General features: G+C 67.6%; 44 protein-coding genes. 25 read left to right on the top strand and 19 right to left on the bottom strand.

Going from position 1 to position 46,329, the window contains the following annotated elements; translation table 11 throughout:
- Positions 1 to 371: 371 nt before the first annotated feature.
- Positions 372 to 992, top strand: a complete 621-nt coding sequence (locus OXM58_13670) for an arylesterase (GenBank protein MDE0149413.1) — start codon at positions 372 to 374, stop codon at positions 990 to 992.
- A 230-nt stretch (positions 993 to 1,222) separates the two neighbouring features.
- Here the strand turns inward: OXM58_13670 and OXM58_13665 are convergent, their stop codons facing one another.
- Both OXM58_13665 and OXM58_13660 read right to left on the bottom strand, forming a co-directional pair.
- A complete protein-coding gene (locus tag OXM58_13665; GenBank protein ID MDE0149412.1) occupies positions 1,223 to 1,567 on the bottom strand; it encodes a hypothetical protein in 345 nt (114 codons plus the stop codon).
- A 31-nt stretch (positions 1,568 to 1,598) separates the two neighbouring features.
- Positions 1,599 to 3,020 (bottom strand): hypothetical protein, encoded by a 1,422-nt coding sequence (locus OXM58_13660; protein MDE0149411.1) that lies wholly within the window; start codon positions 3,018 to 3,020, stop codon positions 1,599 to 1,601.
- Positions 3,021 to 3,226: 206 nt separating this feature from the next.
- Here OXM58_13660 and OXM58_13655 point away from each other — a divergent pair, with 206 nt between their 5' ends.
- Both OXM58_13655 and thpR read left to right on the top strand, forming a co-directional pair.
- Entirely contained in the window at positions 3,227 to 4,483 is a 1,257-nt protein-coding gene (locus OXM58_13655) for a tyrosine-type recombinase/integrase (protein ID MDE0149410.1), read from the top strand.
- Between the two features lie 25 nt (positions 4,484 to 4,508).
- Positions 4,509 to 5,045 carry an RNA 2',3'-cyclic phosphodiesterase gene (gene thpR, locus OXM58_13650; protein MDE0149409.1) on the top strand — a complete coding sequence of 179 codons (537 nt, stop codon included), beginning with the start codon at positions 4,509 to 4,511 and terminating at the stop codon, positions 5,043 to 5,045.
- A 43-nt stretch (positions 5,046 to 5,088) separates the two neighbouring features.
- On the opposite strand, the gene OXM58_13645 is transcribed toward thpR, so the two are convergent.
- Positions 5,089 to 5,217 carry a hypothetical protein gene (locus OXM58_13645; protein ID MDE0149408.1) on the bottom strand — a complete coding sequence of 43 codons (129 nt, stop codon included), beginning with the start codon at positions 5,215 to 5,217 and terminating at the stop codon, positions 5,089 to 5,091.
- A gap of 295 nt (positions 5,218 to 5,512) precedes the next feature.
- On the opposite strand from OXM58_13645, the gene OXM58_13640 reads away from it, so the two are divergent.
- From OXM58_13640 to OXM58_13630, 3 genes are all read left to right on the top strand, one after another.
- A complete protein-coding gene (locus OXM58_13640; GenBank protein ID MDE0149407.1) occupies positions 5,513 to 6,166 on the top strand; it encodes a glutathione S-transferase family protein in 654 nt (217 codons plus the stop codon).
- Between the two features lie 252 nt (positions 6,167 to 6,418).
- Positions 6,419 to 7,228, top strand: a complete 810-nt coding sequence (gene dapB / locus OXM58_13635; GenBank protein ID MDE0149406.1) for a 4-hydroxy-tetrahydrodipicolinate reductase — start codon at positions 6,419 to 6,421, stop codon at positions 7,226 to 7,228.
- Between the two features lie 35 nt (positions 7,229 to 7,263).
- On the top strand, positions 7,264 to 8,016 hold the full coding sequence (locus OXM58_13630) for a hypothetical protein (GenBank protein ID MDE0149405.1): 753 nt from the start codon (positions 7,264 to 7,266) through the stop codon (positions 8,014 to 8,016).
- A 78-nt stretch (positions 8,017 to 8,094) separates the two neighbouring features.
- Here OXM58_13630 and OXM58_13625 read toward each other — a convergent pair whose 3' ends face one another.
- The gene (locus OXM58_13625) at positions 8,095 to 8,589 is read right to left on the bottom strand and encodes a DUF2244 domain-containing protein (GenBank protein ID MDE0149404.1); all 495 of its coding nucleotides are present in this window, start codon (positions 8,587 to 8,589) and stop codon (positions 8,095 to 8,097) included.
- Between the two features lie 36 nt (positions 8,590 to 8,625).
- On the opposite strand from OXM58_13625, the gene nth reads away from it, so the two are divergent.
- The 3 genes from nth to OXM58_13610 all read left to right on the top strand — a co-directional run bounded on the left by nth (position 8,626) and on the right by OXM58_13610 (position 10,304).
- Positions 8,626 to 9,258 (top strand): endonuclease III, encoded by a 633-nt coding sequence (gene nth / locus OXM58_13620; GenBank protein ID MDE0149403.1) that lies wholly within the window; start codon positions 8,626 to 8,628, stop codon positions 9,256 to 9,258.
- A 108-nt stretch (positions 9,259 to 9,366) separates the two neighbouring features.
- Entirely contained in the window at positions 9,367 to 9,729 is a 363-nt protein-coding gene (locus OXM58_13615; GenBank protein ID MDE0149402.1) for a DUF2384 domain-containing protein, read from the top strand.
- A 20-nt stretch (positions 9,730 to 9,749) separates the two neighbouring features.
- The gene (locus OXM58_13610; protein ID MDE0149401.1) at positions 9,750 to 10,304 is read left to right on the top strand and encodes an RES family NAD+ phosphorylase; all 555 of its coding nucleotides are present in this window, start codon (positions 9,750 to 9,752) and stop codon (positions 10,302 to 10,304) included.
- A gap of 9 nt (positions 10,305 to 10,313) precedes the next feature.
- Here OXM58_13610 and OXM58_13605 read toward each other — a convergent pair whose 3' ends face one another.
- The 9 genes from OXM58_13605 to OXM58_13565 form a co-directional block, all read right to left on the bottom strand.
- Positions 10,314 to 11,888 (bottom strand): AMP-binding protein, encoded by a 1,575-nt coding sequence (locus OXM58_13605; GenBank protein ID MDE0149400.1) that lies wholly within the window; start codon positions 11,886 to 11,888, stop codon positions 10,314 to 10,316.
- Positions 11,885 to 13,126 carry an acyl-CoA/acyl-ACP dehydrogenase gene (locus OXM58_13600; GenBank protein MDE0149399.1) on the bottom strand — a complete coding sequence of 414 codons (1,242 nt, stop codon included), beginning with the start codon at positions 13,124 to 13,126 and terminating at the stop codon, positions 11,885 to 11,887. Before OXM58_13600 ends, OXM58_13605 begins: the two co-directional genes overlap by 4 nt.
- A 9-nt stretch (positions 13,127 to 13,135) precedes the next feature.
- Entirely contained in the window at positions 13,136 to 13,948 is an 813-nt protein-coding gene (locus OXM58_13595; GenBank protein MDE0149398.1) for an alpha/beta fold hydrolase, read from the bottom strand.
- Positions 13,945 to 14,994 (bottom strand): 2,5-dihydroxypyridine 5,6-dioxygenase, encoded by a 1,050-nt coding sequence (locus tag OXM58_13590; protein ID MDE0149397.1) that lies wholly within the window; start codon positions 14,992 to 14,994, stop codon positions 13,945 to 13,947. Before OXM58_13590 ends, OXM58_13595 begins: the two co-directional genes overlap by 4 nt.
- A 137-nt stretch (positions 14,995 to 15,131) precedes the next feature.
- Positions 15,132 to 15,419: a putative addiction module antidote protein gene (locus OXM58_13585; GenBank protein MDE0149396.1), complete on the bottom strand. Its 288-nt coding sequence runs from the start codon at positions 15,417 to 15,419 to the stop codon at positions 15,132 to 15,134.
- Between the two features lie 160 nt (positions 15,420 to 15,579).
- On the bottom strand, positions 15,580 to 16,326 hold the full coding sequence (locus OXM58_13580) for a hypothetical protein (GenBank protein ID MDE0149395.1): 747 nt from the start codon (positions 16,324 to 16,326) through the stop codon (positions 15,580 to 15,582).
- A gap of 31 nt (positions 16,327 to 16,357) precedes the next feature.
- The gene (gene rpoD / locus OXM58_13575; protein MDE0149394.1) at positions 16,358 to 18,697 is read right to left on the bottom strand and encodes an RNA polymerase sigma factor RpoD; all 2,340 of its coding nucleotides are present in this window, start codon (positions 18,695 to 18,697) and stop codon (positions 16,358 to 16,360) included.
- 248 nt (positions 18,698 to 18,945) lie between these two features.
- Entirely contained in the window at positions 18,946 to 20,757 is a 1,812-nt protein-coding gene (gene dnaG / locus OXM58_13570) for a DNA primase (protein MDE0149393.1), read from the bottom strand.
- Between the two features lie 181 nt (positions 20,758 to 20,938).
- Entirely contained in the window at positions 20,939 to 21,397 is a 459-nt protein-coding gene (locus tag OXM58_13565; GenBank protein ID MDE0149392.1) for a GatB/YqeY domain-containing protein, read from the bottom strand.
- A 377-nt stretch (positions 21,398 to 21,774) separates the two neighbouring features.
- Here OXM58_13565 and carA point away from each other — a divergent pair, with 377 nt between their 5' ends.
- The 3 genes from carA to greA all read left to right on the top strand — a co-directional run bounded on the left by carA (position 21,775) and on the right by greA (position 26,858).
- Positions 21,775 to 23,010, top strand: a complete 1,236-nt coding sequence (carA, locus tag OXM58_13560; GenBank protein ID MDE0149391.1) for a glutamine-hydrolyzing carbamoyl-phosphate synthase small subunit — start codon at positions 21,775 to 21,777, stop codon at positions 23,008 to 23,010.
- Positions 23,011 to 26,268, top strand: a complete 3,258-nt coding sequence (carB, locus tag OXM58_13555) for a carbamoyl-phosphate synthase large subunit (protein MDE0149390.1) — start codon at positions 23,011 to 23,013, stop codon at positions 26,266 to 26,268. It abuts the gene before it with no gap.
- Positions 26,269 to 26,384: 116 nt separating this feature from the next.
- Positions 26,385 to 26,858: a transcription elongation factor GreA gene (greA, locus tag OXM58_13550; protein ID MDE0149389.1), complete on the top strand. Its 474-nt coding sequence runs from the start codon at positions 26,385 to 26,387 to the stop codon at positions 26,856 to 26,858.
- Between the two features lie 198 nt (positions 26,859 to 27,056).
- Here greA and OXM58_13545 read toward each other — a convergent pair whose 3' ends face one another.
- On the bottom strand, positions 27,057 to 27,671 hold the full coding sequence (locus OXM58_13545) for a GNAT family protein (protein ID MDE0149388.1): 615 nt from the start codon (positions 27,669 to 27,671) through the stop codon (positions 27,057 to 27,059).
- On the bottom strand, positions 27,668 to 29,776 hold the full coding sequence (locus tag OXM58_13540; protein ID MDE0149387.1) for an acetate--CoA ligase family protein: 2,109 nt from the start codon (positions 29,774 to 29,776) through the stop codon (positions 27,668 to 27,670). Before OXM58_13540 ends, OXM58_13545 begins: the two co-directional genes overlap by 4 nt.
- Before the next feature lie 813 nt (positions 29,777 to 30,589).
- Between OXM58_13540 and OXM58_13535 the strand changes: the two genes are divergently transcribed.
- Positions 30,590 to 31,432 (top strand): SDR family oxidoreductase, encoded by an 843-nt coding sequence (locus tag OXM58_13535; GenBank protein MDE0149386.1) that lies wholly within the window; start codon positions 30,590 to 30,592, stop codon positions 31,430 to 31,432.
- A gap of 20 nt (positions 31,433 to 31,452) precedes the next feature.
- Here OXM58_13535 and OXM58_13530 read toward each other — a convergent pair whose 3' ends face one another.
- The gene (locus OXM58_13530; protein MDE0149385.1) at positions 31,453 to 32,355 is read right to left on the bottom strand and encodes a squalene/phytoene synthase family protein; all 903 of its coding nucleotides are present in this window, start codon (positions 32,353 to 32,355) and stop codon (positions 31,453 to 31,455) included.
- Between the two features lie 79 nt (positions 32,356 to 32,434).
- On the opposite strand from OXM58_13530, the gene OXM58_13525 reads away from it, so the two are divergent.
- Positions 32,435 to 33,052: a urate hydroxylase PuuD gene (locus tag OXM58_13525; protein ID MDE0149384.1), complete on the top strand. Its 618-nt coding sequence runs from the start codon at positions 32,435 to 32,437 to the stop codon at positions 33,050 to 33,052.
- Between the two features lie 205 nt (positions 33,053 to 33,257).
- On the opposite strand, the gene OXM58_13520 is transcribed toward OXM58_13525, so the two are convergent.
- The 3 genes from OXM58_13520 to apaG form a co-directional block, all read right to left on the bottom strand.
- Positions 33,258 to 33,650 carry an Mth938-like domain-containing protein gene (locus OXM58_13520; protein MDE0149383.1) on the bottom strand — a complete coding sequence of 131 codons (393 nt, stop codon included), beginning with the start codon at positions 33,648 to 33,650 and terminating at the stop codon, positions 33,258 to 33,260.
- A 63-nt stretch (positions 33,651 to 33,713) separates the two neighbouring features.
- On the bottom strand, positions 33,714 to 34,679 hold the full coding sequence (gene secF, locus OXM58_13515) for a protein translocase subunit SecF (protein ID MDE0149382.1): 966 nt from the start codon (positions 34,677 to 34,679) through the stop codon (positions 33,714 to 33,716).
- A 31-nt stretch (positions 34,680 to 34,710) separates the two neighbouring features.
- On the bottom strand, positions 34,711 to 35,103 hold the full coding sequence (apaG, locus tag OXM58_13510) for a Co2+/Mg2+ efflux protein ApaG (protein MDE0149381.1): 393 nt from the start codon (positions 35,101 to 35,103) through the stop codon (positions 34,711 to 34,713).
- A 165-nt stretch (positions 35,104 to 35,268) separates the two neighbouring features.
- Here apaG and cmk point away from each other — a divergent pair, with 165 nt between their 5' ends.
- From cmk to OXM58_13455, 11 genes are all read left to right on the top strand, one after another.
- Positions 35,269 to 35,973, top strand: coding sequence for a (d)CMP kinase (gene cmk / locus OXM58_13505; protein MDE0149380.1), 705 nt, complete (start codon positions 35,269 to 35,271; stop codon positions 35,971 to 35,973).
- Between the two features lie 43 nt (positions 35,974 to 36,016).
- Positions 36,017 to 37,810, top strand: a complete 1,794-nt coding sequence (rpsA, locus tag OXM58_13500; GenBank protein ID MDE0149379.1) for a 30S ribosomal protein S1 — start codon at positions 36,017 to 36,019, stop codon at positions 37,808 to 37,810.
- Between the two features lie 254 nt (positions 37,811 to 38,064).
- Positions 38,065 to 39,243, top strand: coding sequence for a 2'-deoxycytidine 5'-triphosphate deaminase (locus OXM58_13495; protein ID MDE0149378.1), 1,179 nt, complete (start codon positions 38,065 to 38,067; stop codon positions 39,241 to 39,243).
- 75 nt (positions 39,244 to 39,318) lie between these two features.
- Positions 39,319 to 39,651 (top strand): DUF2312 domain-containing protein, encoded by a 333-nt coding sequence (locus tag OXM58_13490; protein ID MDE0149377.1) that lies wholly within the window; start codon positions 39,319 to 39,321, stop codon positions 39,649 to 39,651.
- A 274-nt stretch (positions 39,652 to 39,925) separates the two neighbouring features.
- Entirely contained in the window at positions 39,926 to 41,092 is a 1,167-nt protein-coding gene (locus OXM58_13485) for an aromatic ring-hydroxylating dioxygenase subunit alpha (GenBank protein ID MDE0149376.1), read from the top strand.
- A 33-nt stretch (positions 41,093 to 41,125) separates the two neighbouring features.
- Complete coding sequence (locus OXM58_13480; protein MDE0149375.1) at positions 41,126 to 41,449, top strand: hypothetical protein; 324 nt, start codon at positions 41,126 to 41,128, stop codon at positions 41,447 to 41,449.
- Between the two features lie 117 nt (positions 41,450 to 41,566).
- Entirely contained in the window at positions 41,567 to 42,562 is a 996-nt protein-coding gene (locus OXM58_13475) for a 4Fe-4S dicluster domain-containing protein (protein MDE0149374.1), read from the top strand.
- Positions 42,563 to 42,660: 98 nt separating this feature from the next.
- On the top strand, positions 42,661 to 43,722 hold the full coding sequence (gene dctP, locus OXM58_13470) for a TRAP transporter substrate-binding protein DctP (GenBank protein MDE0149373.1): 1,062 nt from the start codon (positions 42,661 to 42,663) through the stop codon (positions 43,720 to 43,722).
- A gap of 89 nt (positions 43,723 to 43,811) precedes the next feature.
- Complete coding sequence (locus tag OXM58_13465) at positions 43,812 to 44,447, top strand: TRAP transporter small permease (GenBank protein MDE0149372.1); 636 nt, start codon at positions 43,812 to 43,814, stop codon at positions 44,445 to 44,447.
- A complete protein-coding gene (locus OXM58_13460) occupies positions 44,447 to 45,805 on the top strand; it encodes a TRAP transporter large permease (GenBank protein ID MDE0149371.1) in 1,359 nt (452 codons plus the stop codon). The genes OXM58_13465 and OXM58_13460 overlap by 1 nt, the downstream gene beginning before the upstream one ends.
- 88 nt (positions 45,806 to 45,893) lie before the next feature.
- Positions 45,894 to 46,184 (top strand): DUF1330 domain-containing protein, encoded by a 291-nt coding sequence (locus OXM58_13455; GenBank protein MDE0149370.1) that lies wholly within the window; start codon positions 45,894 to 45,896, stop codon positions 46,182 to 46,184.
- Positions 46,185 to 46,329 lie beyond the last annotated feature (145 nt).

Genomic DNA, 46,329 nt, shown 5'->3' with positions numbered 1-46,329 from the left:
CCAGAGAATCACACTACGGACAGGTTGAGAATCCCCTTTCGCAGAGAAATCCTCTTCAGAGGGGGAAGTGGCCGAGCGCAGCGAGGTCGATGGGGGTGTCGTGCCGTTCGAGCAGGAATGGCTGCCCGGCGGTGCGTGCCCGGCGCCACTGCACCCCCACCCAATTCCTGTCCGGGCCTCCCCCTCTGAAGAGGGGGAGGGATAAGGCGGAATTGCATATCCCCCCTCCCCTTGGGGGAGGGGGTCAGGGGGAGGGGTCTGCGGCGGCTGGCGCTTTGCCGGGATCGGACATCGGCGCGGCGGCAGGCGACCCCTCCCCTAACCCCTCCCCCAAGGGGAGGGGGATTCGAATCGCACCTTTCCGCAGGGGTATGCTCTGGGCCTGCGCGCTTGCGCTGGTGTGCGGGCTGGGTTGGGCGGCCCCGGCGCAGGCCGCCGAACGCACGCTGCTGGTGCTGGGCGACAGTCTGGGCGCCGGTTTCGGGCTGCCGGCGGAACAGGGCTTCGTCCCGCGGCTGGAGGCGGCGCTGCGCAGCCGGGGCCACGATATCCGGGTGATGAACGGCAGCATCTCCGGCGACACGACGGCCGGCGGCCGGGCCCGGCTGGGCTGGGCGCTGTCGTCGAAGCCGGATTTCGTCATCGTCGCGCTCGGCGGCAATGACGGCCTGCGCGGCCTCGATCCGGCCGAAACGCGGGCCAATCTCCGGGCCATCCTGGCGCAGTTGACGGAACGGAAAATCCCCGTCCTCCTGGCCGGGATGAAGGCGCCGCGCAATCTCGGCCCGGAGTACGAAGCCGCCTTCAACAGCGCCTGGCCGGAGCTGGCGCAGCGCTACGGCGCCGTGCTCTATCCCTTCTTTCTCGACGGCGTGGCGCTGGATCCGGCACTGAACCAGCCCGATCTCATCCACCCGAACGCGGCCGGCGTCGCCGTGATCGTCGAGCGGATTCTGCCCTACGTCGAAAGGCTCCTGGCGGGCGGCGGCTAGGGGGCGCCCCTCGATACGGCGCTGGCGCGCCTACTCGGGATGAGGGGTTTTGATGCGTTTACTCACCTCACCCTCACCCTGAGTAGCCCCGGCCCCGGCCGGGGCGTATCGAAGGGCCTGCCCTGTGCTTGCCGAAGGAGCCCCGCAAAAAAGGAGGCCCGGATGTCGCCATCCGGGCCCGGAATTTTGTTCGGGAAGCGGGACCGGCCCGCCCCGGCCTTGAGCCGGGGTCAGCGCCGGACCTTGGTGGGCTTGCTCGGGCCCGCCGAGCGGCCCGCCTCGCCCTCGCGGTAGAGGACGAAGCCGCCGTCCTTGCCGCTGAACAGGCCCGGGCGCTTCCTGTACCGCTCTTCCGGCGTCTCGTAACCCGGCCCGCGGCTGTATTGCGACAGCCGCCACCAGGGGCGCTTCTTCTCGCCCTCCGCCCCGGACTCCGGTCCGGGGCCGGCCTCGGCGTCGCCCGTCCCGGCCCTGGCGGTAGCCCCTGCGGAAGACGTCTCCGCAGAGGGGCCGGCGCAAGCGCCGACCGCCAGGGCCAGGGCGGCGACGGCCGCGAGCGGGAGAAGACGGGTCACCGGTTCGCGCTCCCGTTACGCCGCTATCCGCCTAGAACTTGACGCGGATGCCGCCGAGAACCACCAGCACGCCGTCGCGCGCGACGGAACACTTGGCCCCGTTCTGCACGCCGGCGACGCCGCCTTCTGCGGTGCCATCTCCATCGGGATCGAGGGTGGCGTCCCAAGAGGAGGCGCCGCAGGTGGTATCGAAGGTGGCGTTCGCGTCGAGTGCCGGGGGCGTGTAAACGCCGGTGGTGCCATCGACTGAGCCAACAGCAGCGAGGTCAGTAGCGGTGCCGGCTTCGTGCGCCACCGTGTACGCCCCGTTGCCCGTGTCGTAGGACACGCCGAAATAGACGTCCGCCGCGGCGCTATCGACGTTCTGATGGACGCCGACCCAGTAGTTGGTGGTGGTCGAGTAGTCGCCCTTCTTGTAACTGGCGTAGCCAATCGTGAGGCCGGTGGCGCCGGCCTCCATCAGCTTGCCGGTCCAAGAGACGTTGGCCATCCAGGCGGTATGCTTGGAACCGGGCGTCCTTGCCGCCGCCTTGGCAGAGGTTACCATGACGCCGGTCGTGTAGGCCGATTCGTCGTCGTCGGTAGCGGGATTGTCGGCCGTCGTCAGGAAACTCCCGACCATACGCGACATGGGCGTCGCCATCGTCATCCCGGCCTTCGTCAACGCCTGGGTATAGGCGCCGTTGACGCTGAACCCGGACGCGTTGTGCTTGACGCCGCCCGACACGCCGAAGCTGTTGATGTCGCCGCCGCCCATGCCGGCGTTCGGCTGATGGCGGTAGCCTGCGCCGAGCGCGATGCTGATGTCCTTGGACATGCTGGCCGGGCTGCTGAACGAAATGCCCGCCGAGTAGCTCTTGGCCTGCGTGTAGGACACCTGCATCCCGACGCCCATCAGGTTCGGCGTCTTGTAGAGGATGCGGTTCTGCCGCCCGCCCAGGCCGACATTGCCCGGCATCCCGATGCGGCCTTCGGCGACCATCTTGTCCGAATTCGGCACCAGCCCGGTGCCCGTCGTGCCGATATTGAACGTCAGGCCGGCGGCGGTGAAGCCGGTATAGATCGCCGGGCCATGGGCGTGAATGCTGTGACCGAGCGACACGGTGCCGAGGTCCTTGTTGACGATGTCGATCAAGGAATGCCGGACGCCGACGGTGCCGCCGGAGCCCTGGGCGCCGTCGTCGCTGAAGCCGGTGCCGTAACGGCCGCCGCCGGCGCTCATCCCCCACTCGGACAGCGCGACCGCCGAAGTGTTGGCGTTCAGCTTGCCGACCGCCCGGATGCCGAAGCGCGACACCGATTCGTCGTTATCGACGCTGTGGATGTCCGACTTGCCGCCCGAGGACGCGAACCGGACCGCCCGGTTGACCCAGCCGTAGATCGTGACCTTCACGCGGCTGTTGCCCGACTGTACATTCTTGTCCGGGCCCTTCGCCATCATGGCGGACTTCATCTGACTCTTGAGGAGCGTGACCTCATGATCCTGCAAACGGCAATGCCTGAATCGGATAACCCATTGATGTTATTCGATTCTGTGAAAATACCGGTTCGGCCGCCTTGCGGGTTTTCGACCCCTCAGGCGGCGAATTTGTTTGCCAGATGTTTGCCGTAAGGTAGGATCGGTACGATCGAAAAGGGTTGAAAACCATGGCAAACCGCATGTCCAAACTTACCGACCGCGCGGTCGGCGCCATTGCGGCAAACGATTCCGACGCCGTTTACTGGGACGGGGAGCTGACCGGCTTCGGCGTCCGGGTCCGCGCGTCGGGCCGGAAAACCTGGGTGCTCCAGACCCGCGTGCGCGGCCGGCTGCGCTGGTTCACCCTCGGCCATTACGGCGCGCCGGGCATCGAGACTCTGGGCGCCGAGGCGGCGCGGGCGCAGGCGCGGCAGCTCCTGGCGCTGGCGAAGCGGGGCATCGATCCGCGCGAAGACCGGGACGGGGACCCGGATGCGTACAGGGCGCCGTCGCCGTCGGTGGCGGCGCTCGGGCGCCGGTTCCTGGAGGATTACGTTCCGGACCATTGCAAGCCGGGCACCCAGGCGCACTACCGCCGGATGGTGGAGAAGTTCATCGTGCCGGCGCTCGGCGACATGCCGGCCGGCGACGTCCAGCGCAAGGATGCCGCCGAACTGCACCACAGCATGCGCGCCACGCCCTACCAGGCCAACCGGATGCTCGGCGTCCTGTCCAAGATGTTCGTCCAGGCCGAGATCTGGGGCTGGCGGCCGGACGGCTCGAACCCCTGCCGGCACATAAGGCAATACAAGGAACACAAGCGGGAACGATTCCTGTCGCCGGAGGAGATGGCGCGCCTGGGCGCGGTTCTGCGCGCGGCCGAGGAGGAAATGCCGGCGGCCGTCGCCGCCTTCCGCCTGCTGCTGCTGACGGGCTGCCGGAAGTCGGAAATCCGCGACCTGCGCTGGGAGCATGTCACGGCGGACGCGATCGAACTGCCCGACGCCAAGACCGGCGGGCGCGCCGTGCCGCTGGGGCCGGGCGCGCGGGCGGTGCTGGAGTCCATTCCCCGGACGCCGGGCAGCCCCTGGGTGTTTCCGGGCCGGTTTCCCGACACCCATCTGGTCGATCTGCAGGGGCCGTGGAAGATCATCCGCAAGCGCGCCGGGCTGGAGGACGTGCGCATCCACGACCTGCGCCACACCTTCGCCTCGCAGGCGCTGGCGCTCGGCGAGAGCCTGACCATGATCGGCAGGCTGCTCGGCCACACCCAGGTCCAGACCACGGCCCGCTACGCCCACCTCGCCCGGAACTCGATCCAGAGCGCCGCCGCGCGCATCACCGACAGCATCGGCGACCGGATCGGCGGCAGTCCGGACGGCGGTATGGACGGCAGGAGAGACGGCAGCATGGACGAGGCCCCCGCGCAGCACGGCGGCCCGCCCGGCGCCGTCTGACGCGCCCCCTGCCGGAACCCCGTCCATGCTGCGCCTGTTCGTCGGCCTCGAACTGCCGGAAGACCTGCGGGATACGCTCGCCATGCTGGAGCGCGGCATCCCCGGCGCGCGCTGGATCGAGTCCGACAACTACCACATCACCCTGCGCTTCATCGGCGAGGTTGCCGAGGACCAGGCCGAGGATATCGATTCCGCGCTTGCCGGGGTGCAGGCGGCGCCGTTCGCGCTGTCGCTCGCCAGCGTCGGCCATTTCGGCAAGCTGCGCAAGGCGCGCTCGGTCTGGGCCGGGGTCGAGGCGAACGAGGCGCTGGACCGGCTCCAGGCCGGCGTCGGATCCGCCATCGTGCGCGCCGGATTTCCGGCGGAGGCGCGAAAGTTCCGGCCCCATGTCACGCTGGCCCGCATCAAGGGCGAAACCGGGCACCATGTGGCGAACTTCCTCTCCGAGCACGGCGATTTCCGCGCCCCGCCCTTCGAGGTCCGCGCCTTTATCCTCTACGAAAGCCAGTTGAGCCGCCACGGTGCGCAATACCGGGCTTTGCAGAGCTACCCCCTGGGCTGAAGGGGGGGGTCGGGGCGCCGGACCCGGCCGGGCGCGGCGCGGCTCAATTGAGCCCGATCGCTTTATCGAAGGCCGGCCGGGCCGCAATCCGGTCGATGCAGGCCTTGAGATCGGGCATGTCGTCGCCGACCGGGACCGACCGGCTCGCCATGTAGCAGGCGTGCCCGAGCATGATGTCGGCCGCGGTGAAATCGCCGACGGTGCAGTCCCTGCCTGCCAGCGCCCCATCGACCGGCGCCAGGGACCGGCGCCAGGGACCGGCCGGGCAGCCGGAGCGCCCGCCTCACGACCGCCTTTACCCTGCTGCCCGGCAATGTTATCGCCACCGGCACCATGTTCTGCCCGGGCCACCCCCCGGCGCGAGGCCGGCAGGACCGTGCGCATCGAGATCGGGGGCGTCGGCCATATCGGAAATCGCGTCGAACCCGATCCGGGCGTCAGCTTAATCCGTCAGACCGGAGCGCTCCATGACCAGCATCAAACTCTACTACTGCCCGCGCGCCTGTTCGCGTGTGACCATGACCGCCCTGGAAATGGCGGGGCTGGCGTATGACGACCAGCTTGTCAACATCTTCGAGGGCGAGCAGAAGTCGCCCGAATACCGGGCGGTGCATCGCAGCGGGAAGGTCCCGGCGCTGGTCGTGGACGGCAAACCGGTCACCGAGAATGCCTCGATCCTGATCATGCTGGACGCGATGGCGCCGGACGCGGGCATCCTGCCCGGGACGAATTCGCCGCTGGAGAAGGCCGTCCAACGCTCCGACCTCGTCTGGTGCTCGGCGACCATGCACCCGATGGTCCGCCAGATCCGCATGCCGATGCGCTACACCGACGGCGAGACCGACGGCATCTACGCGCACGGCACCGCCCAGCTGAAAGACGCCCTCAAGGAGGTCGAACGGCGGGTCTCGGACGGCCGGTGGTTCTACGGCGACGCGCCGTCCATCGTCGACGTCTATCTGCACTGGCTGGTGACCACTGCGGCGTCTGCCGGCTTCCCGATCGACGAGTATCCGGCGATCGTCGCGCACAGCGCGCGGGTCGAGGAAATCCCGGCCTTCCGGCGGGCGATGGCGCGGGAGGCCGAAGGCGTGAAGACAGCGGGGATTCAGCTGCCGTAGCGGACCTTCCGTCCGGCGGGCCGGTACCGGCGCGAAATCGGCGCCGGCGCACGGGCATCGGCGCACGGGCATCGGCGCACGGCCCGCGGCGTCGAATTTCCGGGACCCGCGGCGGCGGTCCGCGTCGCCGGCGCGCCCGGCAGGCCGCTCGGAACGCGGCGGAATCCCTCGGGAGGGAGGATGTCTTGCGCGGCCGGGCGGCGTGGCTTAGGCAGGGCGGGTAGCGGCGTTTCGGGACAGGAGAGCAGCGCCATGGGCGATTGCCGGATTGCCGTCCTCGGCTGCCGGGGCCGGATGGGGCAAATGCTGGTGCGGGAAATTACCGCCGCCGGGGGCTGCACGGTCGCGGCGGCAACGGAATTGCCGGGCGACGAGGCGGTCGGCCGGGACGCCGGCGCTCTCGCCGGGCTTGATCCCCTCGGCGTGACGGTGGGCGACGATACAGGCGCGGCGGCGGCGGCGTGCGACGTGCTGGTCGATTTCACGGTGCCGGCCGCGGCGGCCGGGCACGCAGCGGCTGCGGCTGCGGCCGGCGCCGCGCTCGTGATCGGCACGACCGGGCTGGAACCTGAACAGACCGCCGCGCTGGAGGCCGCCGCCGCCACGGTCCCGGTGGTTTACGCGCCCAACATGAGCCTTGGCGTCAATCTCCTTTTCGCCGTCACCGAGCGGGTCGCGGCTGCGCTGGGCGACGACTGGGATGTCGAAATCGTGGAGATGCACCACAGGCACAAGGCGGATGCGCCGTCGGGCACAGCGCTCGGTTTCGGCCGCGCCGCCGCCCGGGGCCGCGGCGTCGACCTGGACGCCGTCGCCGACCGCGGCCGGGACGGCGTCACCGGCGCGCGCCGGCCGGGCGATATCGGCTTCGCCGTGCTGCGCGGCGGCGATGTCGCCGGCGAGCATAGCGTGGTGTTCGCGACGGAGGCCGAGCGCATCGAACTGACCCACAAGGCCGGCAGCCGCGCCATCTTCGCCCGCGGCGCGGTGCGCGCGGCGCGCTGGGCGGCCGGGCGCGCCCCGGGCCTCTACGACATGGCGGACGTGCTCGGCCTGCGCTGAGGCTGTAGCCAGGAAAACAAAACGAAAGTTTCGTAATGTCGAGCGCTAAAGGCAAAATATCAAAACATGACAAGCAGTTATTGAATCTAGATCAATGGCTATTTCATGCGCCGCCGAAAGGAAGAAAAGCACACTGGAAGGATGGACGCAGCGCCAAAGAAATCGCCCGACTGTGGCTGGAAGCAATACCCCACCTTCCTCTCACTATCGAAGAGACGCTTCTAAACTGTGCCGGTATTGGAAGGCTTCATTCTTGGTGTGCTGAGCCTGAAGCCATAGTTCCGTTCGACAAATTCCGAGGGCCGGCCAATCTCGATATGCTACTCACCTGTGAGGACGAGCGTGGACAAATTGTAATCGGAATTGAAGCTAAAGCCGACGAGACGTTTGGGGGTACGATCGGCGAAACGCTGTCAAAGGCACACGCACGGTTAAGGGCCAAGCCCCGATCGAAGGGTGTCGAGAGGATTTACAAACTGGCAACGCTCTTCGAATTGAATTTGGACAATCGCTCAGTTCTGGAGCTCAGGTATCAACTGTTGACCGCCACAGCGGGAGTCCTCGCAGAGGCAGACCGCCAATCGGCAACGCGCGCTCTAGTTCTCATCCACGATTTTGTGTCGCATCGCACGGAAACCGAGAAACGTGTTCGGAACGCTCGCGATTTGAATTGTTTTCTCCGCGAAGTATTTGGTTACAGAGGTTCGCTACGGCCCGGCACGACGACTGGCCCCTTTGATATCAATGATATTCAGTTATACTTTGGAAAGTCGCAAACTGAGTGCTAACCGGAGCGGCAGTCTTTTTCGTCACTGCGGAAATTCTTGGAAATCTAACCCGATTGCGAATAAGTACAGCCCCCGGCGTCAGGCCGGCGCCGCGCGCATCCGGTGCAGGGCGTTCTCCAGCGCGTCGGCGACCTCTCCGCGTTCCCGCGGGCTGAGGAAAGCGCCGACAACCAGCCGCCGGCCGTGAGACGAGAGCGAGAGCTGGCTTTCGTGCCGGACCGGGCGGGGCAGCGACACCCGCACCCACCAGGGCTGGAACGACCAGCGCTGCTCGCGGCCGGAGGGATGGATGCGCTTCACCTCCAGCGCGTCGCGGGTCAGCCTGAGATATTCGAACATCGCGCCGCTGCGGTAGCTGGCCCGGAAGGCGAGCCAGATCAGCAGCACGTCGAGCCCGAAGAAGCCGAAGACCGGCCAGGCGCCGATCGAGACGAAGACGATGCCTGCGACGAAGGAAAGCGCCAGCAGTCCGCCCATCAGCCAGCGGAAGCCGCGCGGGCTGAGGCTGCGATTGGGCCGGAGTTCGGCGTCGAGAAAGACCGGCGACGCGTTCATGGCGGAACCATAACCCATTCGCCGTTTCGTGGTAAGGTTTGCGCCATGGGGGCTATGAAGAAAGCCGATATCGTCGAGATGTACCGCCGCCTCGAGGCGCAGCGGCCGGCGCCCAAGGGCGAGCTGGAGCATGTCAACGCGTATACGCTGCTGGTCGCCGTCGTCCTGTCGGCCCAGGCGACCGACGTCGGCGTTAACAAGGCGACGAAGGCCCTGTTCGCCCAGGTGACGACGCCGGAGCAGATGGTGGCGCTCGGCGAGGCGGGGCTCAAAGAGCATATCCGCACCATCGGCCTCTACAACGCCAAGGCGAAGAACGTCATCGCGCTCAGCCACCTCCTGATCGAGAAACACGGCAGCCGCGTGCCGCAGGACCGCGCCGCGCTGGAGGCCCTGCCCGGCGTTGGCCGCAAGACGGCGAACGTGGTCCTGAACATCGCCTTCGGTCAGCCGACCATCGCGGTCGACACCCACATCTTCCGGGTCGGCAACCGGACCGGCCTGGCGCCCGGCAAGACGCCGCTCGCCGTCGAGCAGAAGCTGGAGAAGGCGACGCCGCCGCAATTCCGGCAGCACGCGCACCACTGGCTGATCCTGCACGGCCGCTACGTCTGCAAGGCGCGCAAGCCGGACTGCCCGGCTTGCATCGTCAACGACCTGTGCCGCTTCAAGGGCAAGACGGTGTGAGGCTGCTGCTGGAGCGCCACGTTGCGCCAATTGAAATGTCATGAAAAAATTGTATATAATACGCAATACAAATTGCTACAAACTGGCTATGCCGAGGGGAAGCGAACGATGGCGGGTGCGAAGGCGGCGGTCGTGAGTAACGCGGTCGCCCGAAAGTTGGAGTCGATCCGCACCAAGGGCGCGATGCGACATGTCGAGGTTGCGAATCTGCTCGGCACGCGGCCGGAAACGGTTTCGCGCTGGAATCAGGGCCGTGCCTACCCGCATGCGAAGACCGAAAGGACTCTGCTGGAGTTCGAGTTCATCGTGGACGAACTGTCCGACTTCTACGAGCCGAACGAGGCGCGGCAGTGGATCTTTTCTCCGCAGAAGCACCTGAAGGGCTCTTCGCCGGCCGAACTCATCCGGGATGGCCGGATCGATGAGGTGCGGCGCCTGGTCAATCAGCTTCGCGACGCGGTTTACATTTGAGCGGTAACGGTCGGCGCGAGGTGATCCACGATCAGTCTCTCGTCGATCGCCTGAGCCAGCTTCGACAAGAGCGCTTTGAAGGCGAGGTTTTCCGTGCCACCCGTGTCGGCGCAGACCCGACGGCGCCGTCGATCAGCGGCGGACGGTGGGCGCCGCCTCCGCAGGGCGATCCCGGTGTCTATGTTCTCTATACGAGTCTGGATCGGGACGGGGCGCTTGCCGAAGTCGCCACTTTTCTCGCCGGATTGACCCCGATCCCCGGTCCGCGCCCGATCAAGGTAACGCGCCTCGCCGTTACGGCATCTCGGTCCCTGCGCCTCGCGCGCCCGGACCTGCCCCGCTTCGGCGTCGATATCAACCGTTATGGAAAGCGGGACTATGCCCAGACGCAGAAAATCGGCGCGGCGCTGGCTTTCCTGGGTTTCGACGGGTTAATCGCCCCTTCCGCGCGATGGGATTGCGAAAACTTGATGATCTTCACGGAGAATCACGCCCTTTCCGAGCGTCTCGAACCGATCTCAGAAGAAGAAATCGAGTGGCGGGATTGGGCACAGGAAAACGGGCTGATTCCCTGACGGCCGGTTTCAGCGACTGCGCCCCAACCGCCCCGCCACCAGCGCCTCGCGCAGTTCGAACTTGCGGACCTTGCCGAGGGGGGTGCGCGGCAGCGGGCCTTTCGTAATGACGACTGCGCGCGGGCGCTTGTAGCGGGCGAGCCGGCCCTCGAACAGCGCCAGGACCGAGGACTCGGTGACCGCGGCGCCCGGTTTCGGCACGGCGATGCAGACCGGGGTCTCGCCCCATTTTTCGTCCGGCCGGCCGACCACCGCGAACTCCGCCAGGTCCTCCGACCCGGCGAGGATCCGCTCGAGTTCCGCCGGGTAGATGTTCTCGCCGCCGGAGACGATCATGTCCGTCTTGCGGTCCTCGACGAAGAAATAGCCGCCGCAGTCGACCCGCCCGAGATCGCCGGTCCGGAGCCAGCCGTCTTCGGTGAAGGCTTCGGCGGTCGCGTCGGGATTGCCCCAGTATTCCGTCATCAGGTTGGGGCCGCGCAGCCATATCTCGCCGATCTCGCCGGGCGCCGCTTCCCGGCCGCTGTCACCGGCGACGATCTTCGCGTCGCAATGCAGCACCGGCTTGCCGGCCGAGGCGCTGCGGGCGAAGCCGTCGGCGACCGGCAGCGCCACCGCGGTCGGGCCGCTCTCGGTCAGGCCGTAGACCTGGTTCACCGGCAGGCCGCGGGCGTGCCACGGCGCGAACAGGGCCGGCGGCACCGAGGACGAGCCCATGCAGACGCAGCGCAGGCCCGACAGGTCGGCGTCGCCGAAGTCCGGCAGGGCGAACAGGGCGCGCGCCATGGTCGGCACGATGGCGAGCAGGGTCGTCCGCTCCTCGACCAGCGTTGTCAGAACCGCCGCCGGGTCGAACCGGCGATGGAGCGTGACCGTCGCGCCGGCGCGCAGGGCCGGCAGCGTCTGGATGTTCATGCCGCCGACATGGAACAGCGGGATCGCCGTCAGGATGCGGTCGGCGCTGGTGAACTCGAAGACCGACTGGCCGTTGAGTGCCGTGTAGAACAGCGCCTCCTGGGACAGCACCGCGCCCTTCGGCCGGCCGGTCGTGCCCGAGGTGTAGACGATCTTCACCGGGCCGCGCAGGTCGGCCCGCAGGCCGGGCGGCCGGTAGCCCGCTGCGCCGCGAAGCTGCGCAAGATCCGGCCAGCGGGGATCGCCGCCGGCGTAGGTCGCGAGGCGCAAGGACGGCAGCGCCGCGGCGAGTTTGGCGGCGTGGTTGCAATAGTCCGGCTCGACGAACAGCAGGTCGGCGCCGCAGTCCCGCAACTGCCACAGATGCTCCTCGACTGTCAGGCGGCCGTTCAGCGGCACGAAGATCGCGCCGAGGCGGGCGCAGGCGAACAGCAGATCGATCATCTCCGGCGCGTTGACGCCCAAATGCGCCACCCGGCCGCCTTCGCCGATATCGAGATCGCCGGCGAGCGCCCCGGCGGTCCGGCCGATCCGCTCCTCCAGCGCCGCGTAGGAGATGCCGGACCCTTCGAAGCGGATGGCGGTATCGTCCGGCGCCCAGCCGGCGCGCTGTGCGATCCAGCCGGAAATGTCGGTCTGGCTGCGTCCCGCTGCCGGTCCGGCCGTCATTTTTCGCCGCGTTCGAACAGGCTCTCGCGGCCCAGCCGCTCCAGGCAGATTTCCGCGGTCCAGGGCAGCATCAGCGAGCCGCAGCGGCTGTCGCGATACCAGCGCTCGATGTCGAAATTCCGGAAGATCGCCCGGCCGCCGCAGGTGCGCAGGCCGAGGCGCGCGATATCGTTGGCGTATTCCATGACGGTGAACTGGGCGGCGTAGGCGCGCAGCCGGTCTTCCTTGGCCGGGCGCAGCCGGGCCTCGCTTATCGCGCGCCGGAACAGGGCCGTCGCCTGCTCCAGCTTGAGGCGCATCTCCGCCACCGCGAGTTGCTTGGCCGGGCTGTGCCGGGCCGGGCCGGCCGGCGGCGCACCCGGGACCTCGCCGCGCAGATAGTCCACGGTGAACTGAAAGGCGGCGTGGGCGAGGCCGAGATAGGTCGGCGTCAGGGTCATGAACATGTGCGGCCAGTTGAGCGCGGCCTGGTAGTAGAGGCCGTGGGGCAGCATGGTCAGCGCATCCGGCACGAAGACATTCTCGAACCGGATCGAGCGGCTGTCGGTCGGCCGCATGCCCATGACGTCCCATTCGCCGAAGATCGCCACGCCCTCTGCATCGGCCGGCACCGCGAGGAACATGGTGTTCTGCGGGACCGGCTCGACGCCTTCCTGCTGCAGCGTGCAGACCAGGCCGTAGTGGCTCGCCGCGCCCGAGAGCGACGCGAAATGCTTGATGCCGTCGACCCGGTAGCCGCCCTCGACCGGCCGGGCCGTCGTGCCGAACGCGGCCTTGCCGGCGGCGGCCGCGCTGTCCGGCTCGGAGAAGGGCTGGGCGAACAGCATGCCGTCCTCGACCACGCGGCGGAAAATGTCCGCACGGCGGATGTTGTGCTGCGCGCGCACATCGTCCGGCATGTCCAGCTCGTCCGCCATCTGCGACGCCCACAACAGGGTGCAGGCATGCATATTGAAGGTGAGCGCGGTCGCCGGGCACCAGCGGCCCAGCTCCGCCGAGACCAGGGCGTAGGTTTGGTAGTCGGCGCCCATGCCGCCGTGGGTTTCGGGGATCGTGAGTGCGAAGAAGCCGGCCTCGCGCAGGTCGGCATAGTTCTCGAACGGAAAGGCGTTGCGCGCGTCGAAATCGGCGGCGCGCGGGCGGAAGCGCTCGCGGCCGAGTTCGCGCGTCCGGCCGATCAGGTCCTTCTGCCGGGCGGTTGCGTCCGCCCCGTGGATGTCCATGAGTGCAGCGGACATGCAGCCTGTCTAGGTCCGGTCCGGGTCATGCCGGGGAATGTCCTGCAGGAAGCCGCCGATTTCGGCGTTGAACGCCGCCGGGTCTTCCATGTTGGCCAGATGGCCCGCCTCGGCGAGACAACGGTAGCGCGCGCCGGGAATCGCCCCGGCCATCCGTTCCATCGTCCGGGGCGGGGCCAGCATGTCGTGTTCGGCCGCGAGTGCCAGGGTCGGACACGCGATGCGCGCCAGATCGGCCTTGCGGTCGAAATGGACGATGCAGTTGAGCGCCTGGCGATAGGTCGCCGAAGACAGCGCCGCCATGCTCGCGACGGCGCGCTCCACGGCCCCGGGCGGCGGTTCGGGGCCGAACAGGCTCGGAACCAGCGGCCGGGCAATATCCCCCGGCGTCAACCCCCGGTCGAGCGGCGCGAGACGGTCGGCGAGGAATTTCATGCGGAAGAGCGCATCGCGCCCGCCGAACGAGGCGCTGGTGGCGAACAGGACCAGCCCCCGGACGCGCTCCGGATAGCGGGCGGCGATCTCCTGGGCGATCATGCCGCCCATCGAATGGCCGACGATGACCGCACGCCGGACCCGCTGCGCATCGAGCAGCCGGATCGCCGCCGTGGCGAGGGTTTCGAAAGTCATCTCGGCCAGCGGTGCGGAATCGCCATAGCCCGGCGCGTCCCAGGCGAGGCCGCGCCAGCCTTCGGGCAGGGCGGGCAGATTGTCGGTGAAGCTGCCGGAGTCGCCGCCGATGCCGTGCAGGAAGAGCGCGGTGTCCGGCCCCGCCCCGGCCCCGATGCAGGCCGGGACGTCCGGCAGCGGCGGCGCGTTCATGCGGCGAGGTCGCCCTGCAAAACGCCCCGGTCGACGACCGTTTTGCCGTCCAGCGATACCGTGCAGTGGCGCAGCGGCAGGTCGAAATGGCCGAGGGTGTGCCGGCCGGCGACCTCGTTCGCGCCGGTCGAATAGAGGAAATTGCCGGCGAAGGCGCGCAGCTCCGTGCCGTTGAAATCCGTCTTGTCGTAGAGCGCCATCGATTCCCATCGCGCCGCCGGGTTCATGCCCCAGCCGACATGGCTGACGGCATAGGCCTCGCGGTCGCCCCAGGCGGCGATGTAGGCGCGGAACAGGTCGGCATCGAGATTGTCGCCGGCGATGTCGGTGACGTAGTCGTCCTCGATCGTCAGCGTCACCGGCGCTTCCATATAGCGTTTGAGGGTGAGATTGACGTCGCCGCGGTCGAGCACCAGCCGCCCGTTGACGCTGCCGGTCGCCGGGAAGCACAGGCACAGGCCGCCGGGCCAGTGGGTCATGGTGCCGGGGCGCTTCGTGAAGCCCCAACCGCCGCCCGCCGCCGCGCCCGCCACCCGGATCGTGAGGTCGGTGCCGGCGTCCGACGCGACGCGCATTTCCGAGGCCGCACGCAGCATCTTGATCCCGGTCTTCACCCGGCCTTCCAGTTCGGCGTCAGGCGCCAGCCGCTCCAGCGCTTCGGGGTGCTCGTTGGAGATCATCAGGCCGCGCGTGCCCTTGCCGAGGATCGCCGGCAGTTCCGGCGCATGCAGCATGCCCTCGACGGTGCAATCGACGAACAGGGCCGCCGCGCCGAGCGCCTCGATCACCGGCGCCAGCCCCTGCACCGCGTCGCTCGCCCCGGTCGAGCGCACCGGCACGGGCGCTGACTGCGGCGGCGTCGGCAGCACGACATGGAACGGCCGGGCGCCCATCGCGCTCAACGCCAATTCCGCCAGCTGCACGTTGATGCCGCGCGACTGGCTCTCCGACAGGATGGCGACCGCATCGCCGGGCTCGACCGCGCACAGGCCGAACACCGTCTCGAACGCCCGGATCCACTTGGCCTCGATCCGCTCCTGCATCATGGCATCCTCCCCCTCGACTTCCGGGCCGCTACGCTCTGGTCAGGCGACAGCAATACGCCAAGCTGCGGGCGGAGCCAACGGGGATGGGGGCGCGGTGCGGTCTTCGAAGAGGCGACCGGCCAAATTCGGCAAAACCGCTACGCCGTAATGCGGAGTTGCATCCCCAGCGCGCGCGTAATCTTCATTACCGTGGCGAAGGTGGGGTTGCCGTCCTCCGACAGGGCCTTGTAAAGCCCCTCGCGACTCAGGCCAGCTTCGCGCGCCAGACGGCTCATATTTTCCGCCCGCGCGATGTCGTTGAGCGCCGCCCGGATCAGGCTGCCGTCGCCCGGGTCCTCCTCGGCGCAGGCCTCCAGGTAGAGCTGCATATCCTCCCGCGTGCGCAGATGTTCCGCAGGGTCCCATTTCGCGAAGGTTTCGGTCATGTCCGTCTCCAGTCCTGCGCCAACCGGCGGGCGCGCTCAATGTCGCGCCGCTGACTGCCCTTGTCGCCGCCGCAAAGCATCACGACCGTCGCGCTCTCGGGGAGGAAGTATAAGGCGATCCGGTTCGACCGGGATAACAGGCGCATGGGAATGGTGGCGTCTAGCCGTCCCCGGTATCGAGTATCACCGGCACATGGTCGCTCAGGCCCTTGCCATTCATGCCGGTGCCGGGGGCGACCCAGTCGTCGTAGCGTCCGATTTGCAGGTTGAAAGTCCGCTTCGTCCAAGTGCAGGGCACGAAGATATAGTCGATGTGGTAGGTGTCGCCGTCCTTCCTGCGCTTCTTCCAGTAGATGGTCGGAGTCGTTTCTTTCCCCTGCGCCTCGCTCTTGGCTGCATGATAGGCGCTGACCAGGCAGTAGTCGTCCAGAGTATTGAGGCTGGCGCGGAAATTGCCCGCCCAGCCGTCTTTGTCCCAAATCACGTTGTGGTTGAGGTCACCGGCGAGCACGGCGTCTTCCTTGGTCAGAAACTGGCGATAGAATTCGGCGCCTTCGTTCAACGGCCCGCGTTGCGCCTTGCGCAATCCGTAGGTGAAGGCCCAAACCGCGAGTAGATTGAAACACCGCGGCTTGGTGACTTCGACCGGGAGCAACAGTTTCAGATTGTGATCGAACTGTTGGTGCCGCCGCCCGGCCCAGCCGTTGAAGAAGAAAACTCCAACCCCCCAATTCGGATGGTCACCGTGCCAGACCGGCGGGGCGGAAAATTCCGGCAGGCGGCATTTCCGGTCCAGCACTTCCGGGGCGGCGCATTCGGAAATCACGGCCACGTCCGGTTGGAGCGTCAGAAGTCGGTCAATTTTGTTGTGAAACGCTTTGGCGCAATTCCAGGCTACAATCCGCATCTGGGTATCTTATTCGTTCCAAAAATTTGCGTCAGGTATCCAGGAAACTCCGCAGCTTCCGCGACCGGCTCGGGTGCTTGAGCTTGCGCAGGGCCTTCGCCTCGATCTGGCGGATGCGCTCGCGGGTGACGGAGAATTGCTGGCCGACCTCTTCGAGCGTGTGGTCGGTGTTCATGCCGATGCCGAAGCGCATGCGCAGCACCCGCTCCTCGCGCGCGGTCAGCGTCGCCAGCACCCGGGTCGTCGTCTCGCGCAGGTTGGACTGGATCGCGGCGTCGAGCGGCACGATGGCGTTCTTGTCCTCGATGAAATCGCCGAGATGGCTGTCTTCCTCGTCGCCGATCGGGGTTTCGAGCGAGATCGGCTCCTTGGCGATCTTGAGGACCTTGCGCACCTTCTCGAGCGGGACGTGCAGCCGCTCGGCCAGTTCCTCCGGCGTCGGCTCGCGGCCGATCTCGTGCAGCATCTGGCGCGAGGTGCGGACCAGCTTGTTGATCGTCTCGATCATATGCACCGGAATCCGGATGGTGCGCGCCTGGTCGGCGATCGAGCGGGTGATGGCCTGGCGGATCCACCAGGTGGCGTAGGTCGAGAACTTGTAGCCGCGGCGGTATTCGAATTTGTCGACCGCCTTCATCAGGCCGATGTTGCCTTCCTGGATCAGATCGAGGAACTGCAGGCCGCGGTTGGTGTATTTCTTGGCGATGGAGATGACGAGGCGGAGATTGGCCTCGACCATCTCCTTCTTGGCCTGGCCCGCCTCCCGTTCGCCCTGCTGGACGGTCTGTGAGATGCGGCGGAACTCGTTGACCGGCAGTTCGGCGGCGCGCGAGACCTCGGCGACGCCGGCGCGCAGGTCCTCGATTTCCAGCCGGTGCTTTTCCGAAAACTCCCGCCAGCCCGGCGTGTTGCGCTGCGCCATCCGGTCGAGCCAGCCCGGGTCGAGCTCCGAGCCGCGATACTGTTCGAGAAATTCCTTCCGGTCGACGCCGCAATCGAGCGCCAGGCGCATCAGCTTGCCTTCCAGGCCGAGCAGCAGCTTGTTCAGCTCCTTGAACTGCTCCACCAGCTCCTCGATGCGCTGGTTGTTCATGTGGATGCGCTCGACCAGGCCGACCAGCTCGTTGCGCACCGCGCGGTAGCGCCGCTCGGCCCGCGCGACCGGATCGTTGCCCTCGCGCATCGTCTCCAGCCGGGTCTCCTGGATCCGGCGCAGCTTTTCGTAGGTCTTCGCGATGGCGTCGAAATTCGCCAGCACCTCCGGCATCAGGGAGGCTTCCTTGGCGGCCAGCGACATGTTCGCGGCGGTGTCCTCGTCGTCCTCGTCGTCCTCGGGCGCGTCGCCGGCAGTCTCGCCGTCCTCTTCGCCGCCTTCCTCGCCGCCCTCTTCGCTGCCTTCTTCTGCGGGCGCCGCAACGAGGGCCCCGTCTTCGTCCTCCGGGCCTTCGGAGGCGTCCGGGCCCGCCGCTTCGTCCGCGCCGTTTGCGGACAGAACGGCGTCTGCCCCGGCGACGATCTCTCCAACTGCCGTCCCGTTCGCTCTCGCGACCGGTTCCGTGCCCGGCGGGCTATCCGGCGCCCTGTCCGGTGCGGTATCCGGCTCGTTGTCGTTGCCGGGCGCCGGGCCCGTGCCGGCATCGTCGCCGCTTGTATCCGCACCGGCCTGCTGCACCGCCGAGCCGTTCTGCGGATCGGCCGCGGCCTTGCCCGCGCCCGCGCCGCCGTTGCCTCCGGACCCGTCCCCTGCGATCCTGTCTTTCCCGTCGCCTTGTTCCGCGGCGCCGTTCGCTTCGTCGCCGTCGGCGCGGTTTTCCGACGGGCCGCTGAACGTCGCTTCGAGATCGATGATGTCGCGCAGCAGGACCGCGCCGTCCTGCAGCGCATCGCGCCAGGCGACGACGGCGCGCATGGTGAGCGGGCTTTCGCACAGGCCGCCGATCATCTTCTCCCGGCCGGCCTCGATGCGCTTGGCGATTTCGATTTCGCCTTCGCGGGACAGCAGCTCGACCGTGCCCATCTCGCGCAGATACATGCGCACCGGATCGTCGGTCCGGCCGACGTCGTCCGCGACGTTGCCCTTGCGCTCGGCCGGCTCGCCGGCGCCGTCCGGCTCCTTCTCGTCCGGGCTTTCGGCATCGACCACGTTGATGCCCATCACCGAAAGGCGGGCCAGAATGTCTTCGCGCTGTTCGTGGGTGACCCGGTCGGGCGGAATGGCGGCGTCGATCTCCTCTTCGGAGAGATAGCCCTGCTCCTTGCCTTTCGCGACCAGCTTCTTTTCCGCCGCCGCCAGCGCATCGATCAGCGCATCGTCGGTATCGTTCTGCGTTTCGGTGGAAACCGCCTGTGCCGCCGTGGCCTTGCTTGCCATGTAGCTCCGTCCCCAGCTTCGCGCAGCGCAGGCGCTCCGGCGCGCACGATATGATTATCCGCTCCGTTTTCGCAGGCTCCCCGCCGCGCCGCCCAGGCGTCGCGCGCACCCCGCGAATGTCGCCTTTTCCCCCGACGCGCCCCGGCCTGAAGGACCGGCCTGAAGGACCGGCCGCCGGTCCCGGACGCGTGCAGGCGACTCGCCGAGATATAGCCCCCTCATGCCGGACAACAAGTCCGCGGCCCGAGTCAGCCGGGCTCGGTCTCTTCCGGGGCCGCCGCCTGGCGCGCTATGTCGGACGCAAACTCGGTGAGCCGGGCAAATTCGGCATCGTCCTCGCGGTACAGGCCACGTTTCAGCCGCTGCTGCAGTTCCTCTGCCGCGGAAATCAGGTTCTGGCGCCGCAGTGCATCCTTCCAGGCAACTTCCAGCATATCCGGATCGCAGGCCGGATCCGCGAAGGGTGCGACTGCATAGATTTTTTGATTGCAGATATTGGCGATGGTTTTTTCGTGGTCCCTGGCGCGCAGAAGGTCTTTCAGTACATCAGGTTCGATATCTTCGGCGTGGCTGTGCAGCAGGATCGCATCCATCAACAGCCTTTCCAGTTCGCTTGATACGAAATTGACCTCGACCAGCCGCTCGCCGTATTCGCGGATCAACCTGGGATGGTTGAGCAGCGCCGCAACCAGCGCCTTCTGGGCATTCGAGACATTCTCTTCCGGAACAGCATCGGATTTCATCTCGATGATTTTCGCCTTGCCGGTTCTGTCCCGCTTGTTCCAGAGCACCGAGAACAACCGCTTCTTGAGGAATACACGATAGTAGAATTGCGTACTCCGCTCGGCCATTTGCGCAACGATGTCCTCGATTTTCTTCTCCACGATCAGCGCGAATTCCGGCGAGTCGATCGTCTGCGTCCCGGCAACGCGCCGCCACAGCGCTTCGGAGACTGACATCGCGCGTTCGACGAGGCGGCCGAAGGCCTCCGGGCCTGACAGGCTCACGAAGGAATCCGGGTCCTCGCCCTCCGGCAGGAAGACGAAGCGCGCCGTCTTGCCGGGGACCAGCCGGGGCAGCAGCCGGTCGAGCGCCCGGCCGGCGGCGCGGCGGCCGGCCTCGTCGCCGTCGAAGCACAGCACCGGCCCGGGCGCGAGGCGCCACAGCTCCTCGATCTGGCTCTCGGTGAGGGCCGTGCCGAGCGGCGCGACCGCACCGCCGAACCCGGCCTGGTGGAGCGCGATCACGTCCGTGTAGCCTTCGGTCACGATGACCTCGGCCCCTTTGCCGTCTGGGCCGTCGCGCACCGCTTGGCGCGCCTTGTCGAGCGCATAGAGCAGCCGCCCCTTGTTGAACAGCGGGGTTTCCGGGGAATTGAGGTATTTCGGCTGGATATCGCCGAGCGCCCGGCCGCCGAAGGCGATCACCCGGCCGCGCCGGTCGGCGATCGGAAAAATCACCCGGCCGCGGAAGCGGTCATAGCTGTCGCCGCCGTCCTCCGGTTTCACCAGCAGGCCGGCCTCGACCAGCATGGGCTCCGGGAAGCCTTCGCCGGTCAGCGCCTGTTTCAGGATGTTTCTCCCGTCCGGCGCCCAGCCGAGCCGGAATGCTTCGATCGTCTCCGGCTTCAGGCCGCGCCGCCGCAGATAAGCCAGCGCGTCGGCTCCGGCCGGTTCGTTGAGGCGCCGGCGGAAGAAGCGCAGCGCGGCTTCGCAGGCGTCCTGCAGGCTTTTCGCCCGCTCGGCGCGCTGGCGTTCCTCCGGCGTCGCCTGCGGCACCGCAAGCCCGGCCATGCCGGCCAGCTTGGCGACCGCCTCGGGAAAGGTCAGCCCCTCGGTCTCGGTCACGAAGCGGATGACGTCGCCATGCGCGCCGCAGCCGAAGCAATGGTAAAACGCCTTGTCGTCGTTGACGGTGAAGGACGGCGTCTTTTCGCTGTGGAACGGGCACAGGCCGCTGAATTCGCGCCCCTTCTTCGCCAGCTTCACCCGCTTCCCGACGACATCCGACACCGGCACCCGGCTGCGCAGTTCGTCGAGAAATTGGGGAGTGATCGCCATGCTGACAGTCTAGCACGAATCGGTCATGGCCGCCGCCCCCTTCGACAGGCTCAGGGCAGGCTTTCGATGCGCCGCTGCGCGGCTGCTCAGGGTGAGGGAGGGCATTCGAAACGACCGCGACCTTCCCTCATCCCGAGTAGCCCCGGATTTGATCCGGGGCGTATCGAGGGGCCGGCGGCGACTACAGCGCCAGGCGCGACTTCACCACCGCGCTCGCCTTGCCGAAATCCATCTGGCCGGCATAGCGTTCGCGCAGGGCGGCCATGGTGCGCCCCATATCCTTGATCGATTCCGCGCCGAGTTCGGCCATGATCGAGCCGATGACGTCTTCCATCGCCGCCTCGTCGAGCCGCGGCGGCAGGAAGCCGGTGATGATCGCGATTTCCTCGCGCTCCTGCTCGACCATTTCCAGCCGGCCGCCCTGCTCGTAGTGGCCGATGCTCTCCTCGCGCTGCTTCACCATGGTCTGCAGCATGCCGAGAATCTGGGTCTCGTCGATGCCGTCGCGAACGCCCTTGCCGCGGGCGGCGATGTCCCGGTCCTTCAGCGCAGCCGAAATCAGGCGCAGGGTCGCGGTCTTTCGCTGCTCCCGTGCCTTCATCGCTGCTTTCAGTTCGGCCTTGATGCGGTCGCGCAGCATGGCGTCAGCCATCTGTCCGTCTCCAGTCCCGGCCCGTACCTCAGGGCCCGTCCCAAACCCGATGCCGGGCGCGCCGGCAGTCTCCGGCCGCGCGTCAAGAGGCCGTAGAAATGCCATCGACTGGCCGCCGGAGTCAATGGAGCGGTCGCCGGCTGCGGCCCGAATGTGGCCCGAGTGTGGATATGTCGCCGGCTGGCGGCCCCGCACGTCGCCCCTTCCGCGACCGGCCGCTGTGACGAAATGCGGCCCGTTCGAAGGCGGGGATGTAGGCGCCTGCGCTTGACCGGCAAGGCCCCCCTTTCCTACCTAACGCCGGCCGGTCCGGCTCTCCGATACGGCGATTTCCGACGAATACGGCCAAAGACAGCGGGCTGCCGATGCAGACGTCCCCTTCGCCCGACACGACCGCGGGCCCCGGCGGCGGGCCTTCGGCAGGAATCGTTCCCGACCGGCCGGCCCCGAAGCGGCCGGAGTGGGCGACGGCCGGCCTGTTCCTGGACGACGGCACGGTATTCTGGGGCCGGGGCGCCGGCGCGGCGAAGACGGTGCTGGGCGAGCTGTGTTTCAACACCTCGCTCACCGGCTACCAGGAAATCCTCACCGACCCGTCCTACGCCGCCCAGATCATCGCCTTCACCTTTCCGCATATCGGCAATGTCGGCACCAACGCCGAGGATATCGAGACGGCGACCCCGGCGGCGCTCGGCGGCGTGTTCCGCGCCGATATCACCGACCCGTCCAACTACCGCAGCGCGCAGCATCTGGACGGCTGGCTCAAGAGCCACGATCTGCCGGCGATCGCCGGCGTCGACACAAGGCGGCTGACCCGGCGCCTGCGCGACGGCGGCGCGGCCAACGCCGTGCTGCGCCACGATCCCGGCGGCGATTTCCCGGTCGGCGACCTGATCGACAACGCCCGCGCTTGGCCGGGGCTGGAAGGCATGGACCTGGCCAAGGACGTCTCCTGCATCCAGACCTACAACTGGGACGAGACCGGCTGGGTGTGGGGCGAGGGCTACGGCCGGCAGTCCGAACCGCGCTTCCACGTCGTCGCGATGGATTTCGGCGCCAAGCGCAACATCCTGCGCAGCCTGGCCGCGCTCGGCTGCCGGGTCACGGTCGTGCCCGCGACGGCGAGCGCCGAGGAAATCCTGCGCCACGCGCCCGACGGCGTGTTCCTGTCCAACGGGCCGGGCGATCCCGCAGCAACCGGCGCTTACGCCGTGCCGGTGATCCGGCAAGTGCTGAAATTCGATCTGCCGGTCTTCGGCATCTGCCTCGGCCACCAGATGCTGGCGCTGGCGCTCGGCGGGCAGACCCGCAAGATGCATCACGGCCATCGCGGCGCCAACCATCCGGTCAAGGACCTGGAGACCGGCAAGGTCGAGATCACCAGCCAGAACCACGGCTTCGAGGTCGACGCCGAAAGCCTGCCCGCCGGCGTGACCATGACTCATAAGTCCCTGTTCGACGGCTCCTGCGAGGGCCTGAAGGTCGAGGGCAGGCCGGTCTTCAGCGTGCAATACCACCCGGAGGCCAGCCCCGGCCCCCAGGACAGCGCCTACCTGTTCGAGCGCTTCGTGGCGGATATGGCGGAAGCGGGACAGGCGTAGATGCCCCGCCGCACCGACATAGCCTCGATCCTCATCATCGGCGCCGGCCCGATCATCATCGGGCAGGCCTGCGAGTTCGACTATTCGGGGACGCAGGCCGTCAAGGCGCTGAAAGACGAAGGCTACCGGGTCATCCTGGTCAATTCCAACCCGGCGACCATCATGACCGATCCGGGCCTGGCCGACGCGACCTATGTCGAGCCGATTACGCCGGAGATCGTCGAGCGGATTCTCGAAAAGGAAAAGCCGGACGCGCTGCTGCCGACCATGGGCGGCCAGACCGCGCTCAACACCGCGCTGGCGCTGGCCGAAAGCGGCGCGCTGGAGCGCCATGGCGTCGAGCTGATCGGCGCCAACCGGGGGGCCATCGCCAAGGCCGAGGACCGGCTGCAGTTCCGCGAGGCGATGGCGCGCATCGGCCTGGAGAGCCCGAAAAGCGCCCTGGTCGGCAGCCAGAAGGAAGCGCGCGCCGCGCTCGACAATATCGGCCTGCCGGTCATCATCCGGCCGTCCTACACGCTCGGCGGCACCGGCGGCGGCGTCGCCTACAACCGCAGCGAGTTCCGCGACATCGTCGGCCGCGGCCTGCGGGCTTCGCCGGTCAGCCAGGTGCTGATCGAGGAATCGGTCCTCGGCTGGAAGGAGTTCGAGATGGAGGTGGTTCGCGACCGGGCGGACAACTGCATCATCGTCTGCTCGATCGAGAATCTCGACCCGATGGGCATCCACACCGGCGACAGCATCACGATCGCGCCGGCGCTGACGCTCACCGACAAGGAATACCAGATGATGCGCAACGCCTCGATTGCGGTGTTGCGCGAGATCGGCGTCGATACCGGCGGCTCGAACGTGCAGTTCGCCGTCGATCCGGCGACCGGCCGCCAGGTCATCATCGAGATGAACCCGCGGGTCAGCCGCTCGTCTGCCCTGGCGTCGAAGGCGACCGGATTCCCGATTGCCAAGGTCGCGGCCCGGCTCGCCGTCGGCTACACGCTGGACGAAATCCGCAACGACATCACCGGCGTCACCCCGGCCTCCTTCGAGCCGACCATCGACTATGTCGTCACCAAGATGCCGCGCTTCACCTTCGAGAAGTTCGCGGGCGCCGAGCCGATACTGACCACGGCGATGAAATCGGTCGGCGAGGCCATGGCGATCGGCCGGACCTTTGCGGAATCCCTGCAGAAGGCCTGCCGCTCGATGGAAACGGGCCTCACCGGCCTCGATCCCGTCGAGGTCTCCGGCGGCCGGGACGCCATGATCGCCCGGCTGGCCGAGCCGACGCCGGACCGGCTGCTCGTCGTCGCCCAGGCGATGCGCGACGGCTTCGGCGACGACGCGATCCACGCCGCCTGCCGGATCGATCCCTGGTTCCTCGCCCGCATCCGCGAGATCGTCGAGGCGGAAGGGCAGGTCGAACGCATCGGCCTGCCCGGCGACCCCGATGCGCTCGGCCGCCTCAAGGGCCTCGGCTTTTCCGACGCCCGGCTGGCGGCACTGACCGGCGCCCGCGAGGCCGAGGTCGCCGCGGCGCGCCGGGCCGCCGGGGTCCGGCCGGTCTACAAACGCATCGACACCTGCGCCGCCGAGTTCGCCTCGATCACGCCCTACATGTACTCCTGCTACGAAAGCGGCCCGGATCCCGAATGCGAGGCCGAGCCCTCGGACCGCGAGAAGGTCATCATCCTGGGCGGCGGGCCGAACCGGATCGGCCAGGGCATCGAGTTCGACTATTGCTGCGTCCATGCGGTCTACGCCCTCGCCGAGGCGGGCTACGAGACGATCATGGTCAACTGCAACCCGGAGACCGTCTCGACCGACTACGACACCTCCGACCGGCTGTATTTCGAACCGCTGACCGCCGAGGACGCGATCGAGATCTGCCGGAAGGAGCAATCCGCCGGCCGGCTCAAGGGCGTGATCGTGCAGTATGGCGGCCAGACGCCGCTCAAGCTCGCCCACGCGCTGGCCGATGCCGGCGTGCCGATCCTCGGCACCTCGCCCGACGCCATTGACCTCGCCGAGGACCGGGACCGCTTCCAGCGCCTGCTCCACGAGATCGGCCTGCGCCAGCCCAACAACGGCACGGCGACCTCGATGGAGCAGGCCGTCGGCGTCGCCGGGAAGATCGGCTATCCGGTGCTGCTGCGCCCGTCCTACGTCCTGGGCGGCCGGGCGATGGAAATCGTCCACGACGAGGCCGGCCTGCGCCGTTATGTGACCGAGGCCGTCCGCGTCTCCGGCGACAACCCGGTGCTGATCGACGGCTATCTCCAGGACGCCATCGAGGTCGATATCGATGCGGTCTCGGACGGCGAGAGCGTGCGCATCGCCGGCATCATGGAGCATATCGAGGAAGCCGGCATCCATTCCGGCGATTCCGCCTGCGCCCTGCCGCCCCATTCCCTGTCGGCGGCGATGCTGGCGGAAATCGAGCGCCAGGCCGAAAGCCTGGCCGCTGCATTGGGCGTGGTCGGCCTGATGAACATCCAGGTCGCGGTCAAGGACGAGACGGTCTACATCCTGGAGGTCAATCCGCGCGCCAGCCGGACGGTGCCTTTCGTCGCCAAGGCGACGGGCGCGCCGGTCGCCAAGATCGCGGCGCGGGTCATGGCGGGCGAGACGCTGGACGGCTTCGAGATCGGCATGACGCCGGCGAACGGCCCGGGGAACGGTCCGGGGAAAGGTCATGTTGCGGTCAAGGAGGCGGTGTTCCCCTTCAACCGCTTCCCCGGCGTCGACGTGATCCTGGGCCCGGAGATGAAATCGACCGGCGAGGTCATGGGCCTCGACCGGGATTTCGGCCGCGCCTTCGCCAAGTCCCAGGTCGCGAGCGGCATCCATTTGCCCCGGGCCGGCACCGTGTTCGTCTCGGTGCGCGACCGCGACAAGGCGGCCCTCGCCCCGATCGCCGAACGGCTGGTCGCGCTCGGCTTCGACCTGCTGGCGACCCGCGGCACGGCGCGCGACCTCAACGCAAGGGGCATCCCGGCGCGGCAGGTCAACAAGGTGCTGGAGGGCCGGCCGCACATCGTCGACGCGATGACCGACGGCGGCGTACAGCTCGTCTTCAACACCACCGAGGGGGCGCAGGCGATCCGGGACAGCTTCTCGCTCCGGCAGACGGCGCTGCTGCAGGAAATTCCCTACTACACGACGATGGCCGGCGCCCGGGCCGCGGTGCAGGCGATTGCGGCACTTCGCACCGGCGCTCTTGAAGTCGCCCCGCTGCAATCGTATTTCGGATCGTCTTTCTGAGAACCCGACGGCGCGAGCGCGCGCACCATCCCCCGGCGTCCCCCATCGAGACGCCGATGAAGCAATCTGTTGCCGCAGGCGCCGGGACAGCACTTTGACGACGAACGGACCGCCCGATGGATAAGGTTCCGATGACAGAGCGTGGCTACGGCATGCTCCAGGAGGAAATGAAACGGCTCAGGTCGGTGGAGCGCCCGGCCGTGATCAACGCGCTGGAAGAGGCGCGCACCCACGGCGACCTCTCGGAGAACGCCGAATATCACGCCGCCAAGGAGCGCCAGGCGTTCATCGAGGGCCGGCTGATGGAGCTGGAAGACAAGGTCAGCCGCGCCCAGGTGATCGACCCGCGAAGCCTGTCCGGCGATATCGTGCGCTTCGGCGCCACCGTCACGCTGGCAGACGAGGACACGGACGAGGAAAGCACCTACCAGATCGTCGGCGAGGACGAGGGCGATATCGGCAACGGCCTGCTGTCGCTGACCTCGCCCCTCGCCCGGGCCATGATCGGCCGGGAAACCGGCGATTCCATCGAGGTCACCGCCCCGGGCGGCTCCAGGGCCTACGAGATCATGAAGGTGAAATACGGCTGAGGGCGGTTTTTCGCCTCCTGTCGCACCGGTCCGAATCCGGGATTGTCATTTCGACCGAGCAAAGCGAGCGGAGAAATCTTTCCCGCGCAGCGCTTCGGGCCTGTCTCCGTGCAGAAAAGATATCTCCGCTCCGCCCCGGATCAGGTCCGGGTCTCCGGTCGATATGACGGGAAGTGTTCGGTTCTGCCTGCGCCACGATCAGCCGGATTGCTGCGCGGTAACGACATACAGATACCAGTCGGTCACCGTTCCCCGGATGCTCCTGTAGCCCTCCATCCGCTTCTCCCGGCGGAAGCCGGCCCGCTCGAGCAGCGCGCAGGATTGCGTGTTGCGGGTATCGACCTCGGCCCAAATCCGCGCGACGCCGGAGTGCGCAAATCCGATCCGCACGATTTCCCGAAGCGCTTCGGTCGCGTAGCCGCGGCCCTGGAAATCGCTGTCGAGGTGGAAGCCGACGCTCGCGGTCCCGTCGTCGCCTTCGTCGATCCTGATCCGCACGAGTCCGACGATCCGGCCGACATCGCCCGGCTCGATCGCGAAGACGAGTTCGGCCGGCCGCCTCCGCCGCCATGTCGCCATGGCCGATTCGAGGTATTTGCCGATTCCCTCCGGCGTCGGTTTTTCCATATCCATGTAACGGTAGAAGGGTTCCCGTACGGCGTAGCGCCGGATGTGCGGCAGGTCGGCCATCGCCGGCGGGCGCAGCCGCAGCCGCGGCGTCGAAACCCCGTCTTTTCCGGCCCGCTGAACGTCACGCAGACTGTGGCTGCGCGGCTGTACCGGCCCGAGGAATCCGAACAGGCTCCGGTTCATTGCGCCGTCCGCGGCACGATCAGCGCATCGGCCGCCACGCCGCCCTTGGGCAGGGCGACGAAGGGGTTGATGTCGATGCTCTCGATCCGCCCGGCATTGGCGGCGGCGAAGACGGACAGGCGGGCGAGCGCGTCGGCCAGGGCGTCGAGGTCGGCCGGTGGCGCGCCGCGCACGCCGTCGAGCAGCGCCCGGCCGCGGATCTCGCCGATCATGCGACGGGCCTCGTCGGCGCCGAAGGGCGCCAGGCGGAAGCTGACATCCTCCAGCACTTCGACGAACACGCCGCCCAGGCCGAACATGACCGCCGGCCCGAACACCGGATCGTGCACCGCGCCGAGCACGGTCTCGACGCCGCCGGCAACCATCTCGCTCACCAATACGCCGTCGATCCGGGCCTCCGGCGCCTGTTCGGCGGCGCGGCGCAGCAGGGTCCGCGCGCCCTCGGCCACGTCGTCGTCGCCTTCGACATTCAGCAGCACGCCGCCGATCTCCGTCTTGTGCAGGATATCGGGCGAGACGATCTTGAGCGCGCACGGACCGCCGATGGCGGCGGCTGCGACAACCGCTTCGTCCGGCGTCGCCGCCAGGCTTTCGCGCACAACCGGAATCCCGGCGCTCGCCAGGATCGCCTTGGCCTCATGCTCGCCCACGGCTTCGGCCGGCGCCGGGAGCATGCCGGACGGGGCCGCGGGCGGCGCGCTGTCGCTCCCGCGGCCGAAGACGTCGCCGAACCGGGTCAGCGCCGCCATCGCCCGGACCGCGAGCGACGGATCCTCGAAGACCGGATAGCCCAGCCGCTCGTAGGCCTCGACGACGTCGCGCCCGCCGACAAGGCTCATGATCATCGGCACGTCAGGCCAGCGTTCGCGCACCGTGCGGAACAGGTCGGCGCAGGGTTTCTTCATGAAGGGCGTGGCCGGCACCGAGGTCATGAAGACGATGTGGCTGTCGTAATCCGCCTCCTCGATCGTCAGGCCGATATTCTTCAGCATGAGGTCCGGCTCGTTCAGGGCCTGGGCGGTGAAATCGACCGGGTTGTTGGTGCCGGCGAAGGGGATCAGCGCCTTCAGCCTGTCCTGGACCGGCTGCGGCAGGGGCGCGACGTCCAGCCCGTGACGCACCGCATCGTCCGCCATCTGCACGCCGCCGCCGCCGGAGATGGTCTGCAGGCTGATCCGCCGGCCCTTCGGATAGCTGCCGTACTGGCAGGCATAAGCGACATCGACCAGCTCTTCCGTGGTGCCGGCCCGGTAGGCGCCGGTCTGCCGGAACAGGGCGTCGTAGATCGCGTCGCTGCCGGCCAGGCTGGCGGTGTGGCTGGCTGCCGCGCGGGCGCCGGCGTCGGTCTTGCCGACCTTCATGACGATCACCGGCTTGCGCGCATCCCGCGCCTTGCCCAGCGCCTGCCGCAGCCGGCCCGCGTTGCGCACGCCTTCAGCATAGACGGCGATGATCCCGACCTCAGGGGATTCGGCGTAGAAGTCGATGACCTCGCCGAGATCGACGTCGCATTCGTTGCCGGTCGTCACCCAGAAGTTGGACCCGACGCCGCGCTTCTGGGCGACCAGCAGGACATGGGAGCCGTAGGCGCCGCTCTGGCTGACGATGCCGACCGGCCCCGGCGGCAGGTCCAGCATGTCCGGCGCATTGGTGAAGGTGCCGTACCAGCCCCGGTCCATGGCGAACACGCCGAGGCAGTTGGGCCCGACGATGCGCATCCCGCTGTCCCGGGCGATCCGGGCGATCTCCGCCTGCGCCCGCGCGCCGTCTTCGCCCTGCTCGGCGAAGCCGGAGGTGAAGACGACGGCCGATTTCACGCCCCGGTCGGCGCAGTCGCGGATGGCGTCGACGGCGATCGCGGCCGGCACGGCGATCAGCGCGCAGTCCACCGCTTCCGGCACGTCGCGGATCGTCGGGTATGCGGCCAGCCCCTGCACGGTCTCGCGCCGCGGGTTGACCGGATAGATCCGGCCGCCATAGCCCATCGTCTTCATCGAATGGATCGGCCGGCCGCCGATGCGCGACGGCGTGTCCGACGCCCCGATCACCGCGACGGAGTCTGGCCGCAGGATCGGCAGCAGGGAGCGGTTCGGCGTTTCGGACATGGCGTCCGTGATGGCGGCAAACGGCGGCGCGAGAAAGGGAAATCCTGCCGCGCGGGCACCACCCCCGGCCGGCTCCGATCGACTCTTTGCTACCTTCCCCGAGGGATTCCGCTGCGAAAGGGTGTACCGGACGGGCCCAAAGCCGGAAAGCAGCGGAATTTTGAACGAATGTTCAATATCGGCTTCCCTAAGTCTTTGAAATTGCTCTGTTTTTTGGAATTAAACAGACCGTTCTAAATAATATGTTTTTTTGCACCCGGAAGCCCTAACCCTTTGGAATCGTTGGAAACATGCCTTTCGGAAGTGCGCAAAAGCAATCCCGATAGGAAATTTTCCAGCCTCCCGACCGAGCGGGAGCGCCGGGCGACACCGGGGACGGCGCCGCCGGGCAGGATCGGGGGCGCGATGGCCCGGCGGAAGCGGAGGGTCGAACCGGAGGATCGAAGCGGATAACGTCCGGCTGTCAAGCCCGGTGGCGTACAGGGCGGCGGAACGGATGACCGATCGGCGGCGGATCAAAGCGGGAAGGGTGGAAGGGTCCCGCACGGTCCCCCGGCTGTTTCTTCGTTTGCTTCTTTGTTCGGGGGATGTCGGCCGGCCGCGGCGGGCGCACTTCGGGCGTTGACGGGGCCGATATAGGGCGCGGGGTCTGCCGTGTCAAGGCAAATTATCGTAAAAAAGGAAATATTTTTAAGAAACCGGCCCGACGGAGCCCGCCGTATGGGGGCACAGGACCGCACTGTCCTCGTTGCCGGACGGCGCTAAGCTGGCTGCCTCGCAATCCCGAACCCGCGCCCCGAAAGGTCCCTCGCCATGACCGTCCTGCTTTCCGACGCCGATTTCCGCGACACCCATGTCTTCATCGCCGGCGGATCGAGCGGCATCAATCTGGGCATCGCCCACCGCTTCGCCGAATTCGGCGCGAAGCTGTCGATCTGCAGCCGGTCGGCGGAGCGGGTCGAGGGCGCGGTGGGCGAACTGAAAGCGCATGGCGGCGACGTGTTCGGCACGAGCGCCGATGTCCGCGACTACACCCAGATCGACGGCGCGCTGAAAGAGGCTGCCGCCCGGCACGGCCCGATCCACACGCTGATCGCGGGACAGGCCGGCAATTTCGTCGCCCCGGCGCTCGGCATGTCGGCCAACGGCTTCAAGACCGTGGTCGATATCGACCTCAACGGCAGCTACAACGTGTTCCGCGCCGGCTTCGACCATCTGGTCAGGCCCGGCGCTTCCTGCATCGCCATCTCGGCGCCCCAGGCGATCCACGCCTATACCTTCCAGACCCATGTCTGCGCCGCCAAGGCGGGGCTCGACATGCTGTGCCGCGGCCTCGCCCTGGAATGGGCGCCGATGGGCGTGCGGGTCAACACCATCATCCCCGGCCCGATCGAGGGCACCGAGGGCATGGAGCGCCTCGCGCCGACCGACGAAGCCAAGCGGGCGGCCGCCGAGATGACGCCGATGAAGCGCTTCGGCCAGAAATCCGAGGTCGGCGATGCCGCGCTGTTCCTCGCCTCGCCGCTGGCGGCCTACATCACCGGCGGCAACATTCCGGTCGACGGCGGCACCGTGCTCACCGGCTCCAGCAGGATGAGCCGGGGCATGGAAACGGCCTTCGAGGGCGCGGCGCAAGCTGCACGCAGCCGCGCCTGAGCCGGCACGACGGCCACGCCCTAAATTCCCCGTCCCAACCAGCGCGCAGCGAACATGAGCGCGAGCAGGTGGGCCGGCGCCAGGCGGTCCGGGACGGCGAACGGGTCGAAGCCGGCGCGTTCCAGGCGTTTCAGCCAGGCGAGCGCGACCGGTTTCAGGACCAGCAGGCGGTCCGCAGGGCTGCCGGTCTTCCCCGCTTCGGCCAGCCGGTCCCGCGCCATCGCCGCCATGGTTTCGGCCGCGGCCCTCACCCCCGGCGTCGCACGGCGCTCCGCCAGGTCGCGGGCGCCTGCGCCGCCCGCCGCGAGCGCCGATTGCGGCAGCAGCTGCCGGCCCCCGGTAGCGTGGAAATGGGCGGCGCGCAGGATGCCGGCGAGCGCCCAGCCCGTTCCCAGCGCCCGCGCCGATCGCCGGGCCGCTTCGCCCGCCTGCCCGCCTTCGGCCGCCTGCCCGCCTTCGGCCGCAGCCGCCATTGCCTCGGCCAGAAGGCCGCCGGTCTGCCCGGCATAGTCGAGCAGCGCCGCCTCGTCGGCCATCGGCGCGTCGTCCAGATCGCGCATCCGCGCGTCGATCAGGCCGTGCAACAAGTCCGGATCGAGTGCGCCGGCGCGCAGGACTTCGGCCAGCGGCGCGGCCACTTCGTGCTGGCGCACGGGCCCGTCCGCCGCTGCGGCCTCCAGCGCGTCGCGCCACCATTGCAGCCGGATTTCGCCGAGGGCCGCCTCGCTGACGATTTCCCGGGTCCGGGCGATTTCCGCATTGAAGGCGAGCAGGATCCACAGGGCCGGCCGCCGCGGGCGGGACGCGAACAGGGTCGCGAGATAGCGTTCGAAATCGTGCCGCCGCGCCAGCCGGCGGCAGGAGTCGACGGCATCTTCCCCAATGGCGCTTTCGGCGGCGATTCTGTTGCCTTTTTCTTCCATAGATGCAGATTAGGCGGAGCGCAGGTGCGCGGCGGCCGGCCGGGCTCTGCTGGGGTGTAACTTTTCCGGGGCAGACATCATGGCAGCAATTCTGACAAAGCTCAGCAACACGGTGATCGCCGGCATCGTGGCGCTGATCGTCATGTTTATCATCGTCGGCGCCACGGCCGGCGGCGGCGCGTTCGACCACAGCTGGTGGAGCTTCCTGTTCCGCTATCTGCATGTCCTCTCGGGCATCATGTGGGTCGGCCTGTTGTATTATTTCAACTTCGTCCAGATCCCCAACATGCCGAACATCCCGGACGAGCAGAAGCCGGCGATCGGCAAGGTGATCGCGCCGGCGGCCCTGTTCTGGTTCCGCTGGGGCGCCATGTCGACGATCGTCACCGGCCTGATCCTGGCCCTGATGAACGGCTATCTCGTCGAGGCCATCGCGATCGGCTTCATGGACGAGGGCAACAGCACCGCGATCGGCATCGGCATGTGGCTCGGCACGATCATGTGGTTCAACGTCTGGTTCGTCATCTGGCCGAACCAGAAGCGCGCGCTCGGCATCGTCGAGGCGGACGCCGATTCGAAGGCCAAGTCGGCGCGCACGGCCATGCTGTTCTCGCGCACCAACACGCTGCTCTCGATCCCCATGCTGTTCTGCATGGTGGCCCACCAGAACGCCGGCTTCGTCGGCTTCGGCGGCTGACGCCTGACGCTTCCGGCACCCTCCGGTCCGGGGGGCGCCGGCAGAAAAAGGAGGCGGGCTCCGTCATCGGCGGAGCCCGTTCCGATTCTCGCGCAAGCCTTGCCACGGGCGCTTGTCCCGAAATCCGGTGCAGGCGGATAGATTGTAGGGGAGGGTTTCAAACCCTCCCCTACGGTCGGATTGGTCGCGGCGCAGTCCCCGCCGGTCAGCCGGCGGGCAGGGCGATGAGAGCGGCGCCGACGGTCCGGCCCTCGCCGGCGAGGAGATTGTAGGTCCGGCAGGCGGCGCCGGTGTCCATCGCTTCGAGCGCGAGGCCCGCATCCCGCAGGGTTTCGCGCACCGCGGGCGGCACCGCTGCAGAAACAGCCGCGGGGCCGGCGCCGAGGCCGAGGATAAGCAGTTCCATCGACTCGCCGGCAAAGGCGGCGGCAAGCGCCGCGGCATCCAGGGGCGTGTCGTCACCGTGTTCCCAGGCGACGACGCGGTCCGTCAGGATCAGGACCGGCCCGGTCCACCGCACGCCGCCGATCCGGAACCCGCCGGGGCCGTAGCTTTCGATAAAGGGCCGGTCGCCGCGCGGCGCTTCCGTGAGTTCCACCGGGGCGCTCCCGCCGGGGCGGTCTGGGGCGGCCTGGGCGGCGGTCCCGGCTGCCGCTTCGGTCTAGCCCGCGGCCGCCTCGGCGGCGTCGCCGGCGTCGCTCGAACCGTCGCTCGACCGGCCGAGCCGCTTGATGCGCAGGATCAGCAGCAGCGGCACCGCCAGGCAGATCGAGGAATAGGTGCCGATGACCACGCCCCAGATGAGGGCGATGGAGAAGCCGCGGATAACCTCGCCGCCCAGGAAAAACAGGGCGAGCAGCGCCAGCAGGGTCGTGACGCTTGTCAGCACCGTGCGCGACAGGGTGTCGTTGAGCGACAGGTTCATCAGGTCGGGCATCGCCAGCTTCTTGTACTTGCGCATGTTTTCGCGCACCCGGTCGAACACGACCACCGTGTCGTTGATCGAGTAGCCGGCGATGGTCAGCACGGCGGCAACGGTCGAGAGGTTGAATTCGAACTGGAACAGGCTGAACAGGCCGATCGTCAGCAGCACGTCGTGGGTCAGTGCCGCCACGGCCGCGATGGCGAACTGCCATTCGAAGCGGAACCAGACATAGGCCATGATCGCGAGCAGCGCGAGCACCGTCGCGATGATGCCCGCCTGGATCAGTTCGGCCCCGACCTTGGGCCCGACGAATTCCTCGCGGCCGACGCGGTAGCCCTTGCCCAGCGCCGCGGTAACCGTTTCGATCGCCTGCATCTGGCGCTTGTTGTCGCCGGGCTGCTTCTCGACCCGGATCAGGACTTCGGAATCCGTGCCGAAGTTCTGGATCGAGATCTCGCCCAGCCCGAGCGCATTGAGCCGGCTCCGCAGGCCGGCGACGTCGGCCGGCTTCTCGTTGCCCTTCTCGTCCAGAGCCGTGACCTGGAGCAGGATGCCGCCCTTGAAATCGATGCCGAAATTGAGCCCCTGCCCGAAGAACAGAGCGCCGCTCAGGATCAACAGGGCGACCGAAAGGGCGAGATAGATCCTGCGGAAACGGACAAACGGGATGGTCGTGCCGGCCGGCACCAGACGGAGCAGCATGAAACGGTTTCTCCCTGAGGTCGGCGGGCGCCTAGTGCACCATGTTCCGGACGAAGGGGCTGTCCAGCGAGAACATCGGGATGCGGACCTGGAACCGGCTGCCGTCTTCGCGCGTCATTTCATAGGCGCCGACCATGAAGCCGGACGGTGTCGCGAGCGGGCAGCCGCTGGTGTATTCGAAGCTCTGGCCCGGCTCCAGCACCGGCTGCTCGCCGACCACGCCGGGGCCGCGCACCTCCTGCTGCTGGCCGGCCGCGTCGGTGATCCGCCAGTGCCGGTTGAGCAGCTGGACCCGGTCCCCGCTCTCGTTGCTGATCGTCACGGTGTAGGCCCAGACATAGCGGTTTTCGTCGGGCTCCGACTGTTCTTCCAGATAGAACGGCTTGACCGAGACGAGGATGTCGGCCGTCTTTTCCGAATACATGGTCCGAACATGGCTGCACAGGTTGACGCCGGATATGTAGGCAGGTTCCGGCCGCTGTCGAGGCGGCATCTTCGTGCGTCCGGCTCGTTTGGGGCGGCGGCGCCGATTCCGCGCGAGCGGAAAATGCATTAGCTTCCACGGCACAGGATTATCTCCGGCGCGACCATGTCCGATCCTCCGTCAGAGTCCGTGTCCCCGCTCCCGCTCGTCATCGCCGTCGACGGCCCGGCCGCGGCCGGCAAGGGCACGCTGGCCCGGCGGCTCGCCGAAGCGCTCGATCTCGCCCACCTCGATTCCGGCGCGCTCTACCGCGCCGTCGGGCTGGCCGTCCTGCGCGCGGGCGGCGACCCGGCGGACGAGGCGGCCGCCGTCGCCGCCGCTGCAAGCCTCGACACCGGCCGCCTTTCCGACCCGGCGTTGCGCGCACCGGAAACGGGCGACGCCGCCTCCAGGGTCGCCGCGTTCCCCTCGGTTCGCGCGGCCCTGCTGGACTTCCAGCGCCGCTTCGCCCGCAATCCGCCGGCCGGCCGGCGTGGCGCCGCGATCGACGGCCGGGATATCGGCACCGTCGTCGTCCCGGACGCGCCGGTGAAAATCTTCGTCACGGCAAGCCCGGACGAAAGGGCGCGGCGCCGGTTTGCAGAGTTGCAGGCCGCCGGGGCGGACGTTATATACCCGGCTGTCCTGAGCGAGCTGGAGGCGCGCGACGGCCGCGACAGCAGCCGCGCCGTAGCGCCGCTGAAGCCCGCCGACGACGCGGCGATTCTCGATACCAGTACCCTCGACGCCGAGGCCGCATTCCGTGCGGCGCTGGATATCGTGGCGCAGCGTGCGCCGGGGTGGCGACGGCTCGTGCAGGATGTCCGGTAACGGCAACGCATCGGCGCTGCTTTCCGACCCGGCCTGACCGGCGATCCGAAAGGGGACCGCCCCGTCAGGAAGCGATCCGTCGGGACTACAGCCAGGAAGCCGGCCGGAAAACGAGAGGACATCCGGAACCCCCATGACGACTGCGACAGAAACCGCGGCGGCGTCCGGCGAGGACTTCGCCGCGCTGCTCGATGCATCCCTGAAAGACCACGACCAGTTCGAAGGCAAGGTGGTGGCCGGCCGGATCGTGGCGATCGAAAACGACTTCGCCGTGATCGACGTCGGCCTCAAGGCCGAAGGCCGCGTGCCGATCAAGGAGTTCGCGCCGCCGGGCGCGGCGCCGGAAATCAAGGCGGGCGACGAGGTGGAGGTCTATGTCGAGCGGCTGGAAAACGCCAACGGCGAGGCCGTGCTGTCGCGCGACAAGGCCCGGCGCGAGGAAGCCTGGGTCCAACTCGAAAGCGCCTTCAACGACGGCCAGCGCGTCACCGGCCACATCTTCGGCCGGGTCAAGGGCGGCTTCACGGTCGATCTCAACGGCGCCGTCGCCTTCCTGCCGGGCAGCCAGGTCGATATCCGGCCGGTGCGCGACGTGACGCCGATCATGAACACGCCGCAGCCCTTCCAGATCCTCAAGATGGACCGGCAGCGCGGCAACATCGTCGTGTCGCGCCGCGCCGTGCTGGAAGAGACCCGCGCCGAGGCCCGCGCCGAGCTGATCGCCAACCTGAAGGAAGGCCAGGTGCTCAAGGGCGTGGTGAAGAACATCACCGACTACGGCGCCTTCGTCGATCTGGGCGGCATCGACGGACTGCTTCACGTCACCGACATTTCGTGGAAACGCGTCAACCATCCCTCGGAAGCGCTCAACATCGGCGAAACGGTCGACGTGCAGGTGATCCGCTTCAATCCGGACACCCAGCGCATCAGCCTCGGCATGAAGCAGCTGGAGGCCGATCCCTGGGACGGCGTGGAAGCCAAGTATCCAGAGAACGCGCGCTTCACCGGCCGGGTCACCAACATCACCGATTACGGCGCCTTCGTGGAGCTGGAAGCGGGCATCGAGGGCCTGGTCCACGTCTCGGAAATGTCGTGGACCAAGAAGAACGTGCATCCCGGCAAGATCGTCTCCACGAGCCAGGAGGTCGAGGTGATGGTGCTGGATGTCGATCCCCAGCGCCGCCGGATCAGCCTGGGCCTGAAGCAGACGCGGGACAATCCCTGGACGACCTTCGCCGAACAGTATCCGGCCGGCACGGAGCTCGAGGGCGAAATCCGCAACATCACCGAGTTCGGCCTGTTCGTCGGCCTGCCGGGCGATATCGACGGCATGGTGCACCTGTCCGACATCTCCTGGAACACGCCGGGCGAGCAAGCCGTCGCCGAGTACAAGAAAGGCGATATGGTGAAGGTGAAGCTCCTCGAGGTCGATACCGCGAAGGAGCGGATCAGCCTGGGCATCAAGCAGCTGTCGGAAGACCCGCTGGCGAGCGCGGCCGGGTCGATCCGCAAGGGCGCCCTCGTGACCTCGACGATCACCGCCGTGACCACCGGCGGCCTCGAGGTCGAGGTCCACGGCATCCAGGGCTTCATCCGCAAGGCCGACCTGTCGCGCGAACGCGCCGAGCAGCGGCCGGACCGCTTCGCCTTGGGCGAGAAGATCGACGCGAAGGTCACCAACTTCGACAAGAGCGCCCGCAAGCTTTCCCTGTCGGTCAAGGCGCGGGAAATCGCCGAGGACAAGGAGGCCATGGAGCAGTTCGGCTCGTCCGATTCCGGCGCCTCGCTGGGCGATATCCTCGGCGCCGCGCTCAACAAGGCGAAGAAGGACGGATAGGGCGCCGGGTTTGGCCCGCCCTTGCGGCGCGGCGGCTGCCGGCGGGTGCCGGCCGGCCGTGGCGGGACGGCGTCTTTGTGGATTGCGTGAATTGGGTGCGTAACCGGCGCAAAGCGTTGCCTGCCAATATTTTTCCGCAACCGGGCCTTGGGAAAACCAGCGGCGCAAATTCCGGATGGAATGGAGTAACTTCCTGATTTAACTGGTTTTTCGGCTATGGCATGGTGTGCAGAGCCGATAGCCGTACCGTGCGCATGGAATCTCGACCGACCCCTGCCGGCGACATCGACCTGTTCGGTTCCGAAACCCCCGACGCCGCGGCGGAGGGCGACAGGTCGCGCCCGAATACCGGGATCTATCCGTCCCAGGAAATCGAGGGCCTGATCCGCGGCCGGAAGATCCTGGCGTCCGAGACGATCGGCGACCCGCAGATCCAGCCGGCAAGCCTCGACCTCCGGCTCGGCAGGACCGCCTACCGGGTCAACGCCAGCTTCCTGCCCGGGCCGGACCACAGCGTCAGGGACCGGATCGACGCCTTTGCGCAATACGAGATCGACCTCGCCGACGGCGGGGTCCTGGAACAGGGGCATGTTTATATCGTGCCGCTGCTGGAGCAGCTCGATCTGCCCAAGCCCCTGAACGCCTATGCCAACCCCAAGAGCTCGGCGGGGCGGCTGGACATCTTCACCCGCGTCATCACCGACTATTCGACCGCGTTCGACCGCATCGCGGCCGGCTATTGCGGCGCGCTGTATGCCGAAATCTCGCCGCGCACCTTCAGCGTGCGGGTGCGGACCGGCACCAGGCTCAACCAGCTCCGGCTGCGTCGCGGCGCGCCGACGCTCAGCAAGACGGCGATGCGCGCGCTGCAGACCGAGCGCAAGCTCTCGACCGACGGTCCGGAAATCACGCTGGAGGGCGACAAGCTCAACATATCGCTCGACCTCAGCGGCAGCGGGCCGGACGCCATCGTCGGCTACAAGGCGAAAAAGAACTGCGACGTCATCGACGTCGACAGGGTCGGCCATTATCCGGCGGCGGACTTCTGGGAGCCGATCCGCGCGCCGGCGGACGGCGGATTCGTCCTCAATGTCGACGACTTCTACATCCTGGCGTCCAGGGAAGCGGTCTCCGTGCCGCCGGACCATGCCGCCGAGATGATCCCCTACGACACGCTGGTCGGCGAATTCCGGGTCCACTATGCCGGCTTCTTCGACCCCGGTTTCGGCAGCCCCGAGGCCGGCGGAACCGGCAGTAAGGCCGTCCTCGAAGTCCGGCCCCACGAGGTGCCGTTCTTCGTCGAGGACGGGCAGGTCGTCGGCCGGCTGGTCTATGAGAGGCTGCGTGCGGTCCCGGACCGGCTCTACGGCAAGGACCTGGGCTCCAACTACCAGGCCCAGGGGCTGCGCCTGAGCAAGCATTTCCGCATGTAGCGGCCGGCCCGTGCCGGCGCGTAAGACCGGCGAGCCGGTATCGCTTTCCCTCTCCCACCGAACGGACCGACGACGATGAACCCTGCCGATAATGCCGCCCTGAACGCCGGCTCCGGCGAGACCGCCACTCCGGAAACCCCGGCAAGTCCCGATACGAGAAATACGATCCGGGCCGGCGGCGTCGCGGGCGACATCCTGCGCGCCTATGTCGAGCGGATCGAGCGTCTGGAAGAGGAGAAGAAGGCGCTGGCCGCGGATATCCGCGAGGTCTATGCCGAGGCGAAGGGCAACGGCTACGACCCGAAGATCATGCGCAAGCTGGTCGCCCTGCGCCGCATGGACACCGCCGACCGCCGGGAGCAGGAGGAGTTGCTCGACGTCTACCGCCGCGCCATCGGCATGATCTGAGGCTGTCGTTCGAGACGGAATTTCGCGCCGCCGCGCTCCGTCGCGACGGACCGGACAGCGGTGGCACCGTTCCGCCACGCGCCTTGCCTCCCCTGGGCGCAGCTGCACGCAGAGAAACCGCAAAATCTCCCCAACCCTGGGGACGCACGGACATGCCCGGCTGACCTAGGCTCCCACGCAATGCGACGGGCCATCGCCGTACGAGCAACAACAGGCGGGCGATGCGTCGCGACTGTCAGAAGACCGGGAAACCGAGACAGGATTGCGGCAAGGGATGTGGTCTGCAAAGTATCCGGATTTGGGCACAAATCCGCTGCCCACCGAGCCCTACATTTCCGAAGAGCATTTCGCACTCGAGCGCGAGCGCGTCTTCCGCAGATCATGGCTCCAGGTCGGCCGCGTCGAGGAAATTCCCCATGCGGGCGACTATTTCGTCCGCGAAATCGCCATTTGCAACGCTTCTGTACTGGTCATCCGGGGCTCGGACGGCGTCGTGCGCGGCTTTCACAATGTCTGCTCCCATCGCAGCAACCGGCTGGTGGCAGACGAACGGGGCTCCTGCGGCGGCGCGCTCTTCTGCCGCCTCCACAACTGGGCGTACAGCGACACGGGGGACCTGGTCGGCGTCCCGAACGAAGAGAATTTCTTCGGCCTGGACCGGCGGGATCACGGCCTGACGCCGGTCGATACCGACATCTGGGAAGGTTTCGTCTTTGTTTATCTGGCCCCCGACCCCGCCGAGACGCTGCGGAACTATCTCGGCGGCGTCGCCGACCGGCTCGACGGCTGCCCGTTCCACGAAATGAAACTGTCGCAGGTCTACAGGGTGGAGGAGCGCGCCAACTGGAAGGTCGTGCTCGATGCCCAGAACGAAGTGTACCATTTGCCGTATCAGCATCGCTGGACGCTTGGCCAGTCGTTCGCGAAGGACGACACCGGGAATTGCTACTTCAAGGAAGTTATTCTCTACGACTATCACAGTTTCTGGTCGTGCGATTACCAGGCCTTCCAGAAACTGACTCCGCTGAAAATCGCACTCTTTCACGGAGGCGACACCGCCGGGGCTCTCCAGGTTCCGGACATGATCGGCGACCTGGACCACTATCTGCTTTTTCCGAACGGCATTCTTTCGCTGTTCAAGGTCGGTCGCTGGATGGGGTGCATCACCTACATGCTGTGGCCGGTCGCGGTCGACCGGACGGTCTGGGAAATTCGGATGCACTTCAGTGCGCCCGCAACCCGGCGCGAACGGCTCCAGCAGGAATTTTTCAAGTGCTTCATTCGGGATACGCTTCAGGAGGATACGCTGGCGCACGAAAGCGTCCATGCGGGCATTGCCTCCCGTGTGCGGAGCCATCTCATCCTGCAGGACGACGAACTGCCGATCCGCCATTTCCACAAGGTCCTGGGCGACTATGCCGGCTACGGTCGAGGCGCATGACCGGTCCGGCCGCGAGGCGGCGGAGAGCAGGCGATGAATGAGCCGCTCTTGCCCGATGCATTCGGGGAGTTGGCCTCGTTTGCGGACTGGGCGCTGGAGCCGGAGCGCGCCCGGACCGAGAAAAGGGCGGCGGCCTCGATGGACGAAATCCGCGCCTTCTACGATGCGATGATACTGCGGATCGACGATATCCTCGCCTATCTGGAAGACGATTTCGGCGGCAACATGCCGGCCGAAGCACACCGGCTCTACCTGATGTCGTTATCGCTGGTCGAGATCGCCACCCTCGTCGAGTTCTACAAGCGGCGGGAGGCCGTCGACGCCTGCGACCCGCTGCGTTACGTAACGCAGTTCTAAGCGCGGCGCGACGGAAGTCCGGTCCCGTCCTGTCCCCTTACGCTCCCCTTACGCGCCGGCCGGTCCCTGGGGTAGTCTGGCCGGGCACCGGGCGAACGGGAAAGGCGGGAGCGGGTCATGGCGGGAACATCCACGGCTGCGGCGGCATGGGCGCCGTCGCCGGAGCAGGCGGCGGTGTGGCCGGAGGTTTCCGGCAACGCCATTAACGGTCTGGGCGAGGCGGCGTTCGGCCCGCCGCGGCCGGTCTTCTGGCGCGACGACGGCCATTCGATCGAGCACACCGGCGTCCTGCGCTTCTTCTACGACCGCTACCGCGACAACGCGAATATCCGCGAGGCGCGCAAATACCGCCAGCGCGCCGCCGCATACGCCGACAGCCCGGTCGCGCCGGCACCGGCGCCCGAACCGGCCGGCGGCTGGAGCGACGCCGTCAAGCGGGCGGCGCGGGACGCCGGGGCGGACGACGCCGGCATCTGCGAATATGAAGAATCCTGGACCTTTACCGACCGGCCCCGGCCGGCCGGGCGCTGGGTCGTCGTCATGGCCTTCGCCCACGAATACGACCGGCTCAACAGCGCGCCGCACGAAGACGCCTATATCGAGGTCATGGCGCAGTACGGCCGCGCCGGCGTCGCCGCCAAGCGGCTCGCCAACTGGATTCGCGAGCGCGGCTTTCCCGCCGAAGCCAAGACCGGCCCGATGACCGAGGATGTGCTGATGATCCCGGCGGCGATCGAGGCCGGTCTGGGCGAGCTCGGCAAGCACGGCTCGATGATCCACCGCCGCTTCGGCGCCAATTTCCGGCTCTCGATGGTTACGACCGATCTGCCGGTAGCGCCCGATGCGCCGGACATTTTCGGCGCCGACCTGTTCTGCCAGAGCTGCCAGGTCTGCACCCGGGCCTGCCCGCCGGACGCCATCGCGCCGGAGAAGCAGACAGTGCGGGGCGCCGAGAAATGGTACGTCGATTTCGACAAGTGCCTGCCCTATTTCGTCGAGAACGAGACCTGCGGCATCTGCCTCGCCGTTTGTCCGTGGAGCCGGCCGGGCGTCGCCGACAACCTGGTCGGCAAAATGGCGCGGCGCTTGCCGCAAACCGGGGAAAAACGCTAGGCTCGGCCCGGTACGCGCAACGGACCGTAAATCGGTTCACGGGAGGTATCATGTGCCCGGCCGGGCAGCCGGCCGGCAACCCGCCAGGAGGAAAGTCCATGAAAACTTGCACCCGCAGCATCGCGCTCGGCGCCACGCCAGTCTTGGCGTTCGGCCTGGCGTTCGGCCTGACATCGGCTTGGGCGCCGGCACAGGCCGCCGAGGTCAACGGCCCGAAACTGACCTGGAACTATTCGGTCTGGGGCAAGAAGCGCGCCTTCACCGCCGGGATCGAGAAGCTGTCCGCCATTCTCGCCGCAAAGACCGGCGGCAACTGGACGCTCAAAATCTACTACGGCGCGGCGCTGTCAAAGTCGCGCGAGAACCTGGACGGGCTCAAGATCGGCGCGTTCGAAGGGGCGATGTTCTGCAACTTCTACCATCCGAAGAAGAACCCGGCGCTGATGGCGCTGGCCCTGCCCTTCCTGCCGATGGCGACCTGGGAGGACAACCGCAAGGTGCGCGAGGCGGTCTACGCCCATCCGTCGGTCGGCAAGCAGCTCGCGCGCTGGAACGCCATGATCTACACCTCGTCCTTCCTGCCGCAGTATGAGCTGCTCGGCAAAGGCAAGCCCCCGGTGGCGCTGGCCGACTGGAAGGGCATGACGGTGCGGGCCGGCGGCGGCCTCGGCCGGGCGATGAAGGTGCTGGGCGCGACCCCGACGACGCCGACGGCGACCGAGGTCTATACCGGCATGCAGCAGGGCACGATGCAGGCGGCCTCCTTCCCCTTCACCTACGCCCATGTCGCCTACAAGATCCACGAACTGGCCGACTGGTACACCATCAATCTGTCGCCCGGCACGTCGGACTGCCCGCTGACCTTCTCGATCAGCGCCTACAACAAGCTGCCGGCGCAATACAAGAAGCTGCTGGAAGACTCGAAGGAAGCGGTCATCGCGGCCCAGATCGACGCCTACAAGAAAGCGGACGCGAAAAACCTGCCGATGCTGAAGAAGAAGCTGAAGGAAGTCCGCTATACGGACGCGCAGATTGCGGCCTTCCGCAAGGCGGGCGGCCGGCCGATCATCGAAGCCTGGATCAAGGAGAACCAGGACAAGTTCGACGCCCGCGGCCTCGTGAAGTCCATGTTCGCCGCCGTCGGCCAGACCTACGAATAGTCTCCGACACAGGCTTGCAGCCCGCCGTCCGCACGCCCTGATCGGGGAGCGGGCGGCGGGCTGCGCCATTTTCCCTCTTCGGTAAATCCATGATCGGGGACGCGCCGGAATACGGCCCGGAATACGCCTCAGGGCCGCCGGACGATCTGCTCGGCCGCGCGGTCTGGCGGGCCGACCGCCTGCTCGCGCCGATTGAACTGGTCTCAACGCTGATCGGCGGGGCGCTGGTCTTCGGCCTGATGATCCTGGGCATGATCCAGATCGTCCTGCGCAGCCTCTTCAACGCGCCGATCTTCGGCTATATCGACATCGTCGAGTTCGGCATGATCGGCTTTGCCATTTTCGGCATCGCCTGGCTCCAGCGCATGGGCGGGCATGTCCGGATGGAGTTGCTGATCGGCCGCCTCAAGGGCCGGTCGATGTGGCTCGCCGAGGCGGTCGGCGTGCTCATCGGCATGATCATCGTCGCGATCCTGATTCCCTATTCCTACCAGCACTTCGGCCGGGCCTGGGAACTGGGCGACAGCACCATCGACATCGAACTGGTGACCTGGCCGGGCAAACTGGCGGTGCCGATCTTCCTCGCCTTGCTGTTTCTGCGCTTCGGGATTCAGCTCTTCGCCTATCTGCGACTGTTCATAAACCCGGCGCTGGCGCCGGTCGGCGCGCCGCACATCAAGACGGTCGAGGAACAGGCCAGGGACGAGATCGAGGGCACCGCCTGATGCTCGGCCTCGACCCGTTCGATACCGGCATCGTCGCGGTCGTTTTCCTGATCGTCCTGGTGGTGCTGGGCGTCCGGGTTTTCGTCGCCGCGGCGTTGACCGGCTTTCTCGGCCTGCTGGAATTGCGCGGCTGGAACGTGGCGGCGGCGATTTCCGGCACGATTCCCCATTCCAAGACCATCACCTATCCGCTCTCGGTCCTGCCGCTGTTCATCCTGATCGGCTTTCTCGCCTTCTACGCCGGCATGACCGGCAAGCTGTTCGAGGCGGCGCGCCGCTGGGCCGGCTGGGTGCCGGGCGGCCTCGCCGTGGCGACGGTGTTCGCGACCGCCGGTTTCGCCGCGGTCTCCGGCGCGTCGACCGCCACCGCGGCCGTGTTCTCCCGGGTCGCGATCCCGGACATGCTCAAGAACGGCTATGACCGCAAGCTGGCGGCCGGCGTCGTCGCGGCGGGCGGCACGCTGGCCTCGCTGATCCCGCCCTCGGCGATTTTGGTCATCTACGCGATCATCGTCGAGGAATCGGTCGGCAAGCTGCTGCTCGGCGGCTTCCTGCCGGGCATTGTCTCGGCGCTGATCTACGCCGCGCTGATTATCGGCATGTGCCTGTGGAAGCCGCAGCTCGGCCGGCCAATCTCCGGATTCACCCTGCGCGAGAAGCTGGCGACCGTCCCCGGCGTCCTCCCGATCTTCGCCGTCGTCCTGGTGATTTTCGGCGCGATCTACACCGGCACGGCGACGCCCACGGAGGCGGCGGCGCTCGGCGCGGCCATCGTGTTCGCGATCTACGTCTTCGAGGCGTTCCGGCAGAAGGCCGTCGGCGAAATGGGCGGCCGGCTGAAGGAAGCGCTGCTGGAGACCGCCAAGCTGACGGCGATGATCTTCACCCTGATCTGGGGCGTGTTCCTGTTCGTGCGCTTCCTCGGCTTCGCCGGCCTGCCGGCCTCCTTCGCCGAATGGGTCACGACGCTGGACATGCCGCCCATCGTCATCATGATCTGCATCCTGCTCGCCTACGCCATCCTCGGCATGTTCATGGATGCGATCGGCATGCTGATCCTCACCCTGCCGGTGGTGTTCCCGGCGGTCGAGGCGCTCGGCTATCATCCGGTCTGGTTCGGCATCATCGTGGTCAAGATGGCGGAGATCTGCCTGATCACCCCGCCCATCGGGCTCAACTGTTTCGTGGTCGCCGGGGTCAGCCGCGACCTGCGCGACGCGGAAGGCCGCTCTCTCGAAGTGCCGCTGCAAGACGTGTTCCGCGGCATCGGCCCCTTCTTCGTCGCCGACGTCGCGACCGTCGGCGTGCTGCTGGCGTTTCCGGGAATCGTGCTTTGGCTGCCGGGCCTGATGGGGTAAGACCTGTCCTGCGCGCTCAACGTTCGGGCCGGGCGGCGTCCCCGCCTGTCGTTTCGAGCGAACCGAACGGAACCGAAGGGGGGAGAAGATGGCCAAGGGATATTGGGTTTCCTGCTATCGCGAGGTGAAGGATCCGGACGCGCTGGCCTCCTATGCCGAACTCGCCGGGCCGGCCGTCCTGCAGCATGGCGGCCGTTTCCTCGTCCGGGGCGGCAAGGTCACGCCCTATGAGGCCGGCCTCGCCAACCGCACGGTGGTCATCGAGTTCGACAGCTACGACCAGGCCATCGCCGCCCGCGAGAGCGACGCCTACGCCGCCGCCCTCGACCGCCTCGAGGGCGCCGTGGTGCGGGATTTCCGGGTCATCGAAGGGGTGTGACAGCCGCAGCTTTCCCTTCGCCGGGATTGCTCTGCAAAAGAAAGCTGACATCGTACGAATCCCCTCCCCTTGGGGGAGGGGCCAGGGGAGGGGTCGCCCGCCGCCGCGCCGATGCCCGATTCCGGTACCGCAACAGGGTCCGCAT

Source organism: Rhodospirillaceae bacterium, from assembly GCA_028819475.1.
Taxonomy (GTDB): domain Bacteria; phylum Pseudomonadota; class Alphaproteobacteria; order Bin65; family Bin65; genus Bin65.
The sequence above is the reverse complement of the archived record's forward strand: the minus strand, read 5'-3'. Positions and strand labels throughout refer to the sequence as shown.

Coding starts and splice junctions, on each gene's coding strand:
- OXM58_13615 (MDE0149402.1), top strand. CDS start 9,367: ATGGCGGGTGCGAAGGCGGCGGTCGTGAGTAACGCGGTCGCCCGAAAG.
- OXM58_13600 (MDE0149399.1), bottom strand. CDS start 13,126: ATGTCCGCTGCACTCATGGACATCCACGGGGCGGACGCAACCGCCCGG.
- OXM58_13670 (MDE0149413.1), top strand. CDS start 372: ATGCTCTGGGCCTGCGCGCTTGCGCTGGTGTGCGGGCTGGGTTGGGCG.
- dapB (MDE0149406.1), top strand. CDS start 6,419: ATGGGCGATTGCCGGATTGCCGTCCTCGGCTGCCGGGGCCGGATGGGG.
- OXM58_13585 (MDE0149396.1), bottom strand. CDS start 15,419: ATGACCGAAACCTTCGCGAAATGGGACCCTGCGGAACATCTGCGCACG.
- OXM58_13595 (MDE0149398.1), bottom strand. CDS start 13,948: ATGAACGCGCCGCCGCTGCCGGACGTCCCGGCCTGCATCGGGGCCGGG.
- OXM58_13625 (MDE0149404.1), bottom strand. CDS start 8,589: ATGGGTTATGGTTCCGCCATGAACGCGTCGCCGGTCTTTCTCGACGCC.
- OXM58_13660 (MDE0149411.1), bottom strand. CDS start 3,020: ATGAAGTCCGCCATGATGGCGAAGGGCCCGGACAAGAATGTACAGTCG.
- dnaG (MDE0149393.1), bottom strand. CDS start 20,757: ATGGCGATCACTCCCCAATTTCTCGACGAACTGCGCAGCCGGGTGCCG.
- OXM58_13490 (MDE0149377.1), top strand. CDS start 39,319: ATGAACCCTGCCGATAATGCCGCCCTGAACGCCGGCTCCGGCGAGACC.
- thpR (MDE0149409.1), top strand. CDS start 4,509: ATGCTGCGCCTGTTCGTCGGCCTCGAACTGCCGGAAGACCTGCGGGAT.
- dctP (MDE0149373.1), top strand. CDS start 42,661: ATGAAAACTTGCACCCGCAGCATCGCGCTCGGCGCCACGCCAGTCTTG.
- carB (MDE0149390.1), top strand. CDS start 23,011: ATGCCCCGCCGCACCGACATAGCCTCGATCCTCATCATCGGCGCCGGC.
- OXM58_13465 (MDE0149372.1), top strand. CDS start 43,812: ATGATCGGGGACGCGCCGGAATACGGCCCGGAATACGCCTCAGGGCCG.
- secF (MDE0149382.1), bottom strand. CDS start 34,679: ATGCTGCTCCGTCTGGTGCCGGCCGGCACGACCATCCCGTTTGTCCGT.
- OXM58_13540 (MDE0149387.1), bottom strand. CDS start 29,776: ATGTCCGAAACGCCGAACCGCTCCCTGCTGCCGATCCTGCGGCCAGAC.
- OXM58_13460 (MDE0149371.1), top strand. CDS start 44,447: ATGCTCGGCCTCGACCCGTTCGATACCGGCATCGTCGCGGTCGTTTTC.
- OXM58_13530 (MDE0149385.1), bottom strand. CDS start 32,355: ATGGAAGAAAAAGGCAACAGAATCGCCGCCGAAAGCGCCATTGGGGAA.
- OXM58_13455 (MDE0149370.1), top strand. CDS start 45,894: ATGGCCAAGGGATATTGGGTTTCCTGCTATCGCGAGGTGAAGGATCCG.
- OXM58_13590 (MDE0149397.1), bottom strand. CDS start 14,994: ATGATGCAGGAGCGGATCGAGGCCAAGTGGATCCGGGCGTTCGAGACG.
- OXM58_13475 (MDE0149374.1), top strand. CDS start 41,567: ATGGCGGGAACATCCACGGCTGCGGCGGCATGGGCGCCGTCGCCGGAG.
- OXM58_13645 (MDE0149408.1), bottom strand. CDS start 5,217: ATGCTCGGGCACGCCTGCTACATGGCGAGCCGGTCGGTCCCGGTCGGC.
- cmk (MDE0149380.1), top strand. CDS start 35,269: ATGTCCGATCCTCCGTCAGAGTCCGTGTCCCCGCTCCCGCTCGTCATC.
- OXM58_13605 (MDE0149400.1), bottom strand. CDS start 11,888: ATGACGGCCGGACCGGCAGCGGGACGCAGCCAGACCGACATTTCCGGC.
- apaG (MDE0149381.1), bottom strand. CDS start 35,103: ATGTATTCGGAAAAGACGGCCGACATCCTCGTCTCGGTCAAGCCGTTC.
- carA (MDE0149391.1), top strand. CDS start 21,775: ATGCAGACGTCCCCTTCGCCCGACACGACCGCGGGCCCCGGCGGCGGG.
- greA (MDE0149389.1), top strand. CDS start 26,385: ATGGATAAGGTTCCGATGACAGAGCGTGGCTACGGCATGCTCCAGGAG.
- OXM58_13655 (MDE0149410.1), top strand. CDS start 3,227: ATGTCCAAACTTACCGACCGCGCGGTCGGCGCCATTGCGGCAAACGAT.
- OXM58_13485 (MDE0149376.1), top strand. CDS start 39,926: ATGTGGTCTGCAAAGTATCCGGATTTGGGCACAAATCCGCTGCCCACC.
- nth (MDE0149403.1), top strand. CDS start 8,626: ATGAAGAAAGCCGATATCGTCGAGATGTACCGCCGCCTCGAGGCGCAG.
- OXM58_13640 (MDE0149407.1), top strand. CDS start 5,513: ATGACCAGCATCAAACTCTACTACTGCCCGCGCGCCTGTTCGCGTGTG.
- OXM58_13525 (MDE0149384.1), top strand. CDS start 32,435: ATGGCAGCAATTCTGACAAAGCTCAGCAACACGGTGATCGCCGGCATC.
- OXM58_13535 (MDE0149386.1), top strand. CDS start 30,590: ATGACCGTCCTGCTTTCCGACGCCGATTTCCGCGACACCCATGTCTTC.
- OXM58_13545 (MDE0149388.1), bottom strand. CDS start 27,671: ATGAACCGGAGCCTGTTCGGATTCCTCGGGCCGGTACAGCCGCGCAGC.
- rpoD (MDE0149394.1), bottom strand. CDS start 18,697: ATGGCAAGCAAGGCCACGGCGGCACAGGCGGTTTCCACCGAAACGCAG.
- OXM58_13630 (MDE0149405.1), top strand. CDS start 7,264: ATGTCGAGCGCTAAAGGCAAAATATCAAAACATGACAAGCAGTTATTG.
- OXM58_13565 (MDE0149392.1), bottom strand. CDS start 21,397: ATGCTGCGCGACCGCATCAAGGCCGAACTGAAAGCAGCGATGAAGGCA.
- OXM58_13495 (MDE0149378.1), top strand. CDS start 38,065: ATGGAATCTCGACCGACCCCTGCCGGCGACATCGACCTGTTCGGTTCC.
- OXM58_13580 (MDE0149395.1), bottom strand. CDS start 16,326: ATGCGGATTGTAGCCTGGAATTGCGCCAAAGCGTTTCACAACAAAATT.
- OXM58_13480 (MDE0149375.1), top strand. CDS start 41,126: ATGAATGAGCCGCTCTTGCCCGATGCATTCGGGGAGTTGGCCTCGTTT.